This is a genomic window from Ligilactobacillus murinus DSM 20452 = NBRC 14221, assembly GCF_001591685.1.
GTDB classification, from domain to species: Bacteria; Bacillota; Bacilli; order Lactobacillales; family Lactobacillaceae; genus Ligilactobacillus; species Ligilactobacillus murinus.
The window spans coordinates 1-57,671 of the sequence record NZ_BCVJ01000004.1 but is presented as its reverse complement, the minus strand read 5'-3'; the positions used below and the strand labels follow the sequence as shown (position 1 = coordinate 57,671).

Here is a 57,671-nt window from a genome sequence, read left to right as displayed (position 1 = left end):
ATTTCATAGTTGAAAGGCTCACACAAGTCCAAGCGCTTTGCGTGTTAGCTAACAGACTTGTGCGAGCCTTCCAACTATGAACTTGGAGAAAATGTGACGTGCATGACACGCAATAATACAAGGAAAGTTGGTAATTAACTATGGCTAGTGTAGAAGAAAAACGGGTACAAGCTGAAAAAATTTTAGAAAGTGTTCTAGGGTTCTCGGTAGATATTGGTATTGAAGTTGAAGTCTTACAATATTTTTTGAAGGCTAACCACCCTAATGTTGCTAAAGAATTGGAAGAACGTGGTGCATACGCATATTGTGCACTTCGCACAAAAGGATTGGTCAGTATTTTAGTTGTATTGGACGACACTGATAGGTATCAAGCAGATATAGAGTCTGCTCAAGAAGGCTATGTTTATGCGTACGTATACAATATAGCTAGACCCGAATACTCTGAATTTGGCACGATCAAGGTCGATAAAAAGCTTAACCGAATTGCATAGAAAGGACGTGTGAAAAATGAAGACATATTTTGATGAATTTACTAAGTTGTCGCTCAATAAAATGGCGCAAAAGATAACAGACATGACATACTGCTATCAAGAGACTCGAGTACCAACTAAACACTATAAAAAGCTGTTAGGAAAAAGTATGGAAGAAATGGTTGAAAGTAGTGTTGCTATCAATTTGATTGATACCTACGTTAAAACGTTGAAGACACTACATGATGAAAATCCCAAGTGGTTCATGCAAGCCCTGCTGTGCATAGACATGAAGATCACACCAGCCAATATCAAGGCTAATGAATACCAAGCCTTAGAATTGACACATGCTAAGTTCCTAGAAAACAAAGCCCAGCATATATCTAAAGAGTATTTGAAAATGTATGAAGACATCAGAGACAATGGTGCGACATACAGAGTTGAATGAAAACTTTGCCCTGCGCTTGCGGGGCATTTTTCTTGTTCGGAATTATCCAAAAACGAAAGTGGTAGCAAAATGGTAGCGAATTGGGAGCAATCTGCTACCACTAAGAGTAAAAAACGGTATTTGAGTGGAAAGTGGGAGCAATTTGCCCCCTTTTTGTTACCAAAATGCTCCCACTTTTTGCAAATTGCCAGGTATTTTTCAGTCAGGTGGTCAGTACTCATAAATCGTGGCGCTCCAGCCTCCGCCCACCGCGCCAAGTAAATAATTTTAGACTTCAGTCGTTAATGCTCCTTGCGCAAGGCGTCAGAACGCCTTTTGCACATATCATATACTCCAGAACTACGCAAACCCAAGCGCTACGCGTGCTAGCAAGCTAGCAGGCTTGCGTAGTCCTTACGTATATGAACTTGAAGGAAATGTGATCTATAATAACAAGGAAAGGGGCAGAGCTCTTATGAAGAAGTTCATAATCAATTATCATTTCAAAGATAGCGGACTAGGTGAGCTGACAGAGGAAAGGGAGTTCAATACATTTTTGGAGGCAATGGAATATATTGATGACCGCTATAAGATCTTTTATTCTTGTCATAGGGAATGTGAGTTTACTATGGTTGGAAAAGATTTTAGTATCGGGATCGTAGAAAATTAGCAGACTAAGAAAGTTATAATATTTATAGAATGGAAGGGGTATTGTATAATTGAATAGAGAGGAACTAGAAAAGAAGTGGGAAAAAGCTGGCTTCAAGGATAGTGTGATATTTGCGTGGGTAGTGTCCGAAAATAAGGACATCTGCCTTGAGATTTTACAGATTATCTTACCAGAGCTAAATATCACACGAATAGTTGAGATCCGAAGCGAAGATACCCGCAAAGACAGTCGTGTGCTACGAGGCGTACGCTTTGACGTTTATGTGGAAGACGATAAGGGACGCATGTATGATATCGAAATGCAGGTCAATAATAATCATGACCTAGGTAAAAGATTATCGTACTATCAAAGTAACCTAGTTCGTCAATCTTTAACAGAAGGACAATCTTTCTTGGAGAAAGTGGATACGTATGTTATCTTTATCTGCGACTATGATTTCGGTGGAAGTGGTTTACCACGTTATACCACCAGACTTATCTTAGATGAGAACGGAAAAACCATCGATACTGGGGAACACAATGTTATTTTAAATGCGAAGGCAAAAGATTTTGCAGGGGTGTCAGAGAAGCTAAAGGCTTTCTTGGAATATGTGAATAGCAGCTTAATTACTAGCGATCTGACCCAAAGAATTGAGACATCAGTTGAAAATTTGAAGAAGAGTGTAGAAAGGAAGGGAAGCTACATGACATACGAACAAGAAATGTTAACGCGTGAATATTATGCTAGAAAAGAAGGAAGAGAAGAAGGAAAGAAAGATCTGCTTGAAAAATCAATCAAAAAATTATCGAAGCAAGGACACGATAAAGCAAAGATCGTAGAAATGATTTCTAGTGTAAATGACGTTTCACAAGACGAAGTAAGTAAAGTATACGATGAAATCTTTGTAAAATAGAGTTATTGAGAGTTCAGGTTTGCCAAAAGGCAGACTTGAACTTTTTTATTTTTAGGTTACCTTACATGATCGTGGCGCTCCGCCTCCGCCCACCGCGCCAAGTAAATAGTTTGATAACTCCAGTCGTTGACACTCCTTCCGCAAGGCGCTAGGGCGCCTCTTGACACATATCATATACTCCAGCACTAAGCAAGCCCAAGCGCTACGCGTACTAGCAAGCTAGCAGACTTGCATAGTTCTGGAGTATATGAACTTATAGAAAATGTAACTTAATATCAAAGAGATTTTTAGGAGGAGAACATCATGCAAATGATTTATAACAATTTCTATGAATTCGCAGAGGAACATCCGGAGTTAGTAGCATTCTTCTTAGATAAAGAACGTGGTTTCTTGAGTTATTTCGAGGAAGGGGAGTTACCGAGTGATTGGACTAAACGGGGATTCTACTATTATGAGGATCGGCAAGAATATGTAGAATACCGTCAAAATGACTGCACCTGCATTGGTTGCTGGACATTTTTCGAGCTTGATCAATTCAACGGGGAAGTCATAGAAATTAGTAAATATTAGCAAAGCATAGTGGAACAAAAGCTAACTATCAATTGAAATAAATACAAAGAAATCTCGTAGGTCTGCACAACTACTACGAGTTTTTTTGTTGAGTGCAATAGATCTATGAATGGTGGCGCTCCGCCTCCGCCCACCGCGCCAGGGAATTGTATTTTCTATAACTTCAGTCGCCAATGCTCCTTGCGCAAGGCGTCAGAACGCCTTTTGCGTGCCATAGTTCAAAGCTCCATACAAGTCCAAGCGCTTTGCGTGTTCGCAAGCTCACAGACTGGTACGGAGCTTTGGACTATGGACTTTTAGAAAATGAAACTATCATACGAGGGAGATATGGTCATGGAATTGTTGAAAGATTTTTATACAGAAACAACTGAAGAATTAAGGAAGGCCAGTGCTATCGAAGTAATATTATGTTTGCCTGTGGTCAAGGCGGTCAAGATCGTTTATGACTTGGAGAAAAGTGAAAGAATAGATAAAAATAAGCGTTTTTCTCTTAGAGGTGCCAGGCTGAAATATCTAAATGAGATAGAAGAGTTTCCGAAATTTGAAGGCGATATCGATCACAAAGAATTTAGAGATTTCATTTTTGATGAATGCTTGTTTGAACGGCTATATAACATTGATCAAGATCTGTTAGAAAGTGTGATAACAAGTTTAGCTTGACTATCCTAAAAAATACGTATTGCCTAGAAAAAAGTATCCTAGGAAGCGTTAAAACAACTTCTTGGAGGTAATTTTTATGAATGGAAATTACGGTGTAACAAGAGATATTTACGCCAAAATGAAGGTTGCTGGCTTCGTTATGTGGAAGTTAGTGGCTGTAGCATTATCTTTAGTGATCGCATTTTTTACAATGAGTAAGATCTTTCCAAATGAGGGAATCTGGCGATATATGCAGCTTGTGTATGTGGGATTAACACCTACGTGGGTAGGCTATTTATTGATGCCAGCAGTGGCTGGAAAAACAACGTTAGGCTGTCTGTTTGTAGCGGTGTTAAGAAAGAAGCGGTTTTACCGTAGCTTTCAAAAGTAGGGGGGATCATAGATGCTTGATAAATTAAGCAATGTTAGCGCAGGTGTTTCTAATTGGTTTGGAGAGGTAAGGGATCGTTCTGATTTCATAGAGTGGCTGAAGATCGCTCCGTATAAAAAAATAATGGATAATCGTGGCCGGTATATCGAGTTAGCCAACGATCGCGGGTATCTGCAACTATTAGAAATACAAGGTAAAGATATTTTAAATCTTGGCCATGAAGAACAACAGATAACGTTGCTGAACTACCATAACTGGTTGATCCAATTTCAATATGATCTTGAGATCTACAGCACTAAGTTGCCAACTGATACTACTAGACAGGTAAGATACCTCACGTCCTGTTTGAACCGAACGAAAGCTAAGCTGAAAAAAACAAATAATCAGCGTGTCAGAGCACAATTACAAGATCAAAAACAGATCTTAGAACAAAACATCAAAACGGAACTCATGATCCAAAAACAGATCTATAACTCAGAATTTATCTTGTTTCTTTATGGACAAACTGTCAATGAATTAGGTGACCTGGTAGGTAAAGCTATGAGTTATGGTAATCAGGATTTTGTTCCTAAAGTGATCTCTAGGAGCAAAAAAGAGCAGATCTTAGAACAGATAAATAACATGAATGAAAAAATCTAGGAGGCAAGCACAATGGTAATGTTATCAAAAAAAGCAGTACGTAAATACACAAAGCAAGGATACGATCTAGACTTCCTGCAAAAGGTCCAACCTAAAGGAAATATCAACTTCAAGCCTGATCTATTTTACTATGGGGGCGATGGGTATTATACAGTTCTCCATGTAGTCAGCTTCCCGACAAAGGGATTACCTAATTTCTGGTTACGGGATCTGATGCAAGTGGAAGGGACACGTGCTTTCTTGTCAGTAGTCCCACTTGATAGTGAAGATTTGAAGAAACGGATCACAAAGGCGATCGAGGAAAAGAGTTCTCGAGTATCAGGGAAAAGAAAACAAATGGACAATCAACAAGAATTCGATGAGATCGCAGAACTCACTGAATTACATCGACAGATCCAACAGCTAAATATCTCAATGAAGGGGATATATGTTCGTTTGTTTGTGGTAGCTGATACTGAAGAAGAACTACAAAAGCGTGTAAAAGAGATCAAGGATAAAAGTTCAGCTTATAAAATGACTGTTCTAGCGGGAGAATTGGACTTTGAATACGAATCTCCTTTCGTGTTTCCGTCAGAGCAAAGATCGATGGAGAACCGACGTCGACCAACTGTTATTCGGACTTATGACCTAGCCGGGGGATACTTTTTTAATCATACAAAATTAGAGGACGAACATGGTACTTACTTTGGCTGGACTCCTACCAATGGTGCAGTCAATTTCAACTTTTTAGAACGTGACAATAAGAGGACCACTTCATTTATGTTGATCTCAGGATCGCCAAAACAGGGGCAAACAACGTTTGCCTTAAAGCTAAATGATGATTTGTACTCTAAGGGGAATTATATCCGAAACTTTGATGTCGATGGCATGTATCGAGAACAAACTAGACGTCAACATGGGCTTATCCTAGATCTGTCTGGTAGTCAAAACAGAATCAATCCGTTTCAGGTGTTTCCAACTGTAACCAGTGAGGACGGTAGCTCAGTAGATGAAGAACGGAGCTTTCAAGTACACATAGAAAAACTTAAAAATATTTTCAAACTAATGTCCAATGCGCTGACTGATGATGATCTGAGTTATTTGAATAAGGCATTGATAAACTTCTATATCGAAAAGGGGATCTGGTATCGAAATCCGCAGATCAACAAGTCGAAACTAAGAGCGACTAAGATCCGCCAAGAAGAATATCCGATCCTATCTGACTTCAACATTTATATTCAAAGTGAAAAGGTGCGCCTGGCCAATCAGAGAAACGCAGATCCAGTAACGCAGCTTGCGATAACGCGTATCGAGTCTGCGATCGATACGATGCAATCATCATATGCGGGGATCTTTGAGGGTGTGACACAATTTCAAAATATTTCGGCCGAAAAAGTAGTTACATTTGATTTTTCAGCCCTGACTGGTGAACCAGCCGTTTTGAATGCACAGATCTTTTCAGTGTTGACGCTATTGTCAGCTGATATCACGAACAATGGGAAACGTTGCCGGAAGTTCTTGAAAGATCATCAAGGGGAAGGATACAAAGAAACAGATCTTCCACACTATATCGTTAATATGTCCGCTGCACAGAGCATATTGAAGCCTGAGTATCGACGTTCTGTTGATCTATTAGCTAGTCTCATGGACGGAATGAGTAATTCTTTTGCGGGTATGATCCTAAATATTTCGAGTCTAGTAGGTATCGTGGGCGAGTCAACGAGCTTAGATAACCCTTATACGATCGCGATCCAACGTATTTTTGGATTGATGCAATACAGGGTGTTTGCACGAAGTGCTGAAGAAGATATTACACGTTTATCGCGCGCATTGGCTGGTCAGATGACTAAATCAGAACTATCGCTTTTAGGGAAAATGAATGTTGGCCAACTGTTTATGAACATTGCTGGGGTAGGGAATATCTTCTTTACACAACAATTGATAGGCGAAGAAGTCAGACGTTACGGTGCTAATTTTTCACAGAGGTAAGGAATATGAAGAAGCAAAAATTACATGAAAGAATGCAAAGTAAGTTTCATAATTTCAAGAATGAGCAAAAACAGAAGTATGATCTGTCGAAACGCTATTTTGCCTCAGATGAGGAAATGAATGAAGAAGAGTTTGCAGCAAAAGAAAAACTTTTCTTTTTAGACATGCTGAAATTAGTTGCATATTTGTCTATTTTTGTGGTCCTCTATTTCTTGTTTTTTAGGTAGGTGAAGATGCTTGAAGAAACTAAAATGGTGGATACTTGGCATTAGTACGGCGAGTATTTTATCACTATTAGTGGCCATGGGTGTCATATTCACTTTATTTAGTGGCAGCCTGAATGGCCATGATTGTGATAGTAGTGACAATCCTAGTATAGAAGTATCTTCACGCCCCTCAGGTAGTTATACTGATAAGAACAGCGAAGAATATAAGAACGCTAAGGCAATCTTTGAAACTTTGACAAAAGAAGTCGGTTTTTCAGGTGCCGGGGCTGCGGGTGCGATCGGAAATTCGATTGGTGAATCTGGGCTTAAGCTACACAATCCTAATACTGGTGGTGGCGTGAATGGATTATTTCAGTGGTCTGGTTGGGGAAATACCGTCAATGGTTCGCGTATTACCTCAGAAGGATCGATCAAAGCGGGGGACGTGTCGACTCTGACGCTAGAGAATGAACTTAAGTTAATGAAGTTTGAGTTGAACGGAGCTTACAAAAAGGTAAAAACATTGGTGGGAAAAGAAACTGATGTTAAGAAGGCTACGATGAATTGGTTTTTGTATTATGAGGGTATGCTCGGAAATGAAGATCAATATGGCAATCTCAGGGAAGGTGGAGCCGAATGGGCGTATCAAGAATTTGGTGGAGCCTCAATAAATGCTAATGATAGTGTTTTAGGTAACACGACAGAAGCTTCATCAGATGGACAGCGAGAAGGCAATGATTCAGATTATGCTGAATGTGGATCAGATGACGACTCAGTCGTATCTGGTGAATGGACCTGGCCGTTTGCGAGTGTCCCTAAGGAGGGACCTAAGCTTGTAGGTGAACAAAACTTTGGTAAGTCAGAGAGTAGAACAGGTGGATTCCATGATGGTGTGGATTTTGGTGACGCTCAATATAATGGTGACGTACGTGCGATCCATGGTGGGAAAATTGTTAAAATATTAAAGCCGGGTGATATGAACGTCAACTTCTTCCTTATCTGGGAAGTGACTGATGATGGCTATGGAATAGCTTATCAGGAATTCGCAAGCGATCTTAGTGATATCAGTGTACGAGAGGGCGATACGGTAAGTACCGGTGATAAAATAGGTGTCTCTAGAACAGGTGAAACTGGCATAAATGATACACACTTGCATTTAGGGATCACAAAAGAGAAAGACTTAGGAAAAGCATTGAGTAAATCATTCACGGATGATGGAACGTGGTTGAACCCATTGGAAACAATAAAGAAAGGAATAGGTGATTAGCTTGAGAAAAGTACCGATCTTATGGTGGATCATGATTGTAAGTTGTGTGATCACACTTGTATTGATACCTAGTAGAAAAGAATTAAACCAGACTAAAGATGAACTAGTAAACGCAAAAAATGAATTGAAGGCTAAACAAAAGGTAGCCGAGCAAAATTTTCCTGTAAGTAGTGATTTTGATCTGAAAAAGGCTGAAGAAGAAGCACAGAAACGATTAACAGAAGCTTTTAGTATCGTATACGGTGGTCTGCATTCTAAAGAAGACCTGGAGAAGAATAATAAAATGCTCCAAAATTATCTTGGAACAGATTTAGCTAAAGAGGCATTATTGGACAGTTATAACCAGGATCAATACTTTTTGGAGAGGAATATTCAAACACAGTTTGGGATCAAAAACGTTACTGATAAACATGACTGTGAGATCTTAGTTGTCGTTACTTATCAAATGAAAATTGATGGCAAGACATATGGCAAAGCATACACTTTGAATTACGATCTAGAAGACCAAAAGGTCTTATCATACAAATACGATAGTATGAGGGTGGTGAATACAGATGAAAACAAGTAAGAAAAATTTGATATTGGGAGCTGTAGTAGCAGTAAATGTCGTATTATCAGGTAGCTTTTATCTGATCCAGAAAAATATCGATCATGAAACGAGAGACTACCAAGTTAAAGTAATGGCCGTTGAAAAGAAGATAGATAAGCTGGCAGAGACTTCTAAAGGAGACCTTTTAGCAAAGGCAAAAAAAGGATCAAATACTGAGAAAGAAAATGCTGAACAGTATCAAAATGAAGCAATCGCAACAAGGTATACACAAGAACTCTTTGATGTTTTGATGACATTCAATAGTTCAGAAGAATATGCCGCAAGGGCTGAAAAGCTAAAGTATATGTTGAGTCCAGAAGTTCTAGAAGATAAACGCTTGTTTGGTTCTGATAAGGATAATACCGGCCAAGGTGCGATCGATGTTTTACAGTTAAGATCAAGATTCGAGTCGATCCAATCTTATTGTTTTTCAGAAGATGACAATCAAATCACAGTATTGTCTGAAGTAAGATTTTCAGCGTCAAAAGCTGATTATCAAGCAGGAAGAAATATCGTAGTTTATCTATCGAAATTTGACACTGCAAAAAAACAGTTTACAGAAGTAAATAAATTAGGTAAGTTAGACATAAAAGTAGACTGAAAGGAATTTAAATGGGGTATCTAAAAGATGAGATCTTAGAGAAAGTAGCAACAAGTGAAGATAATATCGTTTTTGAAGAAGCAGTCTATAACGTAGCGTCCCAAGCATTCTCAAAAGTGATGAGAGAAGTTTTTGAGGATTTGGATAAAAGACTTGTAGCAAAGATGCACGCCGATGGATATACCATGGAAAGAAAAGAACCACGACATATCCAGTTCTTGTTTGGGGACGTATATTTTGAACGGCGGCTTTGGAAAAAAAGCAAAAAGTATGTTTACCCATTAGATGAGCTAATGGGCTTTTTGCCGCGCCTTCGTTATAGTCCACTAGTGCAGGCAAAACTAAGTGAATTAGCAACGTCAAGCGAATTTCGCAAAGTATCTAAAGCAGTGAGCTGCCTGACACCACTACAGATATCGCCTAGTGGAGTTCATGGGATCGTACAACGCGTGTCTAAGAAAGTGGAAAATCATGAGAATAATACAAAAGAATTAGTGCACAAAGAAAAGAAGGTAGTTCCTGTACTTTACCTTGAAGGTGACGCCTTAGCCGTCAAATCTCAAGACCGGGGAATAATAAACATCAATCGTTTTCAGGTACACGAAGGTGTAGAAAAAAGCGGCAAGAGAGGATATTGTGTTAACTTGCATCAGTTTTCCGGTAGATCGCGTAAGAAAGCATTCAGCGACATGTTGGAGTATTTGAGAAAAAATTATGATCTCAGGAATACAATTATCTTGTCTAATAGTGACGGCGGTTCGGGTTACGAACCAGAAGTATTTTATGAACTAGCATTGGGCTGTAAGCAACATGAACACTTTTTAGATAGATACCACTTGAACAGAAAAATACGTGAGAGAATGTATTTTTGTCCGATAGAACTGGTAGATAAGATGGTGATGGCGGTCAAAAACTATTCAAAGAAAGACGTTGAACTTGTGTTAGATACGATGGAATCGATAGCAACAAATGAAAATGACAGCAAGAAGGCAAGAAAGTATACGAGTTTATTGCGTAAGTATTTAGAGAGAAATTGGAAGTATATAAGACCATTAAGATTACGTAATATACCAACGGTGATCGATCGCGGAGGACTTGGTGTATGTGAGAGTAGACATAGACCATTTTCATATCGAATGAAACGACAAGGCAGAAGTTGGAGAAGGCCCGGGGCTGAGAATATGGTCAGACTGATAACGTCGCTACAAAATAAAGAATATGATGAGGCAGTAAGATCAGACTGGAAGAAGACATTAAGAAAACTTGACGAAGTAGATGTCGATTTCAATAAGTTGTTGCGGACGGCACATGAACCACACGTTGGTGTAAAGACAGGACGAATATTAAATGAAGGTGGATCACGAACCTCGCAAGGAAAGATAAAAAGAACTTATGGCTAGAAGTGAAAAAAGCCTGGTGAAAGGAATTGGATAAAATGTAGAGTTATATATTCAAAAAAATGGATATAACAAGAAAAATAAAAAAGTACTTAAAAAGAATAATAAAAGATGGTAAAATACTAACTAGAAAATAGAGCGGAAAGCGCACCGTTACGGTAAAAATGCGCACATCTAAAGTAGATCTTATGTATAGATTAGTTATAACTGATTTTTAGATCGGCTTTTGAGAGAAAACCGAGGATTAGCGAACGCATACAAACAACTGGCATATCTTGACAAAACAAATAAAATCAAGTAGATTATAAATAAATAAGTGAGTCCTTTAAGAATAGTCCAGAGAGGCTAGCAAGGTACGGTTCGATATTCCCACACTATCAGTGGGTCTGTTTAGCGCTAGTCTTGAAGTGTATTCTTTGAGACTAGCGTTTTTTTAATATTCTAGGGAGGTTTTTACTTTGGCAAAAGAAGTGAGCGATGCAATTACGATGAAACGAGCATTAACACGGATGACTTATGAGATCATTGAAAAGAATAAAGGGGTAGACGGGATCGTTTTAGTCGGGATCAAGACCCGTGGTATTTATTTAGCTAAACGGATCGCAGCGCGCTTGCAACAACTAGAGGATGTAACGATCCCGGTAGGCGAATTAGATATTTCCTTATATCGTGATGATATTCATCATGATCCTAACGCCAAGCATGAACCGGTCGTAAAAGATAGTCAGATCGGATTTGATATCAATGATAAACATGTGATCTTAGTTGACGATGTGTTATTTACTGGACGAACGATCCGTGCGGCTTTAGATGCTTTGATGGATCAAGGCCGACCAAAGACGATCAACTTAGCGATCTTAGTCGATCGGGGACACCGTGAATTGCCGATCCGCGCAGATTTCGTTGGTAAAAATATCCCGACCGCATTAAATGAAGAAGTTTCTGTTTATGTCGAAGAGATCGATGGTAAAGACGGGATCGAATTAAAGACAATCAAATAAATTAACCATTTTAATTGACTCCAGAGAGGGCAAAAAAGGTTGATAGGCTTAAGACGTTATGGATTAAGTCTACCTTTTAGAGCCCGAAATGTAATATTTCGGGCTTTTTTCTTAGCAAAATAGAACGGAGATTATTTTATGTCAGAAAAAGAAGTTTTTAGAAATAAAGATGCACTATTAGATATCAACGATAAGCCAAGTTTTCCGCACTGGTTAGTCTTATCGATCCAGCATCTCTTTACGATGTTTGGAGCTACCGTGCTCGTCCCATTGTTGATCGGTTTGAATCCAAGTATCGCACTCTTTTGTTCCGGTGTCGGAACGATCGTATACTTGCTATGCACAAAAGCTAAGATCCCAGCTTATCTAGGTTCGAGTTTTGCTTTTATCATGACGATGCAAGTTTTGATGAAAAATTACGGCTATCCTGCTGTCGGTCAGGGGGCCATTGCAGCCGGCTTAGTTTATGTGATCGTTTCTTTGATCGTTGGCAAATTTGGCTCAAGTTGGGTCGATAAACTATTGCCTCCTGTTGTTGTAGGGCCGATCATCATTGTTATCGGGCTATCACTTGCCACGACGGCAGCTAATGATGCGATGTTGAACAATTCAAATTACGATCTGAAATTTTTCAGTGTTGCGATCTTTACTTTGCTGCTGACGATCGGCTTTAACATCTTCTTGCGCGGTTTTCCAAGTATGATCCCCGTTTTGCTTGGGATCATCGGTGGGTATATCTTTGCTGTTATGATGGGGATCGTGGATTTTACAGCCGTCGCTAAAGCTAAATGGTTCACGCTACCAGCGTTTGATGTAATGTTTATCAATTATGATTTTAAATGGTACCCGGCAGCGATCTTAGGGATGGCACCGATCGCTTTTGTGACGATGACTGAGCATATGGGACATATCATGGTCTTGAATAAACTAACTAAGCGCAATTTCTTTAAAGATCCAGGTTTGAATAAAACTTTACTTGGTGATGGTTTTTCAAGCATTATCGCTGGTTTTGCTGGTGGTCCCCCGACTACTTCTTACGGTGAAAATATTGGTGTTTTAGCCATGTCAAAGGTCCACTCGGTTTGGGTGATCGGTGGCGCAGCCTTTTTTGCGATCGTCTTTAGTTTTTGTGGTAAGATCTCAGCCTTGATCCAATCGATCCCAAGTCCAGTTATCGGGGGGATCTCATTTCTACTCTTTGGGATGATCGCATCCAATGGTTTACAGATCTTAGTTGATAACAAAGTAAATTATGCGTTGAAGCGCAATTTAGTGATCACCTCGGTCATCTTGGTCGTAGGTGTCGGCGGAACATATCTTCAATTAGGGAATTTCCAATTGACAAGTATTGCTTTAGCAACGATCTTTGGGATCGGTTTGAACTTGATCTTACCAAAATACGCTTTTAGTGAACGATAAAAAATAATCAGTGGAAAGTAAAATGTGGAACTGATATTTGCCAGCAATCTAAGAAAGGAAAACTATAGCACTTTCTAATAACCACATGATCTATAGCCAAAAAGAGCCATGCAACATTTTGTAACAGTCGATAATTTAGATGAAAAACAAGTTTTAGCGTTGATCAAACGCGCTCAGTATTTCAAACAAGGGGGACGTCCAACTTGTGATCTAAGCGAGGTTTATTGTGTCAATATGTTCTTTGAAGATTCAACTCGGACGCATACGAGCTTTGAAATGGCTGAACGTAAATTAGGTTTGAATGTTTTGCAATTCGATCCTAAGCAAAGCTCGGTCAATAAGGGCGAGACTTTATATGATACATTGTTGACGATGGATGCTTTAGGTGTGAAACTAGCTGTGATCAGACATTCTCAAAATGAATATTATGCACCATTGATAGAACTAGGTGCTGAACAAACGCTAGATATCGGGATCATCAATGGCGGGGATGGAAGTGGTCAGCATCCTTCGCAATGTCTGCTAGATATGTTGACGATCTATGAGCAATTTGGAAAATTTGCGGGCTTAAAGGTCGCGCTTGTTGGTGATCTGACCAACTCGCGGGTCGCCAAAAGTAATATGGAGTTATTGCATAAACTGGGGGCGACGGTATATTTCTCGGGACCAAGTTATTGGTATGATGAAGCCTTTGAAGAATACGGTACTTATCGCCCATTAGATGAATTAGTCGCAAAAGTCGATGTCTTGATGCTCTTAAGAGTTCAACATGAACGCCATGGTGCTACTGAGGAGCAAACCTTTTCAAAAGAGAGTTATCATCAAAAATACGGTTTAACGACGAAACGCTATGCTAAATTAAAAGATGATGCGATCGTCATGCATCCCGGACCGATCAATCGGGATGTTGAGTTTGCCAGTAGCTTAGTTGAGGCAAAAAAATCTAGGTTTAAGGCACAGATGCAAAATGGTGTGTTTATGCGGATGGCAATGCTGGAAAAAGTGATCGAAGGCCGTGAGCTAGGAGGAAAAACAAAATGAAGTTATTGCTTAAAAATGGGACAGTTTATCAAGCTGGTAAATTATTAAAAAATGATCTGTTGGTCGAAAACGGCGTGATCACAGCCTTAGGCACGGAGCTAAAAGCAGATAGCGCTCAAGTGATCGATGTGACTGATAAATTAGTTGCTCCTGGTTTAGTTGATGTTCATGTACACTATCGCGAACCCGGTTTTACACATAAGGAAACGATCAAAACTGGGAGTTTAGCTGCAGCTCATGGAGGGTATACCACTGTTTGTGCGATGCCAAACTTAGATCCTGTCCCTGATACGCCAGCTAAAGTTACCGCTCAAGTGGCATTGAATGCGGCTGATGGAGTCGTTAAGATCAAACAATATGGTGCGATCACAGCAGGTTTGAAAAGTGATGAGCTACTTGATTATGCAGGAATGAAGGCAGCTGGTGCCTTTGCTTTTAGTAATGATGGTTGTGGAGTTCAAACAGCTGGCACGATGTATCAAGCTATGTTAGCAGCGAAAAAACTAGATGTAGCTTTGGTAGCCCACGTCGAAGATAATTCACTGTTGTTTGGCGGTGTGATGAATGCGGGAAAGAAGGCTAAAGAATTAGGTCTACCAGGTATATTGGGGATCAGTGAATCTTCTCAGATCGCACGCGATCTACTATTAGCCAAAGAAACTGGCGTCCATTATCATGTCTGCCATGTTTCGACTAAAGAAAGTGTTGAATTGATCCGCATTGCTAAAAAGCATGGGATCAATGTGACCTGTGAGGTCTCACCACATCATCTATTATTGAGTGAAGACGATATCGTAAAAAATGATGGCTTTTATAAAATGAACCCACCGTTACGAACTAATGAAGATCAACAAGCTTTGCTCACGGGGATCTTAGATGGCACGATCGATATGATCGCGACTGATCACGCTCCGCATAGTATTGACGAAAAAACTGGTGATATGCGCACAGCTGCTTTTGGGATCACAGGTAGTGAGACGGCTTTTGCCTTACTGTATACTCAACTGGTAAAACAACAGCAAGTTTTGACTTTGGAGCAACTATTAGAGCTCATGTCTAAAAATCCAGCTGAAGCCTTCAAATTTGAAGCGGGAAGTATTTTTGCAGGAGCTAAAGCGGACCTAGCCGTTTTTGACCTGAAACATGAAACTACGATCACTGAAGCCGATTATTTTTCGATGGGTAAAAATACTCCATTTACTGGCGAAAGAGTTTTTGGGCAAACTTACTTGACTATGGTCGATGGTAATGTAGTTTATCAAAAGGAGGATTAGCATGGAGCGTTATTTAGTTTTAGAAGATGGTACAGTATTTTCGGGGGAAGCTTTTGGTTTTGAAGGGCAAACGACCGGAGAAGTGGTTTTTACGACGGGGATGACAGGTTATCAAGAAGCTGTAACAGATCAATCATTTGCTAATCAGATCTTAGTTTTCACCAATCCGTTGATCGGAAATTACGGAGTCAATCTGGATGATTACGAGTCGCTCATGCCAAATTGTTGTGGGGTCATTTGTCGTGAGGTGGCACGTGTTTCTGACAGTTGGCGCAAGCAAGGGACTTTTGATGATTTCCTAAAACAAATGCAGATCCCAGGTCTTTGTCATATCGATACTCGGGCATTGACTAAGAAATTGCGTGAACATGGAACGATGAAGGGATGTTTGGTCGATTCAGTCCATGACATGACCCACACCCTTGATCAGTTACGTGCAACTGTGCTAAATGATCGTGTAGTAGAACAAGTTTCAACGACTAAACCTTATCCAAATCCAGGTGAAAAGCGCAATGTCGTTTTAGTTGATTATGGGCTAAAGCACAGTATTTTACGCGAACTTTCTAAACGTGATTGCAATACGATCGTGCTACCCTCAAGTGCAACAGCCCAAGATATCTTGAATCTAAAACCCGATGGCGTCATGTTATCTAACGGACCTGGGGATCCTAAAGATGTTTTACATGCTGTCGAAATGGTCAAAGAAGTCCAAAAACATCTTCCGCTCTTTGGGATCTGTCTAGGACACCAGATTTTTGCTTTAGCTAATGGAGCTGATACGTATAAGATGAAATTTGGACACCGAGGCTTCAACCATCCGGTTCGTGAGATCGCAACGGGAAGGATCAATTTTACTTCACAAAATCATGGTTATGCAGTCGATCCAGCCACTGTCGATAAAGCTGAATTGATCATTACTCACCGTGAGATAAATGATGGTACAGTCGAAGGACTACGGCATAAGCGCTATAAAGCTTTTAGCGTGCAATTCCATCCCGATGCTGCACCAGGACCACACGATGCAGTCGATCTTTTTGATGACTTTATGCATATGATCGATCAACGAAAGGAAGAAGAAAATGCCTAAACGAACAGATATTAAAAAAATCATGGTTCTGGGATCAGGACCGATCATCATCGGACAAGCCGCTGAATTTGACTATTCTGGGACACAAGCTTGTATGGCGTTACGTGAAGAAGGTTATGAAGTAGTTTTAGTCAATTCCAATCCTGCAACTATCATGACAGATACTGACATTGCTGATCGGGTCTATTTAGAGCCATTGACGGTCGAATCAGTTTCACGTATCATGCGTCAAGAATATCCCGATGCTTTATTGCCAACATTAGGTGGGCAGATCGGGTTGAACTTAGCGATCGCATTGCATAAAAGTGGGATCTTAGATGAGCTTGGGATCGAACTTTTAGGTACAAAATTATCTGCGATCGATCAAGCTGAAGACCGCGAGAAATTCAAAGAGTTGATGTTACAGTTAAACGAGCCGATCCCAGCTTCAAAGACGGTCAATACAGTAGCAGAAGCCTTGGAATTCGCTGAAACGATCGGCTATCCTGTGATCGTACGGCCTGCCTTTACGATGGGCGGGACCGGTGGTGGCTTGTGTGATACCCCGGCTGAATTAGAAGAGATCGCAGCTAATGGTCTGGATCTTTCGCCTGCGACCCAGTGTTTGATCGAAAAATCGATCATGGGGCATAAAGAGATCGAATTTGAAGTGATGCGCGATTCTGCCAACAATGCAATGGTAGTTTGTTCGATGGAAAACTTTGATCCAGTTGGGATCCACACTGGTGATTCGATCGTGGTCGCACCAACACAAACATTGACTGATCGAGAGTACCAAATGTTACGGGACTGTTCTTTAAAATTGATCCGCGCCCTCAAGATCGAAGGTGGCTGTAATGTTCAGTTAGCCCTTGACCCTAACAGTTTCAATTATAACGTGATCGAAGTCAATCCCCGGGTATCACGTTCTTCGGCCTTGGCTTCTAAAGCAACGGGGTATCCGATCGCTAAAATGGCAGCTAAGATCGCAGTTGGATTGACACTAGATGAGATCAAAAATCCTGTTACCCAAACGACGTATGCTGAATTTGAACCGGCTTTAGACTATGTAGTTGCTAAGATCCCACGCTGGCCATTTGATAAATTCGCCCAGGCAGATCGGACTTTAGGGACCCAAATGAAAGCAACTGGGGAAGTTATGGCGATCGGCCGTAATTTAGAAGAAGCGTTGCAAAAAGCAGTCCGCTCACTTGAGATCGATGAAAAAGATCTTTTATCACCACGAGTAGCTAAAGCTTCGGATGAAGAGCTAGAGAAAAAATTAGTTCACGCTCAAGATGACCGTCTCTTTTATTTGGCTGAAGCCTTTCGGCGCGGTTATACATTACGAGAGGTCCATGAATTTACTAAGATCAATCTCTATTATTTAGATATTGTAAAACATATCATCGAACTTGAAGCTAAATTAAAAGCACATCCTAATAAGCTAGCTTGCTTAAAAGAGGCTAAGTATTATGGCTTTAGTGACCACACGATCGCTAAATTGTGGGATACGACTGCTGAAAAGATCCGTGCTTTACGGAAAGAAAATCAGATCCTTCCTGTCTATAAGATGGTCGATACTTGTGCAGCTGAATTTGAATCACATACACCATACTTTTACAGTTCATACGACCTTGAAAATGAAAGTCACCCGTCAACTAAAGAATCGATCCTAGTTATCGGTTCTGGCCCGATCCGGATCGGACAAGGGGTCGAATTTGATTACGCTACAGTTCACAGCGTTAAAGCGATCCAAAAACTAGGCTATGAAGCGATCGTGATGAATTCTAATCCTGAAACGGTCTCTACCGATTTTTCAGTTTCCGATAAATTATATTTTGAACCGCTTGATCTAGAGGATGTCTTGAACGTGATCGAGCTTGAACAGCCTAAAGGTGTGATCGTGCAATTTGGGGGGCAAACAGCGATCAATCTAGCAGCTGGTTTAGAAGCAAATGGCGTCAATGTTTTAGGGACTGCAGTTGCTGATCTTGACCGTGCTGAAGATCGTGAGTTATTTGACCAAGTTATCAAACAACTTGGTCTAAAACAACCTGTGGGCAAGACTGCGATGTCAAAAGAAGAAGTTCTGGCATGCGCTCATGAGATCGGATATCCAGTTTTAGTTCGTCCAAGTTATGTACTTGGCGGACGGGCAATGGAGATCGTTAATAACGATGAAGAATTGACCCAATATTTAGCTGAAAATGCGCACTTAGCCAAAGAACATCCGATCTTGGTCGATGCTTACCTTGAAGGATATGAATGTGAAGTTGACGCTATCTGTGATGGTAAGGATGTTTTACTTCCAGGTATCATGGAGCATATCGAACAAGCAGGGGTCCACTCAGGCGATTCGATGGCAGTATATCCACCGCAAAACTTTGATCAAAGTGTCAAAGATCAAATTGAAGATGCAACTAAGAAATTAGCCGTTGCTTTGAAGTGTATCGGGATCATGAATATTCAATTTATCGTGCATAAAGGTGAAGTTTATGTTCTTGAAGTAAATCCACGTGCTAGTCGGACAGTCCCATTTTTGAGTAAGATCACTGATATCAAGATGACTCAAGTTGCTACTCAGGTCATCTTAGGCAAGACTTTAAAAGAGCTTGGCTATGAGTCGGGGATCTATCCTGAATCTGAAATGATCCATGTCAAAGCTCCAGTCTTCTCCTTTAATAAACTAGCTGATGTCGACAGCTTATTAGGACCAGAAATGAAATCAACTGGTGAGGTCATGGGTAGTGACCATAGCTTTGAAAAAGCACTTTACAAAGCTTTTGTAGGAGCTAATATGAAATTACCGGCTAACGGGAGCGTCTTATTTACGGTCAAAGATAAAGATAAACAGCAAGCCCTAACTTTAGCAAAACGTTTTGCAAAGATCGGCTATCGGATCTTTGCGACTGCTGGAACAGCCGAATTTTTAAATGAAAACGGGTTGCATACCATGACCGTTGCCAAAATCGGACAGGCTAAACCAGGGATCTTAGATGTTTTACAAAATAATGAAGTTGATATTGTGATCAACACGATGGATCATGACCAAGAAAAAGTATCTGACGGCTTTGTGATCAGACAAACTGCGATCGAGCACAATATTGCTTTGTTGACATCATTTGATACCGTGGATGCTTTACTGAAAGCTTTAGAAAATCGTTCATTTTCGACGACAGCATTATAAAGGGAGGCTAATTATGTCAAGGTTATCAGTCAAATTACCAGGTTTAGAGCTAAAAAATCCTATCATGCCAGCAAGTGGAACTTTTGGCTTTGGAGATGTTGGCGCAGCTCAAAAATTTAATTTGAATACTTTAGGGGCGTTAGTTATCAAGACGACGACACCTGAAGCGCGTGAGGGCAATCCCAATCCTAAGATCGCCGTATTGGACAATGGAGTCATCAATGCGGTCGGATTACAAAATCCGGGGATCGCAGCCGTTATTAGTGAAAAATTACCAGCATTAAAAAAAGATTATCCCGACTTGCCAGTGTTAGGTAGTGTGGGGGGATCGACGGTTGCTGATTATGTGGAAGTTGCTAAAAAACTCTCCGATTCTAATTTAGTGACCGCTTTAGAATTGAACATCTCTTGTCCTAACGTGCATGAAGGTGGGATGGCATTTGGGACTGATCCACAGACTGCAGCTGAATTGACCAAACAAGTCAAAGCTGTCTCTAAGGTGCCAGTCTATGTTAAACTTTCTCCTAATGTGACCGATGTAGTAGCGATCGCTAAAGCAGTTGAAGCTGCTGGTGCTGATGGCTTGACAATGATCAATACCTTGATGGGGATGAGTTTGAATTTAAAAACGCGTAAATCGGTCTTGGGTAATTTGACTGGTGGCTTTTCGGGACATTCGATCAAACCGATCGCGATCAGAATGATCTATCAAGTTTCCCATGCAGTAGATATCCCGATCATTGGGGTCGGAGGGATCAAGAGTGCTAAAGATATCATTGAGATGTATTTAGCTGGAGCTTCAGCCGTCCAAGTCGGAACGGCGCATTTCTACGATCCTTTGATCTGCCCACATTTAGTTGCAGAATTACCAAAAGTAATGGATGAATTGGGGATCGAAAGTATTGAAAAGTTGATCCAAGAAGTACGGGAGGCTAGAGATAATGAAGCTTAAACGTCCGATCATTGCTCTTGATTTCAATGATGCTCAGCGAACGCTTGATTTTTTACAAAATTTTCCGCAAACGGAGAAACTTTTTGTAAAGATCGGAATGGAATTATATTACAGTGCAGGTCAAGATCTAGTTAAAGCGATCTTAGAGCAAGGACACGATGTCTTTTTAGATCTAAAATGTCATGATATCCCGCATACAGTCGAACGGGCAATGTATGTTTTAGGTCAATTAGGGGTCAGTCTCACCACAACGCATGCTAATGGAGGGCATGAGATGCTCAAGGCAGCTAAATATGGCCTAGTTGAAGGTGCACTAAAAGCTGGTAAAAAAGAACCCAAATTATTAGCGATCACGCAATTGACCTCAACTGATGAGCGCATGGTCAAAGAAGAACAATTGATCACGGTCGGACTTGATAAAAGCGTGGAAAATTATGCTAAATTAGCGCAAAATGCTGGCTTAGATGGGGTCGTTTGTTCGGGCTGGGAAGCTAATAAGTTAAGAGAAGTTACGGGACCGGAATTCTTACGGGTCACGCCTGGGATCCGGTTAAAAACCGACAGTTTAGGTGATCAAAAACGGGTCATGACCCCAGATATGGCGGCGCAAAATGGTTCAAGTGCGATCGTTGTTGGGCGTCCGATCACGCAAGCAAAAGACCCTGTGATGGCTTATCAAGCAATTTTTGAGCTCTGGAATCAGTAAGAAAGGATAAAGTAAATGAAAGAAATCGCAAAAGACTTACTCAAAATTCAAGCTGTAAAATTATCTCCTAATGAACCTTTTACGTGGGCAAGTGGGATCAAAAGCCCGATCTATTGTGATAACCGTTTAACGATCAGCTATCCTAAGATCAGAACAGCGATCGCCAAAGGAATTGCAGAATTGATAAGCGAAAAGTATCCAAAAGTCGAGGTGATCGCAGGGACAGCTACGGCAGGGATCCCACATGCGGCTTGGATCGCTGCTGAATTAGACTTGCCACTGGTTTATGTTCGATCTAAACCCAAAGATCATGGGCGTGGTAAACAGATCGAAGGTGTTTTGCATCCTGGAGCTAAAACAGTCGTGATCGATGACCTTTTATCAACAGGGGGCAGTGTCTTAAAAGCTGTTAAAGCTGCGCAAAATGAAGGAGCCGATGTTTTAGGTGTTGGAGCGATCTTTAGTTATCAATTGCAAGCGATCGTTGATAATTTTAGGCAAGCAGATCTGAGTTATTTTACCTTGACTAATTACTCAGAATTATTAGAAGCTGCTGTTGAAACTAACTATATTTCAACGACAGAACGCGCAGCCTTGGAAAAATGGCGCCATGATCCTGAAAACTGGTCAGCTAAAGCCTAAATGATAAAATGACCATCCGTACACATTGGATGGTCATTTTAGATTTTTATCCTTGCTATGAAAGGCTTTTGTTATACAAAATTTAGGAATATTGGTATAATATACAAGGTTTATTTTTATTAATATAGATACTAAGGCGGTGATTGTTGATGCCTGATGAACAACATAAACATAAGCATCATCATAAGAAGAAAAAACGTTGGTGGAAGTGGGTCTTGATCGCATTGGGACTCTTTTTGCTAGTTGACGCAGTTATTGTAGGCAAACTTTATTTCGATGCCAAAAAAGCTGTCGATGTTACATATAAGGCTGTCAAACATGACGACAAGCGCACCGGCAGTGTCAGTTTAGATAACGGACAACCGTTTTCAGTCCTTTTATTAGGAAGTGATACTGGTGAGTATGGTCGAACTGAACAAGGACGTTCGGATACGATCATGGTAGCAGCTGTTACACCTAACAAGACTGAATTATTGAGTATTCCACGAGATACTTTAGTTACGATCGCAGGCCATCCAGGCAATAATAAGATCAATGCAGCTTATTCATATGATGGAGTTTCTGGAGCATTGAATACATTACAAAGCTATTTAGATATTCCGATCGACCATTATATCGAGATCAATATGAAAGGTCTTGAACAGTTATCAGAAGCGATCGGTCCGGTCAAAGTCGATAATGATTTAGAATTTACGAACTTAGATGTTCATTTCCCTAAAGGTGAAGTCACGATCGATGCTGATAATATCTTAGCTTATACTCGGATGCGTTATGAGGATCCGCGGGGCGATTACGGACGACAATTGCGCCAACGCCAAGTCTTGACTGCTTTAGTAGAAAAAGCAGCTTCGATCGATAGCCTAGCTAAATACCATAGTATTTTGAATGCTATTTCGGCTAATATGAAAACTGACTTAACATTTGATGATATTAAAGATATCGTAACTAATTATGGTGGGGCTAAAAATATTGATCAGATCCAACTCAAGGGTAATGGTCAAATGATCGATGGTGTCTCATATGAAGTCGTACCAAAGGAAAACTTGGATGAAGTTCGCTCTCAATTGAAGCAAACGTTAAAACTTAAGTAATTAAAATTAAAGTTGAGAATTAATTAATTCTCAACTTTTTTTCATATATTTTCGTTGAAATTTAGAGTAAGTGTTAGTATACTGATACTATAGTACAAATCATAACAAGATAATTTTTTGTTTATTGTTTTGTGCTTGCGTATTTGAAAATAGTAGATCATGTGGAAGTTATCTACTAGCTATAACGGTAATTTATGGGTGGAAGCATAGATTATCGTTTTTTTATTTATTTTATATACTATATTCATTAATTTATCAAAATTTCTAGTAGTTATAGAATTTTTCACTTATAATAGAATTATTACCCTTAGAGAGTTCAAAAAGTTTTAACATTACTATCATAATATAGTATAATTATTTATATAAGGATAAGATATTTGGCATTTGAATTAATGAAGTATAATGCTACGGGAAAGGATATACTTATATGAAGACACAACAAGAAAACATCTTTTCATCAAAGACGTTGACCTATTTCTTGCAATTAGCTGAAACGATGAGTTATACCCAAGCAGCTCAGATCTTGGGGATCACACAACCGGCATTGACTCAACAAATAAAGAAATTAGAGCGAACAGTCGGAGCACCACTATTTTATTCAGTTGGTAAAAAGTTGCACCTTTCTGATGCAGGCTACACTATGTTAGATGCAACTCACCAGATCTATGAAACATTAAATAAAGCAGCTGATGAGATCCAACAATCAACAAGTGCGACTCAAGGGACGATCAACATTGGGATCTTAGCTTCGATCGAGGATCAAGTCTTCACGGATTTTGCGATCGAGTATTACGAAAAAAATAACGGTATCAAACTTTCCACACATATGTTAACGCGTAAGGAGATTTGGGAGCGCTTAGAAAATAATACGATCGATTTAGCGGTAATGTATCTTCCAGATGAAAGTATCAAAAACTGGAAACCATACGAAACTAAAAAGATCATCACCGAAGACCTGATCTTTTTGCACAACAACGAACGCTTAGAAAAGCGTAAGCGAGTGCGATTCAAGGACACTTTGAACAATAAATGGGTGACATATCCACCACAATACTACTTAAATGATACGATCAGAGAAGCTTATAAAAATGCAATGGTCGATCATCCTAATAGTGTAGCTCACTTTGCAACACCGGAACAACTTTTTGAATTTGCTAAACGAACTGGTAGTTATACTGCACTACCAATGTCGTTTGTGACGGCTAAAAATCATGGTGAGATGGGGATGGCGTTATTTGAACCAGAGATCAAGTTCGATTTGGCCTTTGTCTTTAGACGTGGTAAAGATCAGATCCCACGTATCAATAGTTTTTTGAAAACTTTTGACAGCTATCTAGCTAAAAAAGATTACGTTTCACGTCTCAAAGAAAGCTTATAAGTTAGCAGCCTCACATAAATGGGCCCACCACGATGCAATAAGTATCGTGGTGGGCTCTTTTTGTAGTATCAAACCCAATGTTTGAAAGTCAAATAAAAGACTTATGTCACAGCTTTTTTATTGTTATTTAAGTTTAGCTAGTTGTGTGGTAGAATTATTAAAGTTAGGAATACTTTAGATGGGAGATATTTTTGATGAAAGAATTAGTTTTCGGACATAAAAATCCAGATACAGATGCGATCGTAGCTGCTAAAGCTTACGCCTTTTTACAAAACGCTTTGGGCAATGAAGTCGAAGCTGTGGCTTTGGGGACACCAAACGAAGAAACAAAATTTGTTTTAGAACATTTTGAAGAACCAGCACCACGTGTGATCGAAAAGGCAGCACCTGAAGTTGAAGCTGTAATGTTGGTCGATCACAACGAAGAACAACAAAGTGTTGCTGATATTGCTGATGTGACAGTCACACACGTTGTCGATCATCACCGGATCGCTAACTTTGCGACAGCAGCACCTTTGTACTATCACGCTGAGCCAGTTGGCTGTACAAGTACGATCATTTACGGTGAATTCGTGCAAAATAACGTTGAGATCCCAGCTAAATTAGCGGGTTTGATGTTATCTGCTATTATTTCTGATACTTTACTATTCAAATCACCAACAACTACAGCTAAAGATGAAGCTGCTGCAAAAGCTTTAGCCAAGATCGCTAATGTAGATCTTGAAGCTTATGGTCTTGAAATGCTTAAAGCTGGTACAAACTTGGCAAGTAAGACAGAAGAAGAATTGATCACAGCCGATGCAAAATCATTTGACATGGGCGGTAAGACGGTCCGTGTCGATCAAGTAAACACAGTTGATCTTGATGAAGTTTTTGCACGTGAAGCTGCTTTACGTGTAGCTATCGAAAAACAATCAGCTGCTGAAGGTTATGATCTGTTCTTGTTGATGGTAACTAATATCTTAGACTCCAACACACGTCTTTTAGTCGTTGGCGAACCTAAGGAAATGGTCGAAAAGGCCTTTGAAAAAGAATTGGTGGCTGACAAAGTTGATCTACCAGGTGTTGTTTCCCGTAAGAAACAGATCGTCCCACAATTAGAAGCAGCTTTTAACGCTTAAAAGTTGATCTGATCAAGTATAGTGCATGCGTTCATTTAAGGACGTATGCGCTTTTTATTTTTCAGGGGGAAAATAAACCTGGATTTACTAAAATAAGCTACTTTTTTAAGTGAGTTCGCCTATTTAAAATAAGTACATCATTATAAATACTTTTAATTGCTGATAATTAAAGGTATAATAATCATAGATAATTAGTTAAGAGGTGCGCTTGATGAGTCAAGAAAAGAGAATTGAATTGATCAAACAATTATTAGAGGAAAGGCAGGAATTATCGACTAAAGATATCATGCAGGAATTTGGGATCTCACAAGATACTGCGCGACGTGATATCGTGTTGTTAGCTAAACGTGGTGAAGTTAGACGTACACATGGTGGGATCTTGCCATTAGATTTTGGGCGTAGCGTACCAAACTTTCAAAGCCGGTTAGCTCGTTTCACTAAACAAAAAACGCAGATCGCCTTAGCAGCCGCGACCTATTTTAAACCGCATCATGTTTATTTTGTCGATTCGTCGACGATCTTATTGAAGACTTGTCAAAATATCAATATGCCCCTAACGATCGTGACTCATTCTTTAGATAATTGTATGGCTTTAGCTGAGCATAATAAGGTACGGGTCAAGGTTTTGAGTGGGACTTTGAATCATGAAAATCGTTATTTCTATTCAAATTTAGCGATCGAAGAATTACAAAATGTCGTATTTGATACAGCCTTTATTGCTGCATCCGGGATCGATGAAAATGGTGCTTATTTACTTGATCAAGATGATGCTCAGATCGTTGGAATGGCGGTCAAACGGGCGCGTAAAGTCATTTTGGTAGCCGAACATCAAAAGTTTGTCAATAAATCCTATTACCGTATTTGTCCTTTGGATAAGATCTCGTTATTTATCACCGACCAAGCACCGACCCCAGAACAACGTGCAATGTTTGCTCCTGAAACTGAGATAATCGTGACAAAAGAAGCCTAGCAAAAAGAAGCCTGCTAGCTTCTTTTTTTATAGATATAGTAAACTTTCGATTTCGTTAAAGTTGACAAAGGGATTTGAAACTCGTATGCTTATGATATTGATAGTAGAGAGGATGAGTGAATTTGAAGAATAAATTATATTACATATCTTTAGCTAGCATCATGCTCGCCTTACTGATCGTTTGTTCACAATTAACGATCCCCTTGCCCATGATACCGTTGACGCTTCAGACATTGGCTGTCGGCTTATTAGCCTCGATCTTACCGCTAAGATATAGTTTACAGACCATTTTAGTGTATCTATTACTAGGGTTTATCGGTTTACCGGTCTTTGCTAATTTTAAAGGGGGACTAGGCGTCTTATTTAGTAATACTGGGGGCTATTTATTAGGCTTTTTAGTTTATGTTATGATTGTTGGCTCAATGGCCGCTAAAAAGCAAACATTTAACTGGTTATTACTGGCTAACAGCTTAGGAGCCCTAATGCAGTTATTATGTGGTTCACTGTGGTTACTTGTGATCAGTGATATCAACTTGGAGAATGCTCTATTGATCGGAACAGTTCCTTTTCTTCTTCCAGGGGCAATTAAGGTCATTTTAGTATGCATATGCGCACAGATCTATTATCGCAAATTTACCAAACGAAGTGTCAAGATATAACAATGCAAAAATGCAGTCATATGGGCTGCATTTTTAATTTGCTGAAAATTCTTTGGAAATTTTAATCTATCTGCTATATAATGGAGTAAATTTAAAAAAGTGAGGTACTGTTTTTATGCAAGCTAGATTTAACCATAAGATCGAAGCCATTGCTGTATCAGACATTCGGAAATTCGATATGGAAGTCAGTCAGATCGAGGGGATCATTAAGTTAACATTAGGGGAACCGGATTTTAATACACCGGAGCATGTAAAACAAGCTGCGATCGCGGCGATCAATGCAGATCAGTCACACTATACACCTAATTCGGGGATAATGGAGTTGCGGCGGGCTGCCGCTAAGTACTATAAGGAAAAATATGCTCTAGATTATACTCCAGAACAGATCATTACGACGGTGGGAGCAACTGAAGCGATCGCAGCGAGTTTGCAAACGATCTTAAATCCAGGAGATACAGTCTTAATGCCAACACCAGTCTTTCCGATCTATGCTCCGATCAGTCAGCTAAATGGAGCTGATGTATTACAAGTTGATACGAGCGCTGATGGTTTTATTTTAACACCTGAAAAATTACGTGCTACTTTAGAAGCAAATAAAGATAAAAATATCAAAGCAGTCGTGTTAGTCTACCCAAGTAATCCAACCGGGGCAACATATACAAAAGAACAACTAGTTGCTTTGGCTAAAGTGATCGCTGAATATGATATTTGGGCTTTATGTGATGAAGTCTATGCTGAGTTGACTTATGAAGGACAACATGTTTCCTTAGCAAGCTTCTTACCCGAAAATACGATCGTGATCAGCGGTCTATCTAAATCACATGCGATGACTGGCTGGCGATTAGGCTTTATTTTAGGGCCCAAAGATTTCAGTGAACAAGTTGTCAAAGCACATCAATATATGGTAACAGCACCAACGACAAATGTTCAATTTGCTGCTTTAGAAGCATTGACTAAAGGAAAAGATGATGCCTTGAGCATGCGTAAGGAATATCAAGCTAGACGTGATTTTATGCGCCAAGCTTTAACAGATGCTGGCTTTGAAGTGGTCAAACCAGATGGTGCCTTTTATTTATTTGCTAAGATCCCTGCTAAATGCGGGCATGACTCATGGAAGTTTGTTCGTGAGTTAGCCAAAAAAGCTAAAGTTGCTTTGATCCCAGGTGTTTCATTTGGTCAAGGCGGCGAAGGGTATGTGCGTTTAAGTTATGCTGCTTCTATGGATGACCTCCGCCAAGCAAGTGAACGCATCAAAAAATTTACTGATAATTATTAAGACTACTCCTCACTGTCAAAAAGTGTTAGAATATTTAATTGTGAATAATGCAGTAGAGATGAGGAATAGTGATGACGGAAAACAAGGCTTTAGCTCCGATCGGAGTATTTGATTCAGGTCTCGGCGGCATCAGTGTCTTACGTGAGATCTATAAGCTCATGCCAAATGAGCGCTATTATTTCTTTGGGGATTCGAAAAATGCCCCTTATGGTACCAAAAGTGTAGCCAAAGTCAAAGCTTTGAGTGAAGCGATCGTAGAGGATTTTATCCAACAAAAGAAAGTCAAAGCGATCGTGATCGCTTGTAATACTGCGACAAGTGCTGCGGCCACATATTTACGTCAAAAGTACCCAGAAATTCCGATCGTCGGACTGGAACCAGCTGTTAAACCAGCTATTTTGCATCAAACAGATTCTAAAGTCTTAGTGATGGCGACTCCATTGACTTTAAAGGAAGAAAAATTCAATCATTTGATGGAACGTTTTGCTGATCAAGGTGAGATCATCAAGCTACCAGCACCTAAGTTAGTTGAGTTTGTCGAAAAAGGCGAATTAGATTCAGCAGAATTATATGCATATTTAGAAGATATATTAGCACCGTATAAAGGAAACGTTGATTCAGTCGTTTTGGGATGCACGCATTTTCCATTTGTTAAAAAAGCGATCCAAGATGTTATTGGAAAAGATATCGCTGTTTTTGACGGAGGTGCAGGAGCAGCACGTGAGTTGAAGCATTTATTGACGCAAAAGCAATTACTTTCACCCAACCAAGCAGTTGGTGAGATAACTTTTGAAAATAGTAATGCCACACCGGGTGAGCTCGAGTTGAGCCAAAAACTGATGAACTTGGCGGATTAACACAGTCACTTTGAGCTGAGAAGATCTCTCAGCTCTTTTCTTTGGAATTTTTTAGATAGTGAGGATAACAATGACAAAACAACAAAAACTCTGGACGCTACTGACGATCTTGTCGACTTTTCTTTGGGGCGTGTCGGGCTTATTTGCTAAATTCATTTTTGAGCTCGAGCCTAAATTGACTCCACTTTTATTGAGTCAGATCCGGATGCTTGGTGGGGGGCTAGTATTATTAGCCTTGGCCAGCTATAAAAAGGAAGCTCCCTTAGCGCTTTGGCAAAATAAGCAAAGTGCAAAAACGGCGATCGCTTATGGGCTAGGCGGAATAATTCCAGTCCAATTTTGTTATTTCATGGCGATCAAATTAGGTGATGCTTCGATCGCAACGATCTTACAATTTGTTGGACCATTTTTCATTATTTTGTATCTAGTTGTCTTTCAAAAGCAACGACCACGCCGGATCGAAGTGATCAGTGCGTTGGTGGCATTTTTAGGTGTAGCTTTGCTTGCAACGCATGGTGATCTGACTCAATTAGCGATCACACCGGCTGTTTTGATCTGGGGCTTACTTTCAGCAGTTGGCGGGGCAGCTAATACTTTGATCCCCCGTAGCTTATTACAACATTATTCTTCAACGGCGGTGACCGGTTGGGGCTTGTTGATCGCTGGGATCGGTTTGACCGTGATCCATCCAAGCTTTGAATCATTTTCTGTGACATTTGAATTAGTATTATTAGTTTTAGCTGTTGTCGTTTTAGGGACGATCATTCCGTTTCAACTTTTTACTAATGCTTTGAAATATATCCGCCCCACCACAGCTAGTATGCTAGATGCCTTTGAGCCAATAGCAGCAACGATCGGTTCGATCATCTTTTTTGGCCTACAACTCAGTGGAGCAGACCTGTTAGGCTCATTTTTGGTCATTATTGCTGTTTTAGCCTTGAATTGGCGTCCAAGAAAAAAGAAATTTACCAATAATGTCTAAGTGAAGAGATACTCGTCGTAAATATTGGCGAGTATTTTTTAGCTATATTTTTAAAACGTTTCCATAAGTTATAGCTAAAACTTAGGAAAAATGATAGTATATTATTATTGGAATTAGTTCGTATACTGAGATCTACTATTTAACTGGAGTGACCGTTTCGGAAAGTTAAAAATGTGCGGGAAGAGTTGCTCATAGTTCGTTAGATGGAGGTCTCAAGTTTAGGAAGGGAAAAACTATATTTCTTTCGCAAGTATAATTAATAAAGATTATGTTGTTTCACATTTTATATAGCTGAAAAAGTCAATGTTAGAAAAAATTCGGGTCAGGCGTCGTTCAAATGAAGTGATCAGTATTGGCGATGTTGTTAACTATCGCAAAGCCACATTTGTTGTAATAAATATTTTAAGAATTAAAGTTGTTCCACGTGCTACAGGTGAATTTATCTATTATGACTGTTTATGTCAACAGCTCCAAACGCCAGATCTGTCGGCTGAATATACGACGACTCAAGCCGAGATCATGTATCAACCGCACGAATTTCGTGAAGTCTCTGAAGTTGGCGAATTTATCTATGATGAAAGTACCGGGATCTGGGTCCAGATCGATGCCATTTTGAATGTACGCTTTGAAGATAAAAATATGTATGTTAAATATGAATTCGCACCGGTAGTCGAGTGGTCAAATAAAGAGATGCAAACGGCAGTAGTCAAGCAACGACGTAAATGTATGAAATTATTGAAACCAAAGACTAACAATTTGGTAAATGATTAAGATAGGGATGGTTTGATGGCTAAAATAGCGATAATTTCGGATATCCATGGTAATTTGACAGCGTTAGAGGCTGTTATTGCTGATATCAAAGCTAAAGCAGTTGATGAGGTCTGGGTCTTAGGTGATATTTTGATGCCTGGACCGGGGGGGAAACAGATCTTAGAATTACTCCATTCATTACAGCCGACCGTATTTATCCGGGGCAATTGGGATGATCTGTTGTTACACGGGTTAGCTGGTAAGATCGAATTGATCAAACCTAGTCATGTATATTTTTCTAAATTAGCAATGGCTTGTGGTCAAGATCTAGGGCAAGCTGAATTAGAATTTTTAGCTAAAAATCCGATCCAACAAACACTTAGACGTGGTCCATTGACGATCAGTGTCTCACATAATTTGCCAGATTTAAATTATGGTCAAAAGTTGTATCCTACGCGACCACAAACAGACTTTGATGCTGTTTTAGCGGGGATCTCGGCTGATCTAGCAGTCTATGCGCATGTGCACCATCAACTGATGCGTTATACGACTGCAGAACAGATCGTGTTAAATCCTGGGTCAGTCGGTGAACCATTTTGTGATTGGAAAAAGTTCCAAGCTGATCTTAGAGCACAGTATGCTTTGCTAGAGATCGATGACGCTGGGATCGGCGGGATAGCTTTTTGTAAAGTCGCCTATGATCACCAAAAAGAATTGGAATTAGCTAAAAAAGCCAATATTCCATACCTAAAGCTTTATGAAAAACTTTTGACGACCGGTAAAGTCTATACACATGATCAAGAATTATTAGCCCAGTATAATGAAAAGTGTGGTTATGAACAAGAAGTACGCGCTTATCAAAATAAAATGCGATAAATAAAAAGTTACTTTAACTTTAGTAAAAATAAACGATCCCCAGCTTATTTAAGCTGGGGATCTAACAACCAACAGGAGGAATTTTTATGGATCTACAAACTAGCCAAGCTACACAATTAGCAGAGATCGATTATTTAGAACGCTTTATCAATTTTATCGATGCTTCACCTAATACGATCCGTACTTATAAAACCTCATTAAAACAATGGTTTAATTACACCAAACAACAACAGATCACAAAGCCGACTCCGCAAGATGTCAAAAATTATCGCGAATCTTTGCTAGCAATGGGGTTACGACCAACGACCGTTCAAAATTATCTAATGGCGGTCAAGCAATTTTTCAAATGGACCGAAGAAATGGGACTTTACCGTGATATTGCTAAAAATGTCAAGGGTTTAAAGCTAGGAACGGAACATAAAAAAGATTACTTGACCTCTAAGCAAGCGGCGGCAGTTTTGGAAAATATCGATCGCAGTACACTCAAAGGTAAACGTGATTATGCAATGTTAGCTTTGATGTTGACGATGGCCTTACGAACGATCGAGGTCAGACGGGCCAATATTGAAGATATGCGTGTCAGTGGTGATGTGGTCGTTTTATATGTTCAAGGTAAAGGACATATTGAAAAAGATGCACCGATCAGAATGCCCGACCAAGTTGAGACTGCGATCCGTGAATACTTACGTGCTCGCAAAGAATTCAATAGTCAAGCACCATTATTTGCCTCGACCTCCAACAATAATTTAGGCAAACGGCTTTCGACACGAAGCATTCGTGGGATCGTCAAAAAATGTTTTATTGCAGCTGGCTACAATAGTCCACGCTTGACTGCTCACAGCACACGCCATACCAGTGCAACGCTCAACTTATTGAATGGAGCAACTTTAGAAGAGACACAACAGCTTTTACGGCATACAAACATTCAAACGACTGAGATCTATGCCCATCATTTGAACAGTTTAAATAACAAGAGTAGTGATCGGATCAGTGATGCGATCTTTAAGTAAACGTTATTATTGAAAGCAATAGTTAAAAGAAAAAGCCAGAAGAAATTTTTCCAGATACAAAATTTCTTCTGGCTTTTTAACTGCATCTCACCTTAAAGGCAGATACCGGTTTTGATAGATAATGTGTAGTCGTTATTTACTTCTTCTACTTCGACTTTTTGTAATTCACGTACATCCATGATAACGTCCTCCTTTCTTTTAGGTTGATCCTATTATATATCTTATTCCATTAAATACAAGATATTTCTAATTAAAATTATAATTAATAAATTCTAATCAGAAAAATATTATTATTTTTTCTCTCGTTGTGCTATAGTAGCCTTAAATTAAGGCGATAGGGGGGAGCACAATGTATCCAGTTAATAAATTTTTAAGCAGCTATGAGTTCAATGGTTGGACAGTCAGTTTACATTATAAATTACCACATCAAGGGTGGAAGATCCATGTTTCTGCCACTTATAAGAACTATCAAACAGTGTTAAATCACGTTGTTTGGTTAGCAGAAAAAATGAATTTTTCATTTAAATTTGCCTCATCTTCAAAATTAGTAGAGAAATTACTTGATACTCATAGTGTCCGAGAGAGCGGCGGGAAATTGATCACTATTTATCCTAAAAATCAAACACATTGCTTATTTTTATTAAAAGTTTTTTCTAAATTATTAGGGAGATTTCCTGGACCAAATGTTTTATCAGATAATCAGTTCGCTGGTACAGATAATATTTCTTATCGCTACGGCATTTTTGAAAATAAAAGTAGTGAGTCATTATTTTATAAAGGTAAATCATACGAAGATAAACGTTTACCATATTTTGTTTTGCCACCGTTTATCAAAAACGACCCATTTGCTAAGTATGTTTATCCAAAGAAATCAACCGACCCACATTGGAAAAATTTGCATATAGAGGGAGCTTATAAAAGTACACTAGGGGGTGGTGTTTACTATGGAACTTACTTAAAAGAGAAGCTAATCGTCTTAAAAGAAGGGCGTTTTGGTGTTGGAATAGGTACAGATCAGGCGATCGCTAAACGTAAAAATGAATGCCAGATTTTAGATAAATTACAGGGAAAGCATTACCCACTTGTTTTGGGAAATTTTACGACTCAAAATAACTATTATTTAATCTTACAAAAAATTACTGGTCTTACATATTACGAATACTTTGCTACAAATGGTCCAGTTGTTGTTGAAAAAAATTTATGTGAAAAATCCATGACTGATTTTATCGAAGTTATTAAAAATCTCATTTCTGTGGTAGCTTATGCGCATAGAAAAGGAATTATTTTACGAGATATAAATCCAGCTAATGTTTTAGTGGACACCCGAACACGGGAGGTTTATTTTATTGATTGTGCTGATTCGATCTTTATTGATTCACAATCTTGTGAAAAAATAAAGACTCTGTGGTATACCATCCCTGAGAAAAGATATAATACTTATGCTGAAGATTGGACTAAAGTTGCTTGGCTGATCTTGGATGGGTTAGGTGGAGTCAATCGGAACTTATGTTTAGCAAATTATACTCAAGTTCGTGAAATCTTTTCAAAAGTTATTAAATATCAAGGATTTTCGTCAAACTGGCTCGCTATTATTGAAAAACTTTATACTGAGGAAAACGAAAGTACTAAAGTTAGCCAGCTTCTGGACAATCCTCAATTAAAAAAAGTTCAAACTACGATAAATCAAAATAAAAAGCTAGGTCAACTACATTTACTAGAAAGTGAACTTAATTCGTATTTGTTAGAGGCATTATCAGAAAGAGATCGAACATTACTGGCAAAGTTTTCTAATAAAACATGTAAAAACGTCAGCAAATTTATCAAAAATGAATTGCAAAGGTTTACATGTCAAGATGATATGCTTTATTTAAAAAGCGGTTCAGTCTATTCGCCTTATATTAACGGTGGAGCAGCGGGAAGGTTATATATCCTTGTAATTTTGGCAACTAAATTCGAATTGATCGAGTTATTTCCACAACTAGAAAAATTTCTGAGTAAATTTAGTGGAAGATATGTTAAAAATGCAACGATTTCTTCGGGCGCTGCTAGTTTAGGGATGCTTATGTTGTACGCTTATGTTATCACCGGAAATAAAGAATATCTACAATACGCATATAAATGGAATGAATTAGTTGAAGTTTTATCGTTTTCATTATCAGGACAAAAAGTCTGGGCTAACTATCAGTTCGAAAGTAAACTAGATGAAAGTTTCAATAACGGTAATACTGGTATTAGATATTTTCAAAGTTTACTGAGGGGGGATAACTATGAATTTAAAAAGGGGGACAAATGCTAAATTGATCGGTGTTTTACGAAAAAAGAAACATGTACGTTATTTGCTATGTGCTAAGTTTGTCAATCGCATCGGAAGTGCACTATACAACTTGGCTTTATTGACTTTAGCTGCTAAACAAACATATAGTACTTTAGCGATATCATTAGTAAAATTGGGGGAAAATTTACCTGGCTTGCTTGATCCTGTCTTAGCTTACATGACTGATCGAGAAACTAAACGCCTCAAAAAAGCTGCTTTACTTAATATAGCCCAAATTTTGCTTTATTTTATGCTTGCTTTTTTGTTGCTTAAATACCAGATGCCACTAGCTTTATTTGTATTTATCTTATTAGCAAATGTATTGTCAGATCTACTCGATAGCTATATGGGTAAGATGTTTACTCCGTTTTCAAAAACTTGGATCGACCAAAGTGAACGTCGCGAAATTTCTTCACTGGATATTGTTTTATTCAGTTTAAGTATAATTATCGGTCAGCTTGTTGGTGCACAATGGTTAGTCATATATCCCAATAATTTTTGGGGACTAGCACTTTTGAATGCTGTAACCTTTGCTTTGAGCTTGTTTTTTCTAAAAAAGATCAAATTCGATGATACAGTAAAAACGGTAATGTCAGCAAAAAATCATTTCTCAGTTACTGATTTTTTGCAAAAGATGAGACTAGCGTATTCGCATATGCAACAAAAACATGTTCTGCAGACTATGTGGTTACTTACGTTTGTCAAAGTGATAGCCATGGGATATGGATTGCTACTAAACGTTGCCATGGTTTCGACTAGTAACTTACGCTTTGGAAGTTATTCGCAAACTTTAGTCGTTTTACAACTCACTTCTTTTATCGGACTAATTTTAGGTTCATTTTTACGATTTAATTGGTTAGAAAAATTGAGTTATGGGCAACTTATTATGTTGGCTAATGGAGCGCTTGTATTTGCTATAGGCAGTTGCTTTCTTGGATTACCATTAGGATATACGCTGTTTTTTAAATTGATCGGTGTCATTCTTAGTGGATACATGACACCTAAATATTATACTGATCTGCTCCAGGTCATTGATGAAGAACAGCTAACTCGTGTTGATAGTCTTATCAATTTCGTTTTATTGATATCATCCCCACTAGGTATCTTACTGACAACGATCTGTCTGCAACTTTTTAGTTTAAAAACTTCGTGGCTACTTGAGCTTGGTGCAGCGCTCCTTTTTATAATAGTCGGAGAGATCGTGATCTATCGAAATAAGCGTCGCTATGGTTAGGGTATTAGGATCTTAAAAAAAGGATAAAATAGATTTAATAGAGGCTTTGACATGTTCTCTAGATGAACATAGAACTTGATCTAACTATCGCTTTGACGCTAGATCAGATGAAAGTTTCAATAATAGAAATGCAAGTATTCAATATTTTCAGGGGTTATTGGGGGGATAACTATGAATTTAAAAAGGGTGACAAATGCTAAATTGATCGTTGTTTTACGAAAAAAGAAACATGTGCGTTATTTGATATGTGCCAAGTTTGTCAATCGTATCGGAAGTGCACTATACAACTTGGCTTTATTGACCTTAGCTGCTAAACAAACATATAGTACTTTAGCGATCGCGCTTGTTAAATTATTTGAAAATTTGCCTGGTTTTTTTGATCCAATATTAGCATATCTGACCGACCGCGAAACACGAAGGCTTAAGAAAGCAGCTTGGCTTAACTTGTTTCAAGTCTTGATCTATTTTGTGATCGCTTTTTTGATGCTGCGTGTACAAATGCCACTAGCTTTATTTGTGCTGATCCTTTTTTCTAATGTGGCATCTGATAGTATTGATGGCTATATCAGCAATATGTTTGCTCCATTTTCGAAGACTTGGATCGATCACAGTGAACGGCGTGCGATCTCTTCTTTAGATATTGTTTTATTTAGTTTGAGCTTAGTTCTTGGTCAATTCTTAGGAGCAGCATGGCTAACTTTATTTCCTGGTCAGTTTTTTTCGCTTTCGTTGTTGAATGCCTTAACTTTTGCCCTAGGATTATTTTTTATTCGAAAGATCAAGTTCGATGATACGGTAAAAACTTTAAGAACAGTCAAAGAACATTTTTCGATCAAAGATTTTTTTAAAAAGATGAAACTTGCATATACGCATATGCAAGAGCGACATTTGCTAAAAATAGTTTGGCTGTTAGCGGAAAGTAAGATGATTTATGCTAGCTATCTGTTATTGCTAAACGTAGCCATGGCCTCAAATAATGAGCTACGCTTTGGTAGTTATGCGCAAACCTTGGCTATTTGGCAATTCATTTCATTTATCGGTCTGATTTTAGGGTCCTTTTTGCGGATCAGTTGGCTAGAAAAAATAAAGTATGACCAAATTATCATATTGATCAACATAACGAGTTTCTTAGCTATGATCAGCTGTTTTTTGAACTCTCGCTAGTCAATGTTTTAGTCTTAAAGTTGATCGGTACGCTTTTGAGTGGCTATATGGCCCCTAGATATTATACAGATCTCATTCAGCAGATCGACGAAGAACACTTGACGCGGGTCGAAAGTCTCAATAATTTTGTCTTGTTACTCGCTGCGCCATTTGGCACCTTACAAGCAACGATCTGCTTACAACTTTTTGGTTTAAGGCTGACCTGGTTACTTGAATTGGGGATTTTGGTGAGCTTTATGATAGGTAGAGAAATTGTGATATATCGCTCCAAAGATAAATAATTGGGTTTTCTGACGATTTCTTTGGTCTTGCATTTAAAGCCGTATATTAGCTTTAAATCTTCATTTCTTAATTATTGGTTCTTTTTTAAGGTGAAAAGTTAAGTTATGAGCAATTAATGATGCTGCAATTTCTATCCCTCATCTTGGCTACACTAAATTGTGTTTATCGCGGCCCGCTATTGACCGTCTTGCTCATCATATTAATTGCAACCATCATCATTAGTCCAAAAAATTGGTGAAGAGCATTTGACCAGGGCCGAGAGTTTGATGGGGTTCATCTTTATGTTGGCCGACACAAGTGGTTCGCTACTTGCCACTGCAACCTTGCAACTTTTTAGTTTAAAAAATTCATGGTTACTCGAACTAGGGATGTTAGTGGTCTTTATAACGGTTGGGGAATTTATGCTCTATAAAAATAAACGTCAATAATAGTTAGTGTGCTTAGTGGCAGCCAGCTGAGCACACTTTTTTATACCTAAAATTCAACTTCCGCAAATTAACATTAGCGGAAGTTGAAAGTTTTTTTAACGAAAAACATCCCCATTTTACTAATATTTGTGTATAATATAGAATATATGTTCGATAAAAGATATCGTTTGATATTTTGCGCTAAGATTGATAATCTATTAAGTAGAACATGAACGCTGCGTTTAAATGCGTTTCTCAGCGTTGTATAAAGGAGTGAATTTAATGGCACGAACAGAGACGATCGAACTCACCAATATGTGTTTATTACGCAACGGTGAACAAGTGCTAGTTGAAAACCGCCGTAAAAAGGAATGGCCGGGGATCACTTTTCCAGGTGGACATGTTGAGTTGGGTGAATCATTTCACCAAGCAATGATCCGGGAATTTTTTGAAGAAACGGGGCTGACTTTATTAGACCCCAAGCTTTGTGGAATCAAGCAATTTTTTGTCAATGAGACCCGCTACATAGTTTTGCTTTATCGCGCAACCAAATTTTCAGGTGACCTTAGATCATCAAGTGAAGGTGAGATCTTCTGGTTACCTGAACGCGATCTACTAAAGCAAGACCTAGCAAAGACTTTTGCTGAAATGTACAAAGTTTTTGCTGATGACACTTTATCCGAGATCTACCAAGTTCAAGATAACATTAATTTATATTGATAGTTATCCTTTTGATGCGGTAAGATAGATAACGTGACTTTTAAATTTGATAAAGGAAATGAATGTATGAGTAAAGTAAAATACGGTGATGACTCCATTCAAGTCTTAAAGGGCTTAGAAGCAGTTAGAAAACGGCCGGGGATGTATATTGGTTCCACTGATGGTCGCGGATTGCATCACTTAGTTTATGAAATTGTCGATAATGCAGTTGATGAAGCCTTATCTGGTTATGGTAAAGAGATCGATGTTACGATCCATCCCGATGATTCGATCACAGTCGTCGATTACGGGCGCGGGATGCCGGTTGGGATGCATGCCATGGGGATCCCAACGGTCGAAGTTATTTTCACAGTGTTACATGCTGGGGGAAAATTTGGTCAAGGCGACTATAAAACATCGGGTGGTCTTCATGGTGTGGGGGCTTCAGTTGTAAATGCACTATCTTCTAGCTTGACTGTCAATACAGTTCGTGATGGTGTTGAGTACGAAGAAGATTTTGAAAATGGTGGTCAACCAGTCGGAACACTTAAAAAATTAGGTAAAACAAAGAAAAACAGTGGAACTACAGTCACCTTTAAGCCTGATCCGGAGATCTTTTCAACAACAAAATTCAATTATGATACTTTAGCAGAAAGGCTACGTGAATCGGCCTTCTTATTAAAAGGTGTCAAGATCGTTTTGACTGATGAACGAACAGATACTCAAGATGTCTTCTTATTTGAAGACGGGATCAAAGAGTTTGTTTCCTATTTAAATGAAGATAAAGATACATTAGGCGATGTGATGTATTTTGAAGGACAAAAAGATGGCGTCGAAGTTGAAGTGGCTGGTCAATACAATGATGGTTACTCAGAAAATATCATGTCATTTGTTAATAATGTCCGCACTAAAGATGGTGGAACACATGAAGCAGGGATGAAAGCAGCTTGGACTAAAGCATTCAATGAATACGCTCGTAAAGTTGGCCTTTTAAAGGACAAGGATAAAAATCTTGAAGGTAGCGATGTTCGTGAAGGGCTTTCAGCCATCGTTTCTGTCCGCATTCCTGAAGAATTATTGCAATTTGAAGGACAAACAAAGGGTAAGTTGGGAACCCCTGAAGCTCGGACGATCGTTGATAACATTGTCAATGAGCAATTAAACTACTATTTGATGGAAAATGGCGATTTCGCTAAAGATCTTGTTAAAAAATCTATCAAAGCTAGAGAGGCTCGGGAAGCTGCTCGTAAAGCGCGAGATGAAAGTCGAAATGGCAAAAAACGGCATAAAAAAGATCGTTTACTTTCAGGTAAATTGACTCCTGCGCAATCACGTAACGCTAAACGCAATGAATTGTTCCTTGTCGAAGGTGATTCAGCTGGTGGGTCTGCTAAACAAGGACGTGACCGTAAATTCCAAGCGATCCTACCGTTACGTGGGAAAGTTTTGAATACACAAAAGGCTAAGTTGCAAGATATCTTGAAAAATGAAGAGATCAACACGATGATCTATACGATCGGTGCAGGTGTTGGTGCTGAATTTGAGCTTGAAGATGCCAACTATGACAAGATCATCATCATGACCGATGCCGATACTGACGGTGCCCACATCCAGACGCTATTATTGACTTTCTTCTATAAATACATGCGTCCAATGATCAATGCAGGGCGAGTATATATCGCTTTACCTCCATTATATAAGCTTCAAAAAAGTGTTAATAAAAAACTTCAAGTACGTTACGCTTGGACTGACGAGGAATTGGAAAAACAAGCTAAAGCGATCGGTAAGGGTTATACTTTACAACGCTTCAAAGGTCTCGGTGAAATGAATGCTGATCAACTTTGGGAAACAACGATGGATCCAAAAACAAGAACTTTGGTCAGAGTCAAGATCGATGATGATGCCCTAGCTGAAAAGCGGGTCACGACTTTGATGGGTGATAAAGTCGAGCCACGACGCAAATGGATCGAGAAAAATGTCCAGTTCACCTTAGAAGAAGATGGAAGCTTATTAGATACGACTTTAGCTAATAAAGCTCATGAAACAGAAGATAAAGCATAGTTAGGAGCAATTTGTAAATGTCTGAACAAAATATCCAAGAACTATCCTTGGAAGCCGTTATGGGTGAACGTTTTGGACGTTATTCTAAATACATCATCCAAGAGCGCGCCTTACCTGATATTCGGGATGGGTTAAAACCCGTGCAACGCCGGATCTTATTTGCAATGCACGAAGATAAAAATACATTCGATAAACCATTTAGAAAATCGGCTAAATCTGTGGGGAACGTGATGGGTAATTTCCATCCCCACGGCGATAGTTCGATCTACGAAGCGATGGTGCGTTTGAGTCAAGATTGGAAGTTACGCGAGCCGTTGATCGAAATGCACGGTAATAACGGTTCAATGGATGGCGATCCGCCTGCTGCGATGCGTTATACTGAAGCACGTCTGTCAATGATCGCTGCTGAAATGCTTAAAGATATCGATAAAAAGACAGTTGACATGGTCCTAAACTTCGATGATACGGAATATGAACCAACTGTTTTACCGGCTCGTTTTCCTAACTTATTGGTAAACGGTGCTACAGGGATCTCAGCAGGATACGCAACCGAGATCCCGACGCACAACTTAGATGAAACGATCCAAGCAACGATCTACTTGATGAAACACCCTGAAGCAAGCTTAGAAGAGTTGATGCAATTTATCAAGGGACCTGATTTCCCAACCGGTGGGATCTTGCAAGGTTTAGATGGGATCAAGAAAGCCTATGAAATTGGGCGTGGTCGTGCGATGTTGCGCGCCAAGACTGCGATCGAAGACCTTCGTGGTGGAAAATCTTCGCTCGTAGTCACTGAGATCCCTTATGAAGTTAATAAAGCCGTTTTAGTCAAAAAAATAGATGAGATCCGGTTACTCAAAAAAGTTGAAGGGATCGCTGAAGTTCGGGATGAAAGTGACCGTGACGGTTTACGGATCGTGATCGAGCTAAAGAAAAATGCCAATGCTGAAGGGATCTTGAATTATCTCTTCAAAAATACTGATCTCCAGATCTCCTATAACTTCAACATGGTCGCGATCGATCATATGCGCCCTAAACATGTTGGCTTAAAACAGATCTTAACTTCATATTTAGAGCATCAACGAGCAGTTACAACTAAACGGACTGAATTTGATCTAAATAAAGCTAAACAAAGAGAACATATCGTTATTGGGCTGATCAAAGCTTTATCGATCTTAGACCAAGTCATCAAAGTCATTCGTGCTTCTAAAAATCGTAAAGATGCTACCAAGAATTTAGTTCAACAGTTTGATTTCACTGAAAAACAAGCTGACGCGATCGTTGCCCTACAATTGTATCGGTTAACGAATACTGACGTGACTGAACTTGAAAACGAAGCATCTACTCTTAAAAAGGCGATCGCTAAATACGAAAAGATCTTAAGTGATCCTAAGGAATTAGATAAAGTCATTCGCCAAGAATTACAAACGATCGCCAAAAAGTACGCATCTCCACGTAAAACTGAGATCCAAGCTAAGATCGCCTCACTTAAGATCGAAACTGAAGTCTTAGTTGCTCAAGAAGATGTGATCGTTCAGATCTCACGTGAGGGTTATGTTAAACGCTCATCATTGCGTTCTTTCAATGCATCAGATGCTAATGATAATGGCTTACGCGAAGACGATGAACCAGTCCTCCAAACGACAGTCAACACGTTAGATCATCTCTTTATCTTTACCAACAAGGGAAATGTGATCTATCGTCCAGTTCACGAGATCACCGAAGCACGCTTTAAAGATACAGGGGAACATCTCTCACAAACGGTAGGTCTAGATGTAGATGAGCGTGTCATTTTTGCAAAAGTTTTCAAGAGTTTAGACGAACCAGGAAACTTTGTCTTTGCAACTAAAGAAGGCTTTATCAAGCAGACCGCACTAGTCGATCTAAAACCTGGTCGGACTTACAAGTCACGGGCTAGTCGTTATATCACACTCAAAACTCCAACTGATGAAGTTATTTCATTGTATTACACAACTGAAAACAAACAATTAGTCTGTGTATCTTATAATGGTTACGGTCTACGTTATGATCTAGCTGAAGTTCCAACAACAGGGGCACGAGCAGCGGGGGTCAAATGTATGGATCTACGTGATGATACTTTAGTGGCTGTCTTATTAGCCGATGAGCAAAGTGCACTTGGATTATTAACGACACGAGGATCATTTAAGAAGATGAAAGTCACTGAAATTCCAATGACCTCACGCGCTCGCCGGGGAGTACAGATCTTACGGGAACTAAAGAGCAAGCCACATCGAGTATTCACTGCATTTTTGATCGTACCTGATCAACGATTAGAAGTTACCACTGAGACTGAAAAAGTGATCACCGTTGAACCAAATACTCATAACTTTAATGAGCGCTATTCTAATGGGTCATATGTGTTTGATGCTAAGACCGAGGGTGAACCACAAAATATACGACTCTATACGTTAGAAAATACCGAAACTGAATAAGCAAAAAGAGTATGTTATCCAAATTGATAGCATACTCTTTTTGATATATCTAATTTTTTAGTTTAGCTACTAGTGCTTTGTCTGGCGTAACATAAAGGGTCTTTTGGCCTTCATAGATCACAAAACCTGGTTTAGCACCATTAGGCTTTCTGAGATGGCGAACTTGTACGTAATCGACAGGAACATTGGCTGAGCCACGAGCCTTAGAATAGTAGGCCGCTAGACTAGCTGCTTGCAGTAAGGTTTCTTGAGTCGGCTGGGAACTATGCACGATCACATGAGAGCCAGGGATGTCTTTTACGTGGAGCCAATAGTGGTTTTTTTGTGCTGTTTTTAACGACAAACGATCATTTTGCAAATTATTTTTCCCAATTGAGATCTCAGTCCCATCAGTAGCAACAAAGGTTTCTGGTTTGCTTAATTTTGGTTTACGCTTTTTTTGTTGCTTAGTTTGGGTCAGATAACCTGCCGTTTGTAATTCGAGTTCGATGTCATTTAGATCACTTGGCTGGGCTAGTTCTAATTGCATCTGTACACTTTCTAAATACGCGATCTCAGCTTTAGTTAAAGCTAATTGTTGCTCTATGTGCGCAACCGCATTTTTTAGTTTTTGGTATTTTTTGAAATACTTTTGTGAGTTTTGCGCTGGTGAAAGTTGGGGGGAGAGTGTGATTTTGACGGGCTTTTCACCATCATAATAATTAGGTAGCGTCACACTTGTCGCATTTGGCTTTACCTGATAAAGATAAGTCGTCAGCAATTCACCTTTGACCCGAAGATCATCGGCTTTATCCGTATTTTTGAGCTCCTTAGTCAATTTTTTGAGCTTAGTTTGGTTTTTAGACAATTCTTTTTTAACGATATGGATCAATTTTGCACCTTGGTGAAAAACACGATCACGTACTGCTTTTTCTTGATAGTAGCTATCAAGCATCTCACTTAAAGTCGCAAATTCTTGTTGTGTCGTATGGTGTGTAAAAATATCAAAGGCTAGCTTATTTTTTTCGGTAAAGATATTAGCTTTCGGATGCTTAGTTTGTTCTAAAAAGGCGTTAAAACTAGTGCTTAGGTCACGCCCTTTATGAAGCATCTTAGCTAATTGTAGAGCGCTTTGCCGCGATAGTCCTTGATACGTCTTGACAAGTTGCATAGCTAAGACTTCTCGATTCGGGTAATCTTTAACTAACTCTAAATAAAGCTTATCTTGATCTGAAAAAGGATCGCGTTTAGTTTGGGCAGGGGGATTCTTATAGGTAGCCCCGGGTAATAGCGTCCGATAACGATTTTGATCCATCCCGACATGCTTTACCGTATCTAAGATCTTATTAGTCTCTTGTTCTACTAAGATGATATTGCTATAACGTCCCATGATCTCAACACTTAAGATCAACGGTAACCGATCACCAAGTTCATTTCGAGTCATAAAATAGAAATTGAGAACCCGATCACAATTCAATTGCTCAAGTTTTACTAGCTTAGCACCTTCTAAATACTTACGTAAGACCATCGTAAAATTAGTTGGGATAGGGGGATTGGTATACGGGATCTCAGTGACCTGAACACGCGCATAATTGGGATGGGCTGATAATAAAACAGGATAATTATGGCGATTTTGGCGAATCGTTAGGATGACTTCATTGGCGTAAGGTTGCGAGATCTTCATCACGCGACCATCTAAGAGAAGCTCATTTAATTCGTTAGCCATTGCACGGGTAAAAATACCATCAAATGCCATGTTAAAAGCCTCCTTTAAAAAGTTTCACTTAATATTGTAGCCTTTATTTCAAAAAAGAGCAAAGTTATCTGTGTAAAGTTTGTTATCTAATGATATAATTTATTCTTAAAACTTGTCTAAAAGTGGCTTGTTGAACGCGCACGAGTAAGAACTGTGCTAGTAACTAGCTTATTTGTGTGTTATGATAGGATTTGCAATAATAATTAAAGTAGGTGTAATTTTATGAAAATAGCTGTTGTTACCGACAGTACAGCCTATCTAAGCGCGGAACAGATCAAAGAAAATGATATCCATATCGTTCCTATCCCGTTTATTCTCGATGGTAAAAGCTATGATGAAGGTATTGATATTACTACTGAAGAATTTTATGAAAAGTTACGGACTTCGGAAACTTTCCCTAGTACCTCACAACCACCGATCGGCAAATTGATCGAACTTTATGAGTCCTTAGGTGACCAAGGCTATGATGCTGTGATCAGTATCCACTTAGCCAGTACGATCTCTGGGTTAGTTCAAACTTTGGAAACAGTCAAAGATACGGTCAATAATATCCAAGTTGTACCTGTAGATTCGGAGATCACAGTTCTGTTGATGGGTTACTTAGCGATCGAAGCGGCTCGAATGGCCAAACAAGGGAAAAATTTAGATGAGATCTTAGCTCGTTTAGATCATTTAAAGAAAACGATCAACGAATATTTTGTCGTTGATGATCTTCAAAACTTAGTGCGTGGTGGTCGACTATCTAACGCTGCAGCTTTTGTCGGCAGTGTACTTAAGATCAAACCGATCTTGACTTTTGATGATGAGACTGACAAGATCGTAGCTTTCGATAAAGTTCGTTCATCTAAACGCGCTTTAAAACGTGTTGAAGATCTATTTGAAGAAGATACAAAAGATCTAACTTATCCGATCAAAATGATCGTGATCCATGCTAACAACGAAGCAGCGGCTAAAGAATGGCAAGCTAAACTTGCTAAAAAATATCCAAACAATTCGATCGAGATCAGCTATTTTGGTCCCGTCATCGGAACTCATTTAGGCGAAAATGCACTCGCCCTTGGTTGGATGGAAGATATCGATAAATAATATATGTTTTAAACTGGATCGGTAGTATGACCTATCCAGTTTTTTGAGGAGGAACTGATTTTATGAAAAAAATCGATCTAGGCTTGAAAGCTAGTTCTGACCCTGAACAGATCAAGGATCGACTACAATATCAGCCCAATGTTTTTGAATTCTATACCGCTGAAAATGACTTTACTGGGGATGGACTGAAACGTTTGGCCTATGGTATCGATCAAGTCAAAGATGCGGGGATAAACCATATCGTATTACATCATCCCATGCGTTACCGTGAGTATTTTACCGAACTTTTGACACCTGAAGCTAAATTACCAGAGCTGTATCGATTTATTGAGCAAAGTTCCTTAGATTTGTTACAATTAGCTTATGACAAAAATGTTCAAGTATTGATCCATGGATCTTATTCGCGCCAAACGGCTGAATTTCTCAGTTTATATCCTAATTTAGAACATGCTGAAGAATACGTTTTTAAGCGCTTAGACCATTTTAAAGATCTTGGTAAAGAGCATGTAATGTTTGAAAATTCGATCTCACCAGTATTTTACTATGGGGATGAAACGCTAGATGCTAAGATATTAGCTCATGATTATCGTTTAGCATTTGATACATCGCATTGCTTTATCAAATGGCAGGGGGATAATGCTAAATTAATGACCGCCTTAGCTCGTTTGAAGCAAAATATCGTTCATTATCATTTAGTTGACTCGTTGGGTAAAACACATGATAGCTTAGAACTTGGTAAGGGCAAGATCGTTTGGAAAAATGTTTTACCTTTACTGAATGAAGATGCGACCAACATCTTTGAGATCGTCTTAAAAGATCAGACTGATGCTTTAGAACAAGTTAATAGCTTTAATTACTTAAAAACGTTGGAGGAAAAATTAGATGTCAACATTTAAAAATATTATGGGTTGGATCTGGCCTGTTGTTATCGGACTGCTTATCGCGCTTTTGATCGATATGTTCCTATCATTTGTCAAAGTCGATGGCTTGTCGATGTATCCTAATCTCCAAAATAACGAACGCGTGATCATGTTAAAACATGCTAAGATAAAACGTGATACCGTCGTTGTTTTCAATGCTAAGGGCGTTGACGATCGTGCTGGCATAAGCGATAGTACCAAATACGTCAAGCGCGTTATCGGTTTGCCTGGTGATAAGATCGAATACAAAAATGATGGTAAACTCTATGTTAACGGAAAATTCCAATCTCAAGGATATATCACTACTGAGCAACAAAAAGAAGGAACTTTATCGATCTCAAATGCCGAAGATAAGGGTGTGACTCTTGGTACTGGACGCTCATTTACAGTTCCTAAAGATGAATATTTTGTTTTAGGTGATAATCGTGAAGTTTCCAATGACAGTCGTTCCTATGGCTTTGTACCACGTTCTAAGATCTTAGGCGTTGTCAAAGTTCCATTTTGGAATAATGCACACGAATATATCAATTCATATGGTGATTAATTAATATCGACCCAAAGTCAAGTGGCTTAGGGTCGATATTTTTTATTTTATGCAATTTGTATGCTAAAATTTGTTCAATATCTTTTAGAAAGTAGGGATGTTTATGTTGATACCCGCACGATTGAAACAAAATGATGAGATCAGGATCATTGCACCTAGTCGTACTCTTGATTGTGTCGGTGGTTTTGCCGCTAATCAAACAGCACAAGAAAAATTAACACAGCTGGGCTTTAAGGTCACTTTTGGTAACCATGTATCAGGGATGACTTTAGATGGCACTAATAGCATTTCTGAGCGGATAGATGATATTCATGCTGCATTTAGCGATCCTAATGTCAAAACGATCCAAACAGTGATCGGTGGTTTTACATCAAATGAGTTATTACCATACCTAGATTTTGATCTGATAGCCAATAATCCCAAGATCATCTGTGGTTTTTCAGATTTCACAGCGCTTGCTAATGCGATCACAGCTAAAACAGGGCTAGTTACCTATTATGGACCCGCTTACATAACGTTGAAAATGCTAGATAAGGCAGGGGCTTATCAAGATAACGCTTTTATGCAAGCACTGACCCAAAAACATTACGAGCTTCGACCATCACAGACATGGTCAAGCGATGAGTGGTTTTTATCTGACAGCAAGCGGACATTTTACCCAACGGCTTGGAAAGTTTATACCTCAGGGCGTGTCCATGGTCAGACAGTTGGCGGTAATGTCAACACGTTGTTTTTGTTAGCTGGAACACCATACCAACCAGATTTTGAGGATAAGATAATTTTGCTCGAATTTGCAGATGATGGTGAAACTTGGCTAGATTTTTCTAGGTTGTTGGCTCAAGTATTACAACTAGCTAAACGACCACGGGCGCTTTTATTAGGGCGTTTTCCCAAAACATCTCAGATGACAGAGCAACGATTGTTATATATCTTGGATAAATTTCCGATCCTAAAAGAGATACCCGTAATGTATGATCTAGATTTTGGACATACCCAGCCAATATTTACGATTCCGCTAGGTCAAGAAGTCTGGCTCGATACTGATGAGCTAGTGATCAAAGTCTAGCTAAAATAAACAGTTATGTATATAATACTAACTGTTTATTTTAGCTACCAAAACTACTTTTTATAATGTATATTATGTAAACTAGGACTAGGACGGTGAATGTCAATAATAAGTTCAACAAAAAAACGACCCTACTCTTCAGGTCGGCTACATATTATTCAAATGTAATTTCTGCATCAATAGTTAAGCTTGAATCACTAGATGTATGAGATTTATAATGCTGTTGTACATATAGATTTCTAAACGAGTCATAGTCAACATTTTCGTTTTTTATTAACGTAAGATACTTATTGTCATAATAATTATTAGTATCATTCAATAAACCCACTTCTACACTTCCGTCTTGATCTAAACAATAAATTACGTTAACTAGATTGGGATCTTTAGTATTATCAAAATTGAATTTAAAATATCCATCTTTGTTCGACACGGTAGATTCATAAACATTATCAGGATTACCAGATGTTGCAGCGTAAATTTCTAAATTCACTTTTTTATTAGGCGCTGTCTTCCCTTCTATAGTAATTGTACCATCGTCTTGTGGCATAATTTTATTATCAGGAGCATTGTAAACCTCTATTGGATCAACCTTTACAGAACTACTACTTGCCTCTTTTTTACTAGCATTTTCCTTACTACTTACTCCAGCTGTAATATCGCTATCTGTGTCGCTATTACTATATATAATTGCACTTGAGACTATAGCAATCACCACTAATATACCTAAAATAATCAGTATAATTGATCTTGTTTTACGTCTTACTTCATCATTTGTGGGCTTATTTTCCACTATTTATTCCAACTTTCTCTCTAACTCTTTCAATTGTTCAGCTCGAATGTATGAACTCGAGCTGAACGTCCTTTGCAGTCCACATAGCGCTACCTGGGATCTTATCTACGTCATGAACAGTATCGAATCCTAAATAGCTGCTACTGTAGGTGTTATTATTACATTTTATGTAACCACTGAAACTAAATCGACCATGCACATCTAAGCCCCAGTATAGTTTATTATCCACTTCTTCTGGCAAATTTGGTCTTTCAATATAACCATTCAATGAAAACTCTGATTTAAGTATAATATAACGCAATCCTTCAACTACACCATCTTAAAGAATATCATTTACAGAAATATCCTTAACCAACTGCATGTTTAATTACCAAAAACAATTTAGATATTGAATGCTACCTTGAGATATACATAGGTCAGCATTATCAAAAATCCGATCCAAAACAAGCTGAACAGACAGCCCATGAAATTCGTGAATGACTCTATAATTCCATAAAAAAAATCGCATTAAATATCACCACCTTTGATTCCAATACGGAAACCTTTCAGACTAGATTTAGCTTCATCATCTGTGATTCCAATATAGCGTTTTGTGATTTTTTCGCTACTATGATTAAACAGATACATTAAAGTAGCTATATCATGGGTTTTTAGGTAATAAAAACGTCCATAGGTTTTTCTTAAAGTGTGGCAACCTATGTCGTCTCTTCCTAGGTTGCGACCTATTTTAGTGTACAGTTTATATACTGCATTGACCGATAAGTGCCCGCCTTTTCTGGAAGGGAAAAGATAATCATCATCATCCATACCCTTTATGTAATTTTGAATGACGTCTTGTATACCATCTAAGAATAGACGTTTCTTTTTTCCTGTTTTCTTTTCGGTTATGATCGGTTCGGGTTTGTTTATATCCCCTACTTTAAGTCCAACAATATCAGACATGCGTAATCCTGTATTCAATCCAAATTGGAATAGGAAAACGTCACGTTTGTGATTTTTGGTTCTCCGAAGAAAAAATAAGAAATCATCGATCTCAGTTTCACTTCGGAACGGTTGAACATTGTAGGTAGATTTTCTTGTCATAATTTTTCACTATCCTCTAAATTATATAAAATATTTTAACTATATCATCTCAATTCCAATTCCTTATTACACTTATATATTAATATAATTAGGAATTGAATACTATAGATAATTCAAAATATTATTAAATAAGGGTTTTTAATTCCATATTTTATGTAAAATATGGAACTAGAATATCGATGAAAAATATATACTATCATTTTAAATGGAATACACTTTTTAAATATTAGCAATTAATATATTTTGAATATAGATATGCAAAAGCAAAAGTACCACAATGTAATACATTTATGATACAATATCTATAGAAAGCGAGGTTAAAAAAATGTCTACTATTAGTATCAGGCTAAACCAACAAGAAGAAGAACTTTTTAAAGGATATGCAGAACTTACTGGAGAAAACTTATCTACTCTCTTCAAAGAAGCTCTTAAAAAAAGCATTGATGATGAATACGATCTTCAGATATACAAAGAAGCATATAAAGAGTATCAGCAAGATCCAGTAACTATCTCACATGCTGATTTTAAAAAGGAGTTAGGTCTTTGAAAGAATACCATGTTGAATACTCAAAAAGAGCACAGAAACAAATCAAGAAATTAGATAGACAGATTCAACGGTTGCTATTTGCCTGGATAGATAAAAATCTTGAAGGCGTATCTGACCCACGTGTCCATGGTAAGGGCTTAACTGGAAATCACGCTCGTGAGTGGCGCTACAGAATTGGAAACTATCGCCTCTTATGTGATATTCAAGATGATAGAATGATTATCCTAGCTTTGGAATTTGGACACAGAAGATCTGTTTATAACAAAAAATAACACCACCCTATTTTCGGAGTGGTGTTATTTTTTATTCTAGTCTAGTTTCATTTTCTAATTTAGCAAAGCAATCGTGATGCTTATGATGTAAATACTATCAAACTGATTAACCAATTTGAAAACAAGATACAGGTGTTAACTATTCTTGTTTCAGAATCTCTTTTATACTGGTTTCTACTTCGTTACCTTTACCGTATCTAAAGAACTTCACGCCATACAATCGTGCATTATCATTTTCACCAATAAATTCAATATTTTCTGGTTTTATTTTATTAAGTAACCGCCCCTTCCAACTATCTCTTTCGATTAAATGTTCACCTTTAGGCTCAATAAACAACTGATAAGTAACCTGCCCATCGTTTAGATAAAGTAGAAAATCGGGCATAAACCCTTCGTAATGTGAAACCTCGTTACTATTATCACTGTTAAAATCATACAGTTTAAGCTTATTAATGGTCTCTTCATTACGAATTAAGAAAACCTCTTCGTAGTCTTTCTTAAGTTCAATGACTAAGCCTCTAACTAGTTCTATTAAACTCTTTTCTAGACCGTCTACAATAGCTTGGTCATATACAAACCAATCGTCTTTATTCATTGGTTCAGGCTTAACTATACTTTGCATACCTGTATTATTATTAGAAACACGTTTAGTGTAGTCAATAACAACATCTTTTAGAGGAACTGACTCAAATCTATTGGTACCTCGCTTCTTCAGATAGTTTTTCTTAATAGCGCTCTTGACTTGTGATAACGCTCGATCCACCACTGTTAATTTAAAATTATTGTCTTGCGAAGAGTTTAACCTATTATAAGGCACGGTTGCATTTATTCGTAAGTTTCCCAACCATTTTTTGGATACCATGAATTCATTCAATGACTTTAGATTGGGAATCCACTTGGCTAACTCAGCAAATCTAAAGAATTTATCTCTAGACATCGCCTTCTTCAATAGGCGTAAATCACTTGATTTAGAAAAATCAGCAATGATTACCTCGCGACTGCTTGCTTCACCAATTTTGCTTTCTTGGTTTCTGCTGTGTTCCAAAATACTATCATTCATATCTATAGTTATCACATTACGATCAAAACCATAGCTTCCAAGATTGTTATAAGCTGATTCTGGAACGTCTTCTAACTGGTTATGCCACAACTTACCGTACTTATAGGCTTTTGACTTCTTAAAACTATCCTTTACGGCAGCGGTATAAACGGTATAATCATTATCGTTGTCGCTCTCAGATACTAAGTTCATCTTATCAAATGACTTGAGCAGATTATTGATATACTTAACATCATTAATAGTGTGATAGAAAAGAGATTCCAATAATTCTAGATCTGGATTACTCCTGTCAAAACGTCTTGTATATGACCTTTCGCCTTTATACATGAATGGATTATATCTAGCACCACGACCTATTAACTGTGCCTCACTATTCGTTTGACTAGTTGTAACAGGTTGTTCACCAATTCTGACAATGTCATACAGGTTTAAAACGTCCCAACCTTCAGTAAGTTTAGCAACAGCAAAGATTACTCTAAGAGGGTTATTTACATCTTCCAAGGTATTCAAGTTGTTAAAGTCATTCTTATCTCCAAGAACCCCTTCTCTAGCTGTATCATTAACATTGATTGTCGTTAATGGTTTAAAATCTCGTTTTAATTCGACTACCGTTTCAGCAAAATTTTGCTTCATCCAATAACCGTAGACCCTCCTCAAGGTTGTACTATGATTGACACTGTTTTGCTCAGCCAGAAAATCCGCAATCTTTTCAGCACTCAAATCATCGATCATTTTCAAAAAATCATCTTTAGCTTGTGTTGAGTTCGCTACACGATTTGACTTAAATAAAATGACAGGTTTAAAGTTTTCAATTCCTTCTCTTCGTGCAATTCGTTTACGATATTGACTCAATAAAACAGCATTAAGCATTTTTACACTATCTTCATTCTGAGCCTCTAAGCGGTATACGTTTTTCGAATACCCGTCATTCATAAACCTATCTAAGTCGTACTTATATACTATCTTGTCTTTATACTTCTCATAGATAAGCTCTTTACCAATATCTATAGTAGCTGTAAATTCAAATTGTCTATTGTCTGGGTTTGAATTTCTGATCTTATTAAGCAATATTTCCCATGATCTTTCTTCAACCTTTTGAGACTTTGTACTTGCGTTAAAGTGGTGTGCCTCATCAGCTAATACTACAAGCTTGTTCTTTTCTAGCTCTTCATACGTCAAACCATTTTCTCTAGCGCTACCCAATTCATTCGCTAATGATTGAATTGTAGTAAGTTTCAGGTATATAACGCCAGGTTCTTGAATTACGGGGAATCTATTTACTGACTTGATCTCTATTCTTTGCCCGTCAATACTAATTGGAGTATTAAATAGGTACTTAGGAGAATTATCGTTTAAGAAGTTCTCTTTTGTCTTTGATACTACGGCATTAGTATTTGCTACGAAAAGAAAGTTTTGATACCCATATTCAACATACATATATAAGATAACCGCAGCCATAGTATCTGTTTTACCAGAACCTGTAGCCATGTTGAATAGTAGCTGTTTATAGTCTTTATCTCTAGTTTGTGTATAGTTCAAAGCATATAATGCTTGCGCTTGATAGGGTCTCAAACTATGTTTCATATTATCTTTAATGTAGTCACCAACTTTATAATCAAGCGCCTCATCTGTTTCTAGTAAACTTGTTTGTTGAAAATCTCTAATCTCTTTTAGTAGAGGTAGTTCTTTGAGTTGTTTCTTCTTCGCCATGACTACTCACCTTCCTCACCATAAAAGGATTTGTTAAAGTGGTAGTCAGAATCTGAAAGCAAATCTCTTACATTTTCATCATCAATATTGGCATAGTTATAGTAAAGTTGATTTTTATCTAAAATTCTAACAAGCTCTCTTCGCCTATCGTCCAAGCTAGTAAATTGCTCTATTTCTTTTTCAAATTTATCAAGGTCAAGTCTGAAATCAATATCAGCATTTTCTTTCATTCGTCCATATACCGACATAAGTTCAGGAACTGTTTGCGCTTTTTGCAAATCGTTCAAGTAACCTTGATTCTTTTCCATTAATTCTGTGTAAACGAACGAACCTCCTCCTTGCCAATCAACCTCTGATGAAATTCCTGTCTTATCACCATTTACTACATTTACTAGTCTTTTAACAGAAATGTTATCTATATAATCCATTTGTTCTATGCCTAAAAAGAGTCTATCTAATTTCATTGCAACAGCTAATGTTGTTGCTGAACCACTGAAAAAGTCAAGAACCAAATCACCTTTCTTAGTAAACATTTCAATCAACCGTCTCATTAATTTTTCAGGTTTTTTAGCTGTTGGAAATTTTATTCCTCCTTCATCTGAAAAGCCTCCTGAAGTAGAAATGTCTGTCCATAAATCTCCTACATGCTCTTTCAAATTATTATTTGCAAAAACGATTTCTACCCTTGTATCTTTACCAAAGTCCTTATCTGTTCTAAACAAAACTATTCCACCCTGTTTCGCCTTTATAGATGATACATCACCTTTCCAAAATGGAGTAGTTCTTGATAACAATCTATCTAATCCTGTATTTTGTTTATCAGCTACAATTCTCCATGAGTTATTTTGTAGCCATTTTAAATCTTTTTTCTTATCAGGATATTCTTTTGATATAGTTGAAAGCCTTGCTTTTTCAATAATTGCTCTAGTATTTTCCAAATTACCATTTTTTAATTCTTTATCTAGTAAGACTCTATCTTCTTCCGTAAAATTCATGAGAATTTTTGAATATTCTTTATCCCAACCATCTTTTGGTTTATATGGTTGAATATTAATTTTTAAGGTATCCTTCTTATATATAAGAATAGAATCCTTTAATTTAGGTATACTTGACGAAATATTGGCCATTTTTGGCCCACTTGCCGTGCTCATTTTAACAGTTATTTCTGATACATAGTTTTCATATCCAAATATTTCATCCATTAATACACGTATATAAGAATTTTCATGATAATCAGTTTGTATTGCTATAACGCCATCATCCGTTAAAAGTTTCTTAGCAATTATTAACCTATTAGACATAAAAGTTAACCACGAAGCATGGCTAAATCGATCATTATACATAAATGAATCATTTCCTGTATTATATGGTGGATCGATATATATAAACTTTACTTTTCCTATATAACGTTTTTTTAAACTATGTAATGCAATTAAGTTATTCCCCTTAATAATTAAATTATCGTCATCAGATATAGAGGTGATGTTCGCTCCCCCCGAACTATCGAATTTTTTAGCATTTACTAAAATTTTTGGTTCAAGCAATTCATCAATTTCAGTTTTAGCGATCACTTCATTTAAAAATGGTTCATCGGCATCAGCTGAATTTTCCAAATCTTCTTTACTCATGCCTGCCTTTAAAACAGTATCTTTAAACGGAAAATCTAAAACCACATCAGCTGACTCATCAATAAACTTCCCACCTGCTGTTAAACCTATTTTATTTGAATATTTGGTATAGCTATCTTCCCAATAACTCTTAAACTCAAGCATTTCAATGAATTGATTAAGCTTGAATACTTCAACGCCTGCAATCTTTTCGGTATATGAATCATGTATCAATTCATCTGATAATAATGCCGTCATTAAGTCACGATCGTATTTATCCAGATCCTCAATAACATTATTACGTTTTAAAACACCTGTATCTGTTATATACTTATTATCAAATTGTTCAAGCACAGAACGTATATGTTCTAATCCCTTTGGTTCTACTGACATTTTTGTTCTCCTTAATTATGTTTACCACTTTATTATAACCTAACATGTTTATAGTAAAAAGAACCAACATATACTTTTAGATTATATAAAAAGAGACCCACCGGAATACTATGATCCTAGTAAGTCTCCTACTCGCTTTGAGTTAAATTCAAAATTTGTGCGCTGAGAGGCGTCTTTATTTACACCGTTCAGCTGATTAGGATATTGTTGATCGTTCAATACAACCACTTAAATAAAAAAACTTAGATTGAATTGTCTTTATTCGCAATTTGTTCCAACAACCAGTCATCATGGCACTTTTCCAAGTCCTTTAATTGATTATTGAGACTTATAAAAGCATAACTGTTACGTCTAATAGAAAACAATATTTCGTTCTCACATTTAGCAATATAGATCAATTCATCAAGTGTTCTGGGTGTATAATTCATATATGGCATCATACACCCTACGTTTAATGATAGGTTTTTATTAATGGAGCCTTTATGATCTATGCGAGCAAGTTTTGAAAGTTGAAAAAACGTCTCTTCTCGAGAGTTATGAACATGCCCATACAAATGAATGGTTCGTTTATTGTTTGAGTTAAAAGTATTCTTGTTTGCCAACATTGGATAGTGGCTTAATATAACTTCCCAACCATTAATTTTAAGCACTTCAGTATCTTTATAGGACAGAAGTTGAATGATTGATTCATTTTCACAATGGTGTAGCATTCTTGTAAGCCATTCACCACGCATTTGCTCAACAGTTTCTTCATGGTTGCCTATAATATAATATTTCTTACCATTTAATTGTGACAAGATACCCTCAGCTTTTTCTACGGAAATACTCTTGTGAAACATATCACCTAGAATATAAACCTTATCATTATTCGATACTCGCCCATTCCACCTTTGAATCATTGTCTTCCCCATCTCATCAAGTGTCTCAAATGGTCGCTTATCATATTTACTCATAACACTTTGATCTCCAAAGTGCATATCTGAAATAAAATAAATTATCATATTTCCCTCCACTATTTTTTATATCCAATTGAACGTCAAACTTTATTATGGGTCTCTTTCACATTCGTAACAACAATAGTAATTATCACTTTTTCGTTAGCTCGTCTAAATATGCCATATTTGCAAGGAGCTAGGGTGAATTAGCTTAGCATATTTTCTATAACAGAATGATAATCACCATTATTATTTACGATTTTGTGCTGAGAGACGTTTTTATTTGCAGCGTTCGTATATTAAGATAATAAATCGCAGTTTA

General features: G+C 38.2%; 54 protein-coding genes. 48 read left to right on the top strand and 6 right to left on the bottom strand.

Annotated features, from left to right (window positions below):
- The first annotated feature begins 140 nt into the window (after nt 1-140).
- The 42 genes from LMU01S_RS01855 (at nt 141) to parC (ending at nt 43,601) form a co-directional block, all read left to right on the top strand.
- The gene (locus tag LMU01S_RS01855) at nt 141-491 is read left to right on the top strand and encodes a hypothetical protein (protein ID WP_056960485.1); all 351 of its coding nucleotides are present in this window, start codon (nt 141-143) and stop codon (nt 489-491) included.
- A 16-nt stretch (nt 492-507) separates the two neighbouring features.
- Nucleotides 508-918 carry a hypothetical protein gene (locus tag LMU01S_RS01850; RefSeq protein ID WP_056960487.1) on the top strand — a complete coding sequence of 137 codons (411 nt, stop codon included), beginning with the start codon at nt 508-510 and terminating at the stop codon, nt 916-918.
- Nucleotides 919-1,372: 454 nt separating this feature from the next.
- Nucleotides 1,373-1,567: a hypothetical protein gene (locus LMU01S_RS01845; protein WP_056960489.1), complete on the top strand. Its 195-nt coding sequence runs from the start codon at nt 1,373-1,375 to the stop codon at nt 1,565-1,567.
- A 49-nt stretch (nt 1,568-1,616) separates the two neighbouring features.
- Nucleotides 1,617-2,459 (top strand): Rpn family recombination-promoting nuclease/putative transposase, encoded by an 843-nt coding sequence (locus tag LMU01S_RS01840; RefSeq protein WP_056960491.1) that lies wholly within the window; start codon nt 1,617-1,619, stop codon nt 2,457-2,459.
- A 303-nt stretch (nt 2,460-2,762) separates the two neighbouring features.
- Nucleotides 2,763-3,029: a hypothetical protein gene (locus tag LMU01S_RS01835; protein ID WP_056960493.1), complete on the top strand. Its 267-nt coding sequence runs from the start codon at nt 2,763-2,765 to the stop codon at nt 3,027-3,029.
- Nucleotides 3,030-3,362: 333 nt separating this feature from the next.
- Nucleotides 3,363-3,689 carry a hypothetical protein gene (locus LMU01S_RS01830; protein ID WP_056960495.1) on the top strand — a complete coding sequence of 109 codons (327 nt, stop codon included), beginning with the start codon at nt 3,363-3,365 and terminating at the stop codon, nt 3,687-3,689.
- Nucleotides 3,690-3,765: 76 nt separating this feature from the next.
- Complete coding sequence (locus tag LMU01S_RS01825) at nt 3,766-4,059, top strand: DUF5592 family protein (RefSeq protein ID WP_056960497.1); 294 nt, start codon at nt 3,766-3,768, stop codon at nt 4,057-4,059.
- A 12-nt stretch (nt 4,060-4,071) separates the two neighbouring features.
- The gene (locus LMU01S_RS01820; RefSeq protein WP_056960499.1) at nt 4,072-4,698 is read left to right on the top strand and encodes a TraC-like domain-containing protein; all 627 of its coding nucleotides are present in this window, start codon (nt 4,072-4,074) and stop codon (nt 4,696-4,698) included.
- Nucleotides 4,699-4,710: 12 nt separating this feature from the next.
- Nucleotides 4,711-6,666: a putative type IV secretion/conjugal transfer ATPase gene (locus LMU01S_RS01815; RefSeq protein WP_056960501.1), complete on the top strand. Its 1,956-nt coding sequence runs from the start codon at nt 4,711-4,713 to the stop codon at nt 6,664-6,666.
- A 5-nt stretch (nt 6,667-6,671) separates the two neighbouring features.
- Entirely contained in the window at nt 6,672-6,893 is a 222-nt protein-coding gene (locus LMU01S_RS01810) for a hypothetical protein (RefSeq protein WP_056960503.1), read from the top strand.
- A 76-nt stretch (nt 6,894-6,969) separates the two neighbouring features.
- Nucleotides 6,970-8,139: a phage tail tip lysozyme gene (locus LMU01S_RS01805; protein WP_156470369.1), complete on the top strand. Its 1,170-nt coding sequence runs from the start codon at nt 6,970-6,972 to the stop codon at nt 8,137-8,139.
- A gap of 1 nt (nt 8,140) precedes the next feature.
- Nucleotides 8,141-8,707 carry a hypothetical protein gene (locus LMU01S_RS01800; protein WP_056960506.1) on the top strand — a complete coding sequence of 189 codons (567 nt, stop codon included), beginning with the start codon at nt 8,141-8,143 and terminating at the stop codon, nt 8,705-8,707.
- The gene (locus LMU01S_RS01795) at nt 8,694-9,329 is read left to right on the top strand and encodes a hypothetical protein (RefSeq protein ID WP_056960508.1); all 636 of its coding nucleotides are present in this window, start codon (nt 8,694-8,696) and stop codon (nt 9,327-9,329) included. Before LMU01S_RS01800 ends, LMU01S_RS01795 begins: the two co-directional genes overlap by 14 nt.
- Before the next feature lie 11 nt (nt 9,330-9,340).
- Nucleotides 9,341-10,729 (top strand): ISLre2 family transposase, encoded by a 1,389-nt coding sequence (locus LMU01S_RS01790; protein WP_056960510.1) that lies wholly within the window; start codon nt 9,341-9,343, stop codon nt 10,727-10,729.
- 455 nt (nt 10,730-11,184) lie between these two features.
- Entirely contained in the window at nt 11,185-11,727 is a 543-nt protein-coding gene (gene pyrR, locus LMU01S_RS01785; protein WP_004047733.1) for a bifunctional pyr operon transcriptional regulator/uracil phosphoribosyltransferase PyrR, read from the top strand.
- A 138-nt stretch (nt 11,728-11,865) separates the two neighbouring features.
- Entirely contained in the window at nt 11,866-13,146 is a 1,281-nt protein-coding gene (locus LMU01S_RS01780) for a solute carrier family 23 protein (RefSeq protein WP_056960513.1), read from the top strand.
- Nucleotides 13,147-13,254: 108 nt separating this feature from the next.
- Complete coding sequence (locus LMU01S_RS01775; RefSeq protein ID WP_056960515.1) at nt 13,255-14,187, top strand: aspartate carbamoyltransferase catalytic subunit; 933 nt, start codon at nt 13,255-13,257, stop codon at nt 14,185-14,187.
- On the top strand, nt 14,184-15,461 hold the full coding sequence (gene pyrC, locus LMU01S_RS01770) for a dihydroorotase (protein WP_056960516.1): 1,278 nt from the start codon (nt 14,184-14,186) through the stop codon (nt 15,459-15,461). Before LMU01S_RS01775 ends, pyrC begins: the two co-directional genes overlap by 4 nt.
- Before the next feature lies 1 nt (nt 15,462).
- Entirely contained in the window at nt 15,463-16,548 is a 1,086-nt protein-coding gene (locus LMU01S_RS01765; protein ID WP_056960518.1) for a carbamoyl phosphate synthase small subunit, read from the top strand.
- Complete coding sequence (carB, locus tag LMU01S_RS01760; protein ID WP_061773550.1) at nt 16,541-19,717, top strand: carbamoyl-phosphate synthase large subunit; 3,177 nt, start codon at nt 16,541-16,543, stop codon at nt 19,715-19,717. The genes LMU01S_RS01765 and carB overlap by 8 nt, the downstream gene beginning before the upstream one ends.
- Before the next feature lie 13 nt (nt 19,718-19,730).
- Nucleotides 19,731-20,669 carry a dihydroorotate dehydrogenase gene (locus LMU01S_RS01755; RefSeq protein ID WP_056960523.1) on the top strand — a complete coding sequence of 313 codons (939 nt, stop codon included), beginning with the start codon at nt 19,731-19,733 and terminating at the stop codon, nt 20,667-20,669.
- Nucleotides 20,659-21,375, top strand: a complete 717-nt coding sequence (gene pyrF / locus LMU01S_RS01750) for an orotidine-5'-phosphate decarboxylase (RefSeq protein ID WP_056960525.1) — start codon at nt 20,659-20,661, stop codon at nt 21,373-21,375. Before LMU01S_RS01755 ends, pyrF begins: the two co-directional genes overlap by 11 nt.
- 15 nt (nt 21,376-21,390) lie before the next feature.
- The gene (gene pyrE, locus LMU01S_RS01745) at nt 21,391-22,017 is read left to right on the top strand and encodes an orotate phosphoribosyltransferase (protein ID WP_056960527.1); all 627 of its coding nucleotides are present in this window, start codon (nt 21,391-21,393) and stop codon (nt 22,015-22,017) included.
- 149 nt (nt 22,018-22,166) lie between these two features.
- The gene (locus LMU01S_RS01740) at nt 22,167-23,108 is read left to right on the top strand and encodes an LCP family glycopolymer transferase (protein WP_056960529.1); all 942 of its coding nucleotides are present in this window, start codon (nt 22,167-22,169) and stop codon (nt 23,106-23,108) included.
- Between the two features lie 427 nt (nt 23,109-23,535).
- Entirely contained in the window at nt 23,536-24,486 is a 951-nt protein-coding gene (locus tag LMU01S_RS01735) for a LysR family transcriptional regulator (RefSeq protein WP_056960531.1), read from the top strand.
- A gap of 194 nt (nt 24,487-24,680) precedes the next feature.
- Nucleotides 24,681-25,607 (top strand): manganese-dependent inorganic pyrophosphatase, encoded by a 927-nt coding sequence (locus LMU01S_RS01730; protein ID WP_056960533.1) that lies wholly within the window; start codon nt 24,681-24,683, stop codon nt 25,605-25,607.
- 211 nt (nt 25,608-25,818) lie between these two features.
- Nucleotides 25,819-26,577 (top strand): DeoR/GlpR family DNA-binding transcription regulator, encoded by a 759-nt coding sequence (locus tag LMU01S_RS01725; protein WP_056960535.1) that lies wholly within the window; start codon nt 25,819-25,821, stop codon nt 26,575-26,577.
- Between the two features lie 122 nt (nt 26,578-26,699).
- Nucleotides 26,700-27,236 (top strand): biotin transporter BioY, encoded by a 537-nt coding sequence (locus tag LMU01S_RS01720; protein ID WP_056960537.1) that lies wholly within the window; start codon nt 26,700-26,702, stop codon nt 27,234-27,236.
- Between the two features lie 115 nt (nt 27,237-27,351).
- The gene (locus LMU01S_RS01715; RefSeq protein WP_056960539.1) at nt 27,352-28,512 is read left to right on the top strand and encodes a pyridoxal phosphate-dependent aminotransferase; all 1,161 of its coding nucleotides are present in this window, start codon (nt 27,352-27,354) and stop codon (nt 28,510-28,512) included.
- 71 nt (nt 28,513-28,583) lie between these two features.
- Nucleotides 28,584-29,369: a glutamate racemase gene (murI, locus tag LMU01S_RS01710; RefSeq protein ID WP_056960541.1), complete on the top strand. Its 786-nt coding sequence runs from the start codon at nt 28,584-28,586 to the stop codon at nt 29,367-29,369.
- 70 nt (nt 29,370-29,439) lie between these two features.
- Entirely contained in the window at nt 29,440-30,351 is a 912-nt protein-coding gene (locus LMU01S_RS01705) for a DMT family transporter (protein ID WP_056960543.1), read from the top strand.
- 303 nt (nt 30,352-30,654) lie between these two features.
- Nucleotides 30,655-31,122, top strand: coding sequence for a hypothetical protein (locus LMU01S_RS01700; RefSeq protein WP_056960545.1), 468 nt, complete (start codon nt 30,655-30,657; stop codon nt 31,120-31,122).
- A 15-nt stretch (nt 31,123-31,137) separates the two neighbouring features.
- Nucleotides 31,138-31,977: a metallophosphoesterase family protein gene (locus tag LMU01S_RS01695; protein ID WP_056960547.1), complete on the top strand. Its 840-nt coding sequence runs from the start codon at nt 31,138-31,140 to the stop codon at nt 31,975-31,977.
- A gap of 86 nt (nt 31,978-32,063) precedes the next feature.
- Entirely contained in the window at nt 32,064-32,987 is a 924-nt protein-coding gene (locus LMU01S_RS01690) for a tyrosine-type recombinase/integrase (RefSeq protein WP_056960549.1), read from the top strand.
- 349 nt (nt 32,988-33,336) lie between these two features.
- Complete coding sequence (locus LMU01S_RS01685; protein WP_056960551.1) at nt 33,337-35,283, top strand: class III lanthionine synthetase LanKC N-terminal domain-containing protein; 1,947 nt, start codon at nt 33,337-33,339, stop codon at nt 35,281-35,283.
- Complete coding sequence (locus LMU01S_RS01680; RefSeq protein ID WP_056960553.1) at nt 35,255-36,535, top strand: MFS transporter; 1,281 nt, start codon at nt 35,255-35,257, stop codon at nt 36,533-36,535. The genes LMU01S_RS01685 and LMU01S_RS01680 overlap by 29 nt, the downstream gene beginning before the upstream one ends.
- 171 nt (nt 36,536-36,706) lie before the next feature.
- Complete coding sequence (locus LMU01S_RS01675) at nt 36,707-37,699, top strand: MFS transporter (protein WP_225354582.1); 993 nt, start codon at nt 36,707-36,709, stop codon at nt 37,697-37,699.
- 47 nt (nt 37,700-37,746) lie between these two features.
- A complete protein-coding gene (locus LMU01S_RS10655) occupies nt 37,747-37,980 on the top strand; it encodes a hypothetical protein (protein WP_225354581.1) in 234 nt (77 codons plus the stop codon).
- A 282-nt stretch (nt 37,981-38,262) separates the two neighbouring features.
- The gene (locus LMU01S_RS10400) at nt 38,263-38,409 is read left to right on the top strand and encodes a hypothetical protein (protein WP_156470368.1); all 147 of its coding nucleotides are present in this window, start codon (nt 38,263-38,265) and stop codon (nt 38,407-38,409) included.
- A 261-nt stretch (nt 38,410-38,670) separates the two neighbouring features.
- Nucleotides 38,671-39,108, top strand: coding sequence for an 8-oxo-dGTP diphosphatase (locus tag LMU01S_RS01670; protein ID WP_004047702.1), 438 nt, complete (start codon nt 38,671-38,673; stop codon nt 39,106-39,108).
- A gap of 66 nt (nt 39,109-39,174) precedes the next feature.
- Nucleotides 39,175-41,148 carry a DNA topoisomerase IV subunit B gene (gene parE, locus LMU01S_RS01665; RefSeq protein WP_056960554.1) on the top strand — a complete coding sequence of 658 codons (1,974 nt, stop codon included), beginning with the start codon at nt 39,175-39,177 and terminating at the stop codon, nt 41,146-41,148.
- Between the two features lie 17 nt (nt 41,149-41,165).
- Entirely contained in the window at nt 41,166-43,601 is a 2,436-nt protein-coding gene (gene parC / locus LMU01S_RS01660; protein ID WP_056960555.1) for a DNA topoisomerase IV subunit A, read from the top strand.
- Between the two features lie 49 nt (nt 43,602-43,650).
- Here the strand turns inward: parC and LMU01S_RS01655 are convergent, their stop codons facing one another.
- Nucleotides 43,651-45,336, bottom strand: a complete 1,686-nt coding sequence (locus tag LMU01S_RS01655; protein WP_056960558.1) for an NFACT RNA binding domain-containing protein — start codon at nt 45,334-45,336, stop codon at nt 43,651-43,653.
- Between the two features lie 222 nt (nt 45,337-45,558).
- Between LMU01S_RS01655 and LMU01S_RS01650 the strand changes: the two genes are divergently transcribed.
- From LMU01S_RS01650 to LMU01S_RS01635, 4 genes are all read left to right on the top strand, one after another.
- Nucleotides 45,559-46,422, top strand: coding sequence for a DegV family protein (locus LMU01S_RS01650; RefSeq protein ID WP_056960559.1), 864 nt, complete (start codon nt 45,559-45,561; stop codon nt 46,420-46,422).
- 62 nt (nt 46,423-46,484) lie between these two features.
- Nucleotides 46,485-47,318 carry a TIM barrel protein gene (locus tag LMU01S_RS01645; protein WP_056960562.1) on the top strand — a complete coding sequence of 278 codons (834 nt, stop codon included), beginning with the start codon at nt 46,485-46,487 and terminating at the stop codon, nt 47,316-47,318.
- Nucleotides 47,305-47,886: a signal peptidase I gene (gene lepB / locus LMU01S_RS01640; RefSeq protein WP_056960564.1), complete on the top strand. Its 582-nt coding sequence runs from the start codon at nt 47,305-47,307 to the stop codon at nt 47,884-47,886. Before LMU01S_RS01645 ends, lepB begins: the two co-directional genes overlap by 14 nt.
- A 103-nt stretch (nt 47,887-47,989) precedes the next feature.
- Nucleotides 47,990-48,952, top strand: coding sequence for a S66 family peptidase (locus LMU01S_RS01635; protein WP_056960566.1), 963 nt, complete (start codon nt 47,990-47,992; stop codon nt 48,950-48,952).
- Nucleotides 48,953-49,106: 154 nt separating this feature from the next.
- Here the strand turns inward: LMU01S_RS01635 and LMU01S_RS01630 are convergent, their stop codons facing one another.
- Both LMU01S_RS01630 and LMU01S_RS01620 read right to left on the bottom strand, forming a co-directional pair.
- Nucleotides 49,107-49,742, bottom strand: a complete 636-nt coding sequence (locus tag LMU01S_RS01630) for a hypothetical protein (protein WP_056960568.1) — start codon at nt 49,740-49,742, stop codon at nt 49,107-49,109.
- 507 nt (nt 49,743-50,249) lie between these two features.
- On the bottom strand, nt 50,250-50,825 hold the full coding sequence (locus tag LMU01S_RS01620) for a tyrosine-type recombinase/integrase (RefSeq protein ID WP_056960572.1): 576 nt from the start codon (nt 50,823-50,825) through the stop codon (nt 50,250-50,252).
- A gap of 325 nt (nt 50,826-51,150) precedes the next feature.
- Here LMU01S_RS01620 and relB point away from each other — a divergent pair, with 325 nt between their 5' ends.
- Both relB and LMU01S_RS01610 read left to right on the top strand, forming a co-directional pair.
- Complete coding sequence (gene relB / locus LMU01S_RS01615) at nt 51,151-51,372, top strand: type II toxin-antitoxin system RelB family antitoxin (protein WP_056960574.1); 222 nt, start codon at nt 51,151-51,153, stop codon at nt 51,370-51,372.
- A complete protein-coding gene (locus LMU01S_RS01610) occupies nt 51,369-51,644 on the top strand; it encodes a type II toxin-antitoxin system RelE family toxin (RefSeq protein WP_056960576.1) in 276 nt (91 codons plus the stop codon). Before relB ends, LMU01S_RS01610 begins: the two co-directional genes overlap by 4 nt.
- 139 nt (nt 51,645-51,783) lie before the next feature.
- Here the strand turns inward: LMU01S_RS01610 and LMU01S_RS01605 are convergent, their stop codons facing one another.
- The 3 genes from LMU01S_RS01605 to LMU01S_RS01595 form a co-directional block, all read right to left on the bottom strand.
- Nucleotides 51,784-54,414, bottom strand: coding sequence for a DEAD/DEAH box helicase family protein (locus LMU01S_RS01605; RefSeq protein WP_056960578.1), 2,631 nt, complete (start codon nt 54,412-54,414; stop codon nt 51,784-51,786).
- Nucleotides 54,415-54,416: 2 nt separating this feature from the next.
- Nucleotides 54,417-56,414: a site-specific DNA-methyltransferase gene (locus LMU01S_RS01600; RefSeq protein ID WP_056960580.1), complete on the bottom strand. Its 1,998-nt coding sequence runs from the start codon at nt 56,412-56,414 to the stop codon at nt 54,417-54,419.
- Between the two features lie 242 nt (nt 56,415-56,656).
- Nucleotides 56,657-57,415, bottom strand: coding sequence for a metallophosphoesterase family protein (locus LMU01S_RS01595; RefSeq protein WP_056960581.1), 759 nt, complete (start codon nt 57,413-57,415; stop codon nt 56,657-56,659).
- Between the last annotated feature and the right edge of the window lie 256 nt (nt 57,416-57,671).

Excerpts from the sequence above, each read along its gene's own strand:
- LMU01S_RS01855 (WP_056960485.1), top strand. The coding sequence starts at position 141 with ATGGCTAGTGTAGAAGAAAAACGGGTACAAGCTGAAAAAATTTTAGAA.
- LMU01S_RS01850 (WP_056960487.1), top strand. The coding sequence starts at position 508 with ATGAAGACATATTTTGATGAATTTACTAAGTTGTCGCTCAATAAAATG.
- LMU01S_RS01845 (WP_056960489.1), top strand. The coding sequence starts at position 1,373 with ATGAAGAAGTTCATAATCAATTATCATTTCAAAGATAGCGGACTAGGT.
- LMU01S_RS01835 (WP_056960493.1), top strand. The coding sequence starts at position 2,763 with ATGCAAATGATTTATAACAATTTCTATGAATTCGCAGAGGAACATCCG.
- LMU01S_RS01830 (WP_056960495.1), top strand. The coding sequence starts at position 3,363 with ATGGAATTGTTGAAAGATTTTTATACAGAAACAACTGAAGAATTAAGG.
- LMU01S_RS01825 (WP_056960497.1), top strand. The coding sequence starts at position 3,766 with ATGAATGGAAATTACGGTGTAACAAGAGATATTTACGCCAAAATGAAG.
- LMU01S_RS01820 (WP_056960499.1), top strand. The coding sequence starts at position 4,072 with ATGCTTGATAAATTAAGCAATGTTAGCGCAGGTGTTTCTAATTGGTTT.
- LMU01S_RS01815 (WP_056960501.1), top strand. The coding sequence starts at position 4,711 with ATGGTAATGTTATCAAAAAAAGCAGTACGTAAATACACAAAGCAAGGA.
- LMU01S_RS01810 (WP_056960503.1), top strand. The coding sequence starts at position 6,672 with ATGAAGAAGCAAAAATTACATGAAAGAATGCAAAGTAAGTTTCATAAT.
- LMU01S_RS01805 (WP_156470369.1), top strand. The coding sequence starts at position 6,970 with ATGGGTGTCATATTCACTTTATTTAGTGGCAGCCTGAATGGCCATGAT.
- LMU01S_RS01795 (WP_056960508.1), top strand. The coding sequence starts at position 8,694 with ATGAAAACAAGTAAGAAAAATTTGATATTGGGAGCTGTAGTAGCAGTA.
- LMU01S_RS01790 (WP_056960510.1), top strand. The coding sequence starts at position 9,341 with ATGGGGTATCTAAAAGATGAGATCTTAGAGAAAGTAGCAACAAGTGAA.
- LMU01S_RS01780 (WP_056960513.1), top strand. The coding sequence starts at position 11,866 with ATGTCAGAAAAAGAAGTTTTTAGAAATAAAGATGCACTATTAGATATC.
- LMU01S_RS01775 (WP_056960515.1), top strand. The coding sequence starts at position 13,255 with ATGCAACATTTTGTAACAGTCGATAATTTAGATGAAAAACAAGTTTTA.
- pyrC (WP_056960516.1), top strand. The coding sequence starts at position 14,184 with ATGAAGTTATTGCTTAAAAATGGGACAGTTTATCAAGCTGGTAAATTA.
- LMU01S_RS01765 (WP_056960518.1), top strand. The coding sequence starts at position 15,463 with ATGGAGCGTTATTTAGTTTTAGAAGATGGTACAGTATTTTCGGGGGAA.
- carB (WP_061773550.1), top strand. The coding sequence starts at position 16,541 with ATGCCTAAACGAACAGATATTAAAAAAATCATGGTTCTGGGATCAGGA.
- LMU01S_RS01755 (WP_056960523.1), top strand. The coding sequence starts at position 19,731 with ATGTCAAGGTTATCAGTCAAATTACCAGGTTTAGAGCTAAAAAATCCT.
- pyrF (WP_056960525.1), top strand. The coding sequence starts at position 20,659 with ATGAAGCTTAAACGTCCGATCATTGCTCTTGATTTCAATGATGCTCAG.
- pyrE (WP_056960527.1), top strand. The coding sequence starts at position 21,391 with ATGAAAGAAATCGCAAAAGACTTACTCAAAATTCAAGCTGTAAAATTA.
- LMU01S_RS01740 (WP_056960529.1), top strand. The coding sequence starts at position 22,167 with ATGCCTGATGAACAACATAAACATAAGCATCATCATAAGAAGAAAAAA.
- LMU01S_RS01735 (WP_056960531.1), top strand. The coding sequence starts at position 23,536 with ATGAAGACACAACAAGAAAACATCTTTTCATCAAAGACGTTGACCTAT.
- LMU01S_RS01730 (WP_056960533.1), top strand. The coding sequence starts at position 24,681 with ATGAAAGAATTAGTTTTCGGACATAAAAATCCAGATACAGATGCGATC.
- LMU01S_RS01725 (WP_056960535.1), top strand. The coding sequence starts at position 25,819 with ATGAGTCAAGAAAAGAGAATTGAATTGATCAAACAATTATTAGAGGAA.
- LMU01S_RS01715 (WP_056960539.1), top strand. The coding sequence starts at position 27,352 with ATGCAAGCTAGATTTAACCATAAGATCGAAGCCATTGCTGTATCAGAC.
- murI (WP_056960541.1), top strand. The coding sequence starts at position 28,584 with ATGACGGAAAACAAGGCTTTAGCTCCGATCGGAGTATTTGATTCAGGT.
- LMU01S_RS01705 (WP_056960543.1), top strand. The coding sequence starts at position 29,440 with ATGACAAAACAACAAAAACTCTGGACGCTACTGACGATCTTGTCGACT.
- LMU01S_RS01700 (WP_056960545.1), top strand. The coding sequence starts at position 30,655 with ATGTTAGAAAAAATTCGGGTCAGGCGTCGTTCAAATGAAGTGATCAGT.
- LMU01S_RS01695 (WP_056960547.1), top strand. The coding sequence starts at position 31,138 with ATGGCTAAAATAGCGATAATTTCGGATATCCATGGTAATTTGACAGCG.
- LMU01S_RS01690 (WP_056960549.1), top strand. The coding sequence starts at position 32,064 with ATGGATCTACAAACTAGCCAAGCTACACAATTAGCAGAGATCGATTAT.
- LMU01S_RS01685 (WP_056960551.1), top strand. The coding sequence starts at position 33,337 with ATGTATCCAGTTAATAAATTTTTAAGCAGCTATGAGTTCAATGGTTGG.
- LMU01S_RS01680 (WP_056960553.1), top strand. The coding sequence starts at position 35,255 with ATGAATTTAAAAAGGGGGACAAATGCTAAATTGATCGGTGTTTTACGA.
- LMU01S_RS01675 (WP_225354582.1), top strand. The coding sequence starts at position 36,707 with ATGAATTTAAAAAGGGTGACAAATGCTAAATTGATCGTTGTTTTACGA.
- LMU01S_RS10655 (WP_225354581.1), top strand. The coding sequence starts at position 37,747 with ATGGCCCCTAGATATTATACAGATCTCATTCAGCAGATCGACGAAGAA.
- LMU01S_RS10400 (WP_156470368.1), top strand. The coding sequence starts at position 38,263 with ATGTTGGCCGACACAAGTGGTTCGCTACTTGCCACTGCAACCTTGCAA.
- LMU01S_RS01670 (WP_004047702.1), top strand. The coding sequence starts at position 38,671 with ATGGCACGAACAGAGACGATCGAACTCACCAATATGTGTTTATTACGC.
- parE (WP_056960554.1), top strand. The coding sequence starts at position 39,175 with ATGAGTAAAGTAAAATACGGTGATGACTCCATTCAAGTCTTAAAGGGC.
- parC (WP_056960555.1), top strand. The coding sequence starts at position 41,166 with ATGTCTGAACAAAATATCCAAGAACTATCCTTGGAAGCCGTTATGGGT.
- LMU01S_RS01655 (WP_056960558.1), bottom strand. The coding sequence starts at position 45,336 with ATGGCATTTGATGGTATTTTTACCCGTGCAATGGCTAACGAATTAAAT.
- LMU01S_RS01650 (WP_056960559.1), top strand. The coding sequence starts at position 45,559 with ATGAAAATAGCTGTTGTTACCGACAGTACAGCCTATCTAAGCGCGGAA.
- LMU01S_RS01645 (WP_056960562.1), top strand. The coding sequence starts at position 46,485 with ATGAAAAAAATCGATCTAGGCTTGAAAGCTAGTTCTGACCCTGAACAG.
- lepB (WP_056960564.1), top strand. The coding sequence starts at position 47,305 with ATGTCAACATTTAAAAATATTATGGGTTGGATCTGGCCTGTTGTTATC.
- LMU01S_RS01635 (WP_056960566.1), top strand. The coding sequence starts at position 47,990 with ATGTTGATACCCGCACGATTGAAACAAAATGATGAGATCAGGATCATT.
- LMU01S_RS01620 (WP_056960572.1), bottom strand. The coding sequence starts at position 50,825 with ATGACAAGAAAATCTACCTACAATGTTCAACCGTTCCGAAGTGAAACT.
- relB (WP_056960574.1), top strand. The coding sequence starts at position 51,151 with ATGTCTACTATTAGTATCAGGCTAAACCAACAAGAAGAAGAACTTTTT.
- LMU01S_RS01605 (WP_056960578.1), bottom strand. The coding sequence starts at position 54,414 with ATGGCGAAGAAGAAACAACTCAAAGAACTACCTCTACTAAAAGAGATT.
- LMU01S_RS01600 (WP_056960580.1), bottom strand. The coding sequence starts at position 56,414 with ATGTCAGTAGAACCAAAGGGATTAGAACATATACGTTCTGTGCTTGAA.
- LMU01S_RS01595 (WP_056960581.1), bottom strand. The coding sequence starts at position 57,415 with ATGATAATTTATTTTATTTCAGATATGCACTTTGGAGATCAAAGTGTT.